59 protein-coding genes (2 of these 59 only partly in view) are annotated in these 55,076 nt (G+C 58.1%); 28 read left to right on the plus strand and 31 right to left on the minus strand.

Translation table 11 applies throughout. The features are described 5' to 3' along the window. The 6 genes from pheT to thrS form a co-directional block, all read right to left on the minus strand. Positions 1 to 1,758: the 5' portion of a phenylalanine--tRNA ligase subunit beta gene (gene pheT / locus ACWKWM_RS22795; protein ID WP_483848305.1), read on the minus strand. The gene continues 621 nt to the left of window position 1, outside the view; the window shows 1,758 of its 2,379 coding nt (coding positions 1-1,758); the start codon lies at positions 1,756 to 1,758; its stop codon lies beyond the left edge, outside the window. Between the two features lie 36 nt (positions 1,759 to 1,794). Then, the gene (gene pheS / locus ACWKWM_RS22800; RefSeq protein WP_483848306.1) at positions 1,795 to 2,811 is read right to left on the minus strand and encodes a phenylalanine--tRNA ligase subunit alpha; all 1,017 of its coding nucleotides are present in this window, start codon (positions 2,809 to 2,811) and stop codon (positions 1,795 to 1,797) included. 105 nt (positions 2,812 to 2,916) lie between these two features. After that, positions 2,917 to 3,273 (minus strand): 50S ribosomal protein L20, encoded by a 357-nt coding sequence (gene rplT, locus ACWKWM_RS22805; protein ID WP_056839923.1) that lies wholly within the window; start codon positions 3,271 to 3,273, stop codon positions 2,917 to 2,919. A gap of 27 nt (positions 3,274 to 3,300) precedes the next feature. Next, a complete protein-coding gene (gene rpmI / locus ACWKWM_RS22810; protein WP_483836673.1) occupies positions 3,301 to 3,495 on the minus strand; it encodes a 50S ribosomal protein L35 in 195 nt (64 codons plus the stop codon). Between the two features lie 60 nt (positions 3,496 to 3,555). Beyond that, complete coding sequence (infC, locus tag ACWKWM_RS22815) at positions 3,556 to 4,107, minus strand: translation initiation factor IF-3 (protein WP_206078248.1); 552 nt, start codon at positions 4,105 to 4,107, stop codon at positions 3,556 to 3,558. Then, a complete protein-coding gene (thrS, locus tag ACWKWM_RS22820; RefSeq protein ID WP_483848307.1) occupies positions 4,107 to 6,029 on the minus strand; it encodes a threonine--tRNA ligase in 1,923 nt (640 codons plus the stop codon). Before thrS ends, infC begins: the two co-directional genes overlap by 1 nt. A gap of 395 nt (positions 6,030 to 6,424) precedes the next feature. Between thrS and ACWKWM_RS22825 the strand changes: the two genes are divergently transcribed. Together ACWKWM_RS22825 and ACWKWM_RS22830 are read left to right on the plus strand one after the other, a co-directional pair. Next, complete coding sequence (locus ACWKWM_RS22825) at positions 6,425 to 6,739, plus strand: hypothetical protein (RefSeq protein WP_483848308.1); 315 nt, start codon at positions 6,425 to 6,427, stop codon at positions 6,737 to 6,739. Positions 6,740 to 7,035: 296 nt separating this feature from the next. Next, positions 7,036 to 7,248, plus strand: a complete 213-nt coding sequence (locus ACWKWM_RS22830; RefSeq protein ID WP_007905882.1) for a cold-shock protein — start codon at positions 7,036 to 7,038, stop codon at positions 7,246 to 7,248. Positions 7,249 to 7,309: 61 nt separating this feature from the next. Here the strand turns inward: ACWKWM_RS22830 and ACWKWM_RS22835 are convergent, their stop codons facing one another. Next, complete coding sequence (locus ACWKWM_RS22835) at positions 7,310 to 7,636, minus strand: I78 family peptidase inhibitor (protein ID WP_483848309.1); 327 nt, start codon at positions 7,634 to 7,636, stop codon at positions 7,310 to 7,312. A 374-nt stretch (positions 7,637 to 8,010) separates the two neighbouring features. Here ACWKWM_RS22835 and ACWKWM_RS22840 point away from each other — a divergent pair, with 374 nt between their 5' ends. Further along, on the plus strand, positions 8,011 to 8,208 hold the full coding sequence (locus ACWKWM_RS22840; protein WP_483848310.1) for a hypothetical protein: 198 nt from the start codon (positions 8,011 to 8,013) through the stop codon (positions 8,206 to 8,208). A 7-nt stretch (positions 8,209 to 8,215) separates the two neighbouring features. Here ACWKWM_RS22840 and ACWKWM_RS22845 read toward each other — a convergent pair whose 3' ends face one another. The 8 genes from ACWKWM_RS22845 to ACWKWM_RS22880 form a co-directional block, all read right to left on the minus strand. Beyond that, on the minus strand, positions 8,216 to 9,244 hold the full coding sequence (locus tag ACWKWM_RS22845) for a nucleoside hydrolase (RefSeq protein ID WP_483848311.1): 1,029 nt from the start codon (positions 9,242 to 9,244) through the stop codon (positions 8,216 to 8,218). A 44-nt stretch (positions 9,245 to 9,288) separates the two neighbouring features. Then, positions 9,289 to 9,693 (minus strand): D-ribose pyranase, encoded by a 405-nt coding sequence (gene rbsD / locus ACWKWM_RS22850; protein WP_483848312.1) that lies wholly within the window; start codon positions 9,691 to 9,693, stop codon positions 9,289 to 9,291. Beyond that, positions 9,690 to 10,607, minus strand: coding sequence for a ribokinase (gene rbsK, locus ACWKWM_RS22855; RefSeq protein ID WP_483848313.1), 918 nt, complete (start codon positions 10,605 to 10,607; stop codon positions 9,690 to 9,692). Before rbsK ends, rbsD begins: the two co-directional genes overlap by 4 nt. Before the next feature lie 27 nt (positions 10,608 to 10,634). Continuing rightward, positions 10,635 to 11,657 (minus strand): LacI family DNA-binding transcriptional regulator, encoded by a 1,023-nt coding sequence (locus ACWKWM_RS22860; protein WP_483848314.1) that lies wholly within the window; start codon positions 11,655 to 11,657, stop codon positions 10,635 to 10,637. A 1-nt stretch (position 11,658) separates the two neighbouring features. Beyond that, entirely contained in the window at positions 11,659 to 12,657 is a 999-nt protein-coding gene (locus ACWKWM_RS22865) for an ABC transporter permease (protein WP_483848315.1), read from the minus strand. Then, entirely contained in the window at positions 12,657 to 14,207 is a 1,551-nt protein-coding gene (locus tag ACWKWM_RS22870) for a sugar ABC transporter ATP-binding protein (RefSeq protein ID WP_483848316.1), read from the minus strand. The genes ACWKWM_RS22865 and ACWKWM_RS22870 overlap by 1 nt, the downstream gene beginning before the upstream one ends. A 69-nt stretch (positions 14,208 to 14,276) precedes the next feature. Continuing rightward, on the minus strand, positions 14,277 to 15,236 hold the full coding sequence (locus tag ACWKWM_RS22875; protein WP_483836684.1) for a substrate-binding domain-containing protein: 960 nt from the start codon (positions 15,234 to 15,236) through the stop codon (positions 14,277 to 14,279). Positions 15,237 to 15,500: 264 nt separating this feature from the next. Continuing rightward, the gene (locus tag ACWKWM_RS22880; protein ID WP_483848317.1) at positions 15,501 to 15,725 is read right to left on the minus strand and encodes a YgdI/YgdR family lipoprotein; all 225 of its coding nucleotides are present in this window, start codon (positions 15,723 to 15,725) and stop codon (positions 15,501 to 15,503) included. A 201-nt stretch (positions 15,726 to 15,926) separates the two neighbouring features. Between ACWKWM_RS22880 and ACWKWM_RS22885 the strand changes: the two genes are divergently transcribed. From ACWKWM_RS22885 to ACWKWM_RS22900, 4 genes are all read left to right on the plus strand, one after another. Then, entirely contained in the window at positions 15,927 to 16,175 is a 249-nt protein-coding gene (locus ACWKWM_RS22885) for a DUF1654 domain-containing protein (protein ID WP_483848318.1), read from the plus strand. Between the two features lie 3 nt (positions 16,176 to 16,178). Then, positions 16,179 to 16,880: an endonuclease gene (locus ACWKWM_RS22890; protein ID WP_483848319.1), complete on the plus strand. Its 702-nt coding sequence runs from the start codon at positions 16,179 to 16,181 to the stop codon at positions 16,878 to 16,880. 339 nt (positions 16,881 to 17,219) lie between these two features. Beyond that, entirely contained in the window at positions 17,220 to 17,444 is a 225-nt protein-coding gene (locus ACWKWM_RS22895) for a DUF6555 family protein (protein WP_483848320.1), read from the plus strand. A gap of 84 nt (positions 17,445 to 17,528) precedes the next feature. Continuing rightward, positions 17,529 to 17,783, plus strand: a complete 255-nt coding sequence (locus tag ACWKWM_RS22900; RefSeq protein WP_483848321.1) for a hypothetical protein — start codon at positions 17,529 to 17,531, stop codon at positions 17,781 to 17,783. A gap of 181 nt (positions 17,784 to 17,964) precedes the next feature. Here ACWKWM_RS22900 and map read toward each other — a convergent pair whose 3' ends face one another. From map to ACWKWM_RS22920, 4 genes are all read right to left on the minus strand, one after another. Further along, a complete protein-coding gene (gene map / locus ACWKWM_RS22905; protein ID WP_483848322.1) occupies positions 17,965 to 18,774 on the minus strand; it encodes a type I methionyl aminopeptidase in 810 nt (269 codons plus the stop codon). Next, on the minus strand, positions 18,774 to 19,025 hold the full coding sequence (locus ACWKWM_RS22910; RefSeq protein ID WP_483848323.1) for a ParD-like family protein: 252 nt from the start codon (positions 19,023 to 19,025) through the stop codon (positions 18,774 to 18,776). Before ACWKWM_RS22910 ends, map begins: the two co-directional genes overlap by 1 nt. 78 nt (positions 19,026 to 19,103) lie before the next feature. Next, the gene (locus tag ACWKWM_RS22915) at positions 19,104 to 19,448 is read right to left on the minus strand and encodes a helix-turn-helix domain-containing protein (RefSeq protein WP_483848324.1); all 345 of its coding nucleotides are present in this window, start codon (positions 19,446 to 19,448) and stop codon (positions 19,104 to 19,106) included. Between the two features lie 379 nt (positions 19,449 to 19,827). Then, positions 19,828 to 20,034: a hypothetical protein gene (locus ACWKWM_RS22920; protein ID WP_483848325.1), complete on the minus strand. Its 207-nt coding sequence runs from the start codon at positions 20,032 to 20,034 to the stop codon at positions 19,828 to 19,830. Between the two features lie 234 nt (positions 20,035 to 20,268). Between ACWKWM_RS22920 and ACWKWM_RS22925 the strand changes: the two genes are divergently transcribed. Then, entirely contained in the window at positions 20,269 to 20,502 is a 234-nt protein-coding gene (locus ACWKWM_RS22925; RefSeq protein ID WP_483848326.1) for a hypothetical protein, read from the plus strand. Here the strand turns inward: ACWKWM_RS22925 and ACWKWM_RS22930 are convergent. Then, positions 20,499 to 21,530 carry an Ldh family oxidoreductase gene (locus ACWKWM_RS22930; protein ID WP_483848327.1) on the minus strand — a complete coding sequence of 344 codons (1,032 nt, stop codon included), beginning with the start codon at positions 21,528 to 21,530 and terminating at the stop codon, positions 20,499 to 20,501. The genes ACWKWM_RS22925 and ACWKWM_RS22930 overlap by 4 nt on opposite strands. Before the next feature lie 126 nt (positions 21,531 to 21,656). Between ACWKWM_RS22930 and ACWKWM_RS22935 the strand changes: the two genes are divergently transcribed. Together ACWKWM_RS22935 and ACWKWM_RS22940 are read left to right on the plus strand one after the other, a co-directional pair. Then, a complete protein-coding gene (locus tag ACWKWM_RS22935; protein ID WP_483848328.1) occupies positions 21,657 to 22,898 on the plus strand; it encodes an NAD(P)/FAD-dependent oxidoreductase in 1,242 nt (413 codons plus the stop codon). A gap of 90 nt (positions 22,899 to 22,988) precedes the next feature. Further along, positions 22,989 to 23,717: an aspartate/glutamate racemase family protein gene (locus ACWKWM_RS22940; RefSeq protein WP_483848329.1), complete on the plus strand. Its 729-nt coding sequence runs from the start codon at positions 22,989 to 22,991 to the stop codon at positions 23,715 to 23,717. Here the strand turns inward: ACWKWM_RS22940 and ACWKWM_RS22945 are convergent, their stop codons facing one another. The 3 genes from ACWKWM_RS22945 to ACWKWM_RS22955 form a co-directional block, all read right to left on the minus strand. Continuing rightward, a complete protein-coding gene (locus ACWKWM_RS22945) occupies positions 23,718 to 24,155 on the minus strand; it encodes a GNAT family N-acetyltransferase (RefSeq protein ID WP_483848330.1) in 438 nt (145 codons plus the stop codon). It lies immediately after the preceding gene. A 155-nt stretch (positions 24,156 to 24,310) separates the two neighbouring features. Next, positions 24,311 to 24,577, minus strand: coding sequence for a PepSY domain-containing protein (locus ACWKWM_RS22950; RefSeq protein ID WP_483848331.1), 267 nt, complete (start codon positions 24,575 to 24,577; stop codon positions 24,311 to 24,313). 103 nt (positions 24,578 to 24,680) lie between these two features. Next, complete coding sequence (locus tag ACWKWM_RS22955) at positions 24,681 to 24,869, minus strand: hypothetical protein (protein WP_483836700.1); 189 nt, start codon at positions 24,867 to 24,869, stop codon at positions 24,681 to 24,683. 200 nt (positions 24,870 to 25,069) lie between these two features. On the opposite strand from ACWKWM_RS22955, the gene ACWKWM_RS22960 reads away from it, so the two are divergent. After that, on the plus strand, positions 25,070 to 26,878 hold the full coding sequence (locus ACWKWM_RS22960) for a monovalent cation:proton antiporter-2 (CPA2) family protein (protein WP_483848332.1): 1,809 nt from the start codon (positions 25,070 to 25,072) through the stop codon (positions 26,876 to 26,878). A 185-nt stretch (positions 26,879 to 27,063) separates the two neighbouring features. On the opposite strand, the gene ACWKWM_RS22965 is transcribed toward ACWKWM_RS22960, so the two are convergent. Further along, entirely contained in the window at positions 27,064 to 28,278 is a 1,215-nt protein-coding gene (locus ACWKWM_RS22965; RefSeq protein ID WP_483848333.1) for a molybdopterin molybdotransferase MoeA, read from the minus strand. Between the two features lie 4 nt (positions 28,279 to 28,282). After that, the gene (gene moaB, locus ACWKWM_RS22970) at positions 28,283 to 28,822 is read right to left on the minus strand and encodes a molybdenum cofactor biosynthesis protein B (protein WP_483848334.1); all 540 of its coding nucleotides are present in this window, start codon (positions 28,820 to 28,822) and stop codon (positions 28,283 to 28,285) included. Positions 28,823 to 28,900: 78 nt separating this feature from the next. Here moaB and mobA point away from each other — a divergent pair, with 78 nt between their 5' ends. Both mobA and ACWKWM_RS22980 read left to right on the plus strand, forming a co-directional pair. Further along, positions 28,901 to 29,494, plus strand: a complete 594-nt coding sequence (gene mobA, locus ACWKWM_RS22975; protein WP_483848335.1) for a molybdenum cofactor guanylyltransferase MobA — start codon at positions 28,901 to 28,903, stop codon at positions 29,492 to 29,494. Between the two features lie 89 nt (positions 29,495 to 29,583). Further along, positions 29,584 to 29,805: a YgdI/YgdR family lipoprotein gene (locus tag ACWKWM_RS22980; RefSeq protein WP_483836705.1), complete on the plus strand. Its 222-nt coding sequence runs from the start codon at positions 29,584 to 29,586 to the stop codon at positions 29,803 to 29,805. 242 nt (positions 29,806 to 30,047) lie between these two features. Here ACWKWM_RS22980 and ACWKWM_RS22985 read toward each other — a convergent pair whose 3' ends face one another. After that, positions 30,048 to 30,938, minus strand: coding sequence for an RluA family pseudouridine synthase (locus ACWKWM_RS22985; protein ID WP_483848336.1), 891 nt, complete (start codon positions 30,936 to 30,938; stop codon positions 30,048 to 30,050). A gap of 460 nt (positions 30,939 to 31,398) precedes the next feature. On the opposite strand from ACWKWM_RS22985, the gene ACWKWM_RS22990 reads away from it, so the two are divergent. Further along, positions 31,399 to 31,665 carry a hypothetical protein gene (locus ACWKWM_RS22990; protein ID WP_483848337.1) on the plus strand — a complete coding sequence of 89 codons (267 nt, stop codon included), beginning with the start codon at positions 31,399 to 31,401 and terminating at the stop codon, positions 31,663 to 31,665. Between the two features lie 38 nt (positions 31,666 to 31,703). Here the strand turns inward: ACWKWM_RS22990 and ACWKWM_RS22995 are convergent, their stop codons facing one another. Then, positions 31,704 to 31,940, minus strand: a complete 237-nt coding sequence (locus ACWKWM_RS22995) for a glutaredoxin family protein (RefSeq protein ID WP_483848338.1) — start codon at positions 31,938 to 31,940, stop codon at positions 31,704 to 31,706. Positions 31,941 to 32,175: 235 nt separating this feature from the next. On the opposite strand from ACWKWM_RS22995, the gene ACWKWM_RS23000 reads away from it, so the two are divergent. From ACWKWM_RS23000 to ACWKWM_RS23035, 8 genes are all read left to right on the plus strand, one after another. Beyond that, complete coding sequence (locus ACWKWM_RS23000; RefSeq protein ID WP_483848339.1) at positions 32,176 to 32,490, plus strand: ElaB/YgaM/YqjD family protein; 315 nt, start codon at positions 32,176 to 32,178, stop codon at positions 32,488 to 32,490. Positions 32,491 to 32,495: 5 nt separating this feature from the next. Further along, the gene (locus tag ACWKWM_RS23005; RefSeq protein WP_483848340.1) at positions 32,496 to 32,888 is read left to right on the plus strand and encodes a phage holin family protein; all 393 of its coding nucleotides are present in this window, start codon (positions 32,496 to 32,498) and stop codon (positions 32,886 to 32,888) included. Continuing rightward, a complete protein-coding gene (locus tag ACWKWM_RS23010; RefSeq protein WP_483848341.1) occupies positions 32,885 to 33,226 on the plus strand; it encodes a hypothetical protein in 342 nt (113 codons plus the stop codon). Before ACWKWM_RS23005 ends, ACWKWM_RS23010 begins: the two co-directional genes overlap by 4 nt. A 122-nt stretch (positions 33,227 to 33,348) precedes the next feature. Beyond that, positions 33,349 to 34,512, plus strand: a complete 1,164-nt coding sequence (locus ACWKWM_RS23015; protein WP_483848342.1) for an EAL domain-containing protein — start codon at positions 33,349 to 33,351, stop codon at positions 34,510 to 34,512. Positions 34,513 to 34,584: 72 nt separating this feature from the next. Continuing rightward, on the plus strand, positions 34,585 to 35,916 hold the full coding sequence (locus tag ACWKWM_RS23020) for a deoxyguanosinetriphosphate triphosphohydrolase (RefSeq protein WP_483848343.1): 1,332 nt from the start codon (positions 34,585 to 34,587) through the stop codon (positions 35,914 to 35,916). A gap of 293 nt (positions 35,917 to 36,209) precedes the next feature. Further along, the gene (locus tag ACWKWM_RS23025) at positions 36,210 to 36,608 is read left to right on the plus strand and encodes a response regulator (RefSeq protein WP_483848344.1); all 399 of its coding nucleotides are present in this window, start codon (positions 36,210 to 36,212) and stop codon (positions 36,606 to 36,608) included. Positions 36,609 to 36,899: 291 nt separating this feature from the next. Next, on the plus strand, positions 36,900 to 37,526 hold the full coding sequence (locus ACWKWM_RS23030) for a response regulator (protein ID WP_483836715.1): 627 nt from the start codon (positions 36,900 to 36,902) through the stop codon (positions 37,524 to 37,526). A gap of 8 nt (positions 37,527 to 37,534) precedes the next feature. Further along, positions 37,535 to 41,170: a transporter substrate-binding domain-containing protein gene (locus ACWKWM_RS23035; RefSeq protein WP_483848345.1), complete on the plus strand. Its 3,636-nt coding sequence runs from the start codon at positions 37,535 to 37,537 to the stop codon at positions 41,168 to 41,170. Between the two features lie 106 nt (positions 41,171 to 41,276). On the opposite strand, the gene ACWKWM_RS23040 is transcribed toward ACWKWM_RS23035, so the two are convergent. Further along, on the minus strand, positions 41,277 to 41,621 hold the full coding sequence (locus ACWKWM_RS23040) for a YggL 50S ribosome-binding family protein (RefSeq protein WP_483848346.1): 345 nt from the start codon (positions 41,619 to 41,621) through the stop codon (positions 41,277 to 41,279). Between the two features lie 380 nt (positions 41,622 to 42,001). Here ACWKWM_RS23040 and dacB point away from each other — a divergent pair, with 380 nt between their 5' ends. Then, entirely contained in the window at positions 42,002 to 43,468 is a 1,467-nt protein-coding gene (dacB, locus tag ACWKWM_RS23045) for a D-alanyl-D-alanine carboxypeptidase/D-alanyl-D-alanine endopeptidase (RefSeq protein WP_483848347.1), read from the plus strand. Positions 43,469 to 43,683: 215 nt separating this feature from the next. On the opposite strand, the gene ACWKWM_RS23050 is transcribed toward dacB, so the two are convergent. Both ACWKWM_RS23050 and rlmKL read right to left on the minus strand, forming a co-directional pair. After that, positions 43,684 to 45,693, minus strand: coding sequence for a sensor domain-containing diguanylate cyclase (locus ACWKWM_RS23050; RefSeq protein ID WP_483848348.1), 2,010 nt, complete (start codon positions 45,691 to 45,693; stop codon positions 43,684 to 43,686). Between the two features lie 160 nt (positions 45,694 to 45,853). Next, positions 45,854 to 48,106, minus strand: coding sequence for a bifunctional 23S rRNA (guanine(2069)-N(7))-methyltransferase RlmK/23S rRNA (guanine(2445)-N(2))-methyltransferase RlmL (gene rlmKL, locus ACWKWM_RS23055; protein WP_483848349.1), 2,253 nt, complete (start codon positions 48,104 to 48,106; stop codon positions 45,854 to 45,856). A 588-nt stretch (positions 48,107 to 48,694) separates the two neighbouring features. Between rlmKL and rmf the strand changes: the two genes are divergently transcribed. After that, positions 48,695 to 48,910 (plus strand): ribosome modulation factor, encoded by a 216-nt coding sequence (gene rmf / locus ACWKWM_RS23060; RefSeq protein WP_080290409.1) that lies wholly within the window; start codon positions 48,695 to 48,697, stop codon positions 48,908 to 48,910. 122 nt (positions 48,911 to 49,032) lie between these two features. Here rmf and ACWKWM_RS23065 read toward each other — a convergent pair whose 3' ends face one another. Then, positions 49,033 to 50,064 (minus strand): quinone-dependent dihydroorotate dehydrogenase, encoded by a 1,032-nt coding sequence (locus ACWKWM_RS23065; protein WP_483848350.1) that lies wholly within the window; start codon positions 50,062 to 50,064, stop codon positions 49,033 to 49,035. A gap of 289 nt (positions 50,065 to 50,353) precedes the next feature. Between ACWKWM_RS23065 and ACWKWM_RS23070 the strand changes: the two genes are divergently transcribed. The 4 genes from ACWKWM_RS23070 to ACWKWM_RS23085 all read left to right on the plus strand — a co-directional run. Beyond that, a complete protein-coding gene (locus ACWKWM_RS23070; protein WP_483848351.1) occupies positions 50,354 to 51,562 on the plus strand; it encodes a CmpA/NrtA family ABC transporter substrate-binding protein in 1,209 nt (402 codons plus the stop codon). A gap of 13 nt (positions 51,563 to 51,575) precedes the next feature. Continuing rightward, positions 51,576 to 52,151 (plus strand): ANTAR domain-containing response regulator, encoded by a 576-nt coding sequence (locus tag ACWKWM_RS23075; protein ID WP_483848352.1) that lies wholly within the window; start codon positions 51,576 to 51,578, stop codon positions 52,149 to 52,151. Positions 52,152 to 52,572: 421 nt separating this feature from the next. Then, a complete protein-coding gene (locus ACWKWM_RS23080) occupies positions 52,573 to 53,784 on the plus strand; it encodes a nitrate/nitrite transporter (RefSeq protein ID WP_483848353.1) in 1,212 nt (403 codons plus the stop codon). A gap of 34 nt (positions 53,785 to 53,818) precedes the next feature. Next, positions 53,819 to 55,076: the 5' portion of a bifunctional protein-serine/threonine kinase/phosphatase gene (locus ACWKWM_RS23085; protein WP_483848354.1), read on the plus strand. 437 nt of this gene lie beyond the right edge of the window; only the first 1,258 of its 1,695 coding nucleotides appear in the window; it begins with the start codon at positions 53,819 to 53,821; its stop codon lies off the right edge, out of view.

Here is a 55,076-nt window from a genome sequence, read left to right on the forward strand (position 1 = left end):
CTCCTGCTTCAATCCGTCAAGCTGACCTACGAAACGCAGGCCGCTTTCGAACAGACGAATGCGATCCTGTTGGCGGTTGAGGTTGTGCTGCAAAGCCTTGACCAGACCAGGCCACAGCGAAGCGCGCATCGCCGCCATGTCATTGGAGATTGGATTGGCGAGCAGCAGCGGCTCGACACCTGGGCTGAACAGCTCAAACCATTTGGGATCGATGAAGCTATACGTGATCGCTTCCTGATAACCGCGCGCTACCAAGAGACGGCGCAGTGCAGGAAGATCGCCTTGAGACTCAGCCTTGGCTTGCGGGGCCAAACGCGCTTGCGGATAACGAACCGGCAAACGGTTGTAGCCATACAGACGAGCCAGCTCTTCGATCAGATCGACTTCAAGCGTGATATCGAAGCGATGACTTGGCACGACAACAAGCCATTGGCCTGCTACATCCGATGAAATTTTCAGATCCAGTGCAGTAAGCAAGCGCTCCACTTCACCGCTGTCGATCTTCAGCCCCAGCATCTGCTCGATACGATCGGCGCGCAGAACGACGGGGGCCACGGATGGCAAATCTTTCTCGCTGACGGTTTCGATGACCGGACCAGCTTCGCCCCCCGTGATCTCCAGCAGCAGACCGGTTGCACGCTCCATGGCCTCACGGGCCAATTGCCAGTCGACGCCACGTTCATAGCGGTGCGATGCATCCGTGTGCAGGCCATAGGAACGGGCTTTGCCAGCAACGGAAATTTGGTCGAAGAACGCGCTTTCAAGGAAAATATCGCGAGTTGTGGCCGTGACGCCGCTGTGTTCGCCACCCATGACGCCAGCGATCGCAAGCGCACGTTGATGGTCGGCGATCACCAGCGTATCGGCACGCAAACTGACTTCCTGACCGTCAAGCAGAACGAGCTTCTCGCCCTCCTCCGCCATACGCACACGGATGCCGCCATTGATCTGCGCGAGGTCGAATGCGTGCAGTGGCTGCCCCAATTCGAGCATGACGTAGTTGGTGACGTCCACAGCGGCATCGATACTGCGCACATCGGAACGGCGAAGACGCTCAACCATCCACAACGGCGTCGGGCGCGACAGATCGACGTTACGAATGATGCGGCCCAGGTAACGCGGGCAAGCGGCAGGCGCCAGCACTTCAACTGGACGCACCTCATCGTGGACCGCCGGCACTGGGGTAATCGCCGGACGTGTCACCACGGCGTCGTACAACGCGCCGACTTCACGCGCCAAGCCGGCCACCGACAGGCAATCGCCACGATTGGGCGTCAGATCGACTTCGATACTGGCGTCGTCGAGCTCCAGATACACACGCAAGTCCTGACCTACCGGCGCATCTGCCGGCAACTCCATCAACCCGTCGTTGCCCTCTCCGACATTCAGCTCGGACTGAGAGCACAGCATGCCGTTGGACTCAACGCCACGCAGTTTGGCTTTCTTGATTGTGAAATCGCCCGGCAATTGGGCGCCGATCATGGCGAATGGGATCTTCAGGCCGGGGCGCACATTGGGCGCGCCGCAGACAACCTGAAAGGTTTCCGAGCCGTTGCTGACCTGACAAACGCGTAGTTTATCAGCGTCAGGGTGTTGTTCTGTGCTCAGCACTTCGCCGACGATTACGCCGCTGAATACACCTGCAGCTGGCGTGACGCTATCGACCTCAAGGCCGGCCATCGACAGACGAGCAACCAGCTCGTCGCGGGATACTTGCGGGCTTACCCAGCCACGCAACCATTGTTCACTGAATTTCATCCTGCTCTCCTGAAAGATTCGTTACGGGCATGCGACCTAGCGAAATTGCGCGAGGAACCGCAAGTCGTTGTCGAAGAACAGGCGCAAATCATTGACGCCGTAACGCAGCATGGCAAGACGCTCTGCACCCATGCCGAAAGCAAAACCCTGGAATTCTTCCGGGTCGATACCGGACATGCGCAATACATCCGGGTGAACCATGCCGCAGCCCATGACTTCCAGCCAGCCGGTCTGCTTGCAGACGCGACAGCCCTTGCCGCTGCACATCACGCATTCCATGTCGACTTCAGCAGAAGGCTCGGTGAACGGGAAGTACGAAGGGCGGAACCGCACAGCCAGTTCCTTTTCGAAAAACACACGCAGGAATTCTTCGATGGTGCCTTTGAGGTCGGCGAAATTGATGTCGCGATCCACCAGCAGGCCTTCAACCTGATGAAACATCGGCGAGTGAGTAATATCGGAGTCGCTGCGGTACACGCGGCCTGGGCAGACAATGCGGATCGGCGGCTTTTGCGATTCCATGGTCCGAACCTGCACCGGCGAGGTGTGCGTGCGCAACAGCATGTTTGCATTGAAATAAAAGGTGTCGTGCATCGACCGGGCCGGGTGATGGCCTGGGATGTTGAGCGCCTCGAAGTTGTGGTAATCGTCTTCCACCTCAGGGCCTTCGGCAATGCCGTAGCCAATGTGGGTGAAGAATTGCTCGATGCGTTCCAGAGTCCGGGTGACAGGATGCAGACCACCGGAGGTCTGGCCACGGCCAGGCAGGGTCACGTCAATGGATTCGGCGGCGAGCTTGGCGGCTAGATCCGCCTGCTCGAACGACGCCTTGCGCACATTGAGAACCTCTGTGACACGCTCCTTGGCAACGTTGATCAGGGCGCCGACCTGCGGGCGCTCTTCTGGGGGCAAATTCCCCAGGGTCTTCATCACCTGAGTCAATTCACCTTTCTTGCCGAGGTATTGAACCCGGATTTGCTCCAGGGCATTGATGTCTTCAGCGCTTTGCACAGCCTCAAGTGCTTGAGAGACCAGCGCGTCCAGGTTTTCCATTTACAGACTCCAGATACGAAATAGGGGAAGAGCTTGAAAGGCTCTTCCCCTATTTATGACGTTTAACACCGAACCTCGAGAAGAGCTCCGGTGATTGCCGGGGACTTAGGCCAAGGTGGCTTTAGCTTTCTCGACAATCGCAGCAAACGCCGCTTTTTCGTTCACTGCCAGATCAGCCAGAACCTTGCGGTCGATCTCGATCGACGCTTTTTTCAGGCCAGCGATGAAACGGCTGTAGGACAGACCGTTGATACGCGCACCAGCGTTGATACGAGCGATCCACAGAGCGCGGAACTGACGTTTTTTCTGACGACGGTCACGGTAGGCGTATTGGCCAGCCTTGATAACCGCTTGCTTGGCAACGCGGAATACGCGTGAACGCGCGCCGTAGTAGCCTTTAGCAAGTTTCAGAATCTTTTTGTGACGCTTACGCGCCATGACGCCACGCTTAACACGAGCCATGAGTAACTTCCTCTATTCTTGACTAAATTAACGAAGGCGCAGCATGCGCTTGACTTTTGCCACGTCACACGGTGCCAGCAAGCTGCTACCGCGCAATTGACGCTTACGCTTGGTCGACATTTTAGTCAGGATGTGGCTCTTGAAAGCGTGTTTATGCTTGATGCCGTTAGCAGTTTTCAAAAACCGCTTAGCTGCACCACTTTTAGTCTTCATCTTTGGCATGTTCGGATACTCCGCATTCAGTTGATAAACATAACCGCAAGGCCTGCCGTGCCCTGGTGGTCACTTCTTCTTTTTGGGGGCGATGACCATAATAAGTTGGCGTCCTTCCATCTTCGGATGCTGTTCGACGGCGCCGTATTCGAGCAAGTCAGCCTCAACCCGCTTCAACAACTCCATCCCCAGCTCCTGGTGGGCCATCTCACGACCGCGGAATCTCAAAGACACCTTGGCCCTGTCCCCGTCACTCAGGAAACGTACCAGGTTGCGTAGTTTTACCTGGTAATCCCCTTCCTCCGTCCCTGGACGAAACTTGATTTCTTTAACCTGAATCTGCTTCTGGTTTTTCTTGGCGGCGGCAACCTGCTTCTTCTTTTCGAAGATCGATTTGCCGTAGTCCATCAGTTTGCAAACAGGGGGTACTGCATCGGCGGAAATTTCCACCAAATCCAGTTTGGCCTCTTCAGCCTTAAGAAGCGCGTCTTCAATTGACACAATCCCAAGCTGTTCTCCCTCAGCCCCAATAAGCCGAACCTCGCGTGCCGAGATATTCTCGTTGATCGGGGCCTTCGGTGCAGCTCGTTTATCTTGTCTCATTTCACGCTTAATAATAATTACTCCGAATCTTGGCGACCACGCCGGGAAACCGCTTGTGCAAGAAACTCCGAGAATTGGGCGACCGGCATCGAGCCGAGGTCTGCGCCTTCACGGGTACGCACAGCGACAGTTTGCGTTTCAACCTCCCGATCTCCGATTACGAGGAGGTAGGGAACCTTGAGCAAAGTATGCTCGCGGATTTTAAAGCCGATCTTTTCATTTCTCAAGTCAGACTTGGCACGAAACCCGCTTTCCGCCAAAGTTTTTTCCACTTCAAGGGCAAAATCTGCCTGTTTATCAGTGATATTGAGGATCACCGCTTGAGTTGGAGCCAACCAGGCCGGGAATGCACCTTCGTAGTGCTCGATCAGAATTCCGATAAAACGCTCGAAAGAACCGAGGATCGCACGGTGCAGCATCACAGGATGCTTGCGGCCGTTGTCTTCGGTGACGAATTCGGCGCCCAAACGGACAGGCAGGTTGAAATCGAGCTGCAATGTACCGCATTGCCACACGCGACCCAAGCAATCCTTCAAGGAGAATTCGATTTTCGGGCCGTAGAAGGCGCCCTCACCCGGCTGCAGATCATATGGCAAACCCGCGCTGTCCAGCGCAGCGGCCAATGCAGCTTCCGCGCGATCCCACAACTCGTCGGAGCCGACACGCTTTTCAGGGCGAGTCGAGAGCTTGAGCTCGATGTCTTTAAAACCGAAATCTTCATACACCGCCAACGTGAGCTTGATGAACGCAGCCGACTCGGCCTGCATTTGCTCTTCGGTGCAGAAAATGTGCGCATCGTCCTGAGTGAACGCACGCACACGCATGATCCCGTGCAAGGCACCCGACGGCTCATTACGGTGACAAGCACCGAATTCGGCCAGGCGCATCGGCAGTTCGCGGTAGCTTTTCAGGCCCTGATTGAACACCTGTACGTGGCACGGGCAGTTCATCGGCTTGATCGCGTAGTCGCGGCTTTCGGACTCGGTGGTGAACATGTTGTCGGCGTAGTTCGCCCAATGCCCGGACTTTTCCCACAGGGAGCGGTCGACCACCTGCGGAGTCTTGATCTCCAGATAGCCGTTCTCGCGCTGAACCTTGCGCATGTATTGCTCGAGCACCTGGTATAACGTCCAGCCATTAGGGTGCCAGAACACCATGCCCGGCGCTTCTTCCTGGGTATGGAACAGGCCCAGGCGCTTGCCGATCTTGCGGTGATCGCGCTTTTCAGCTTCTTCGATGCGCTGGATGTAAGCTGCCAGTTGCTTCTTGTCAGCCCACGCGGTGCCATAAACGCGCTGCAGTTGCTCGTTCTTGGCATCGCCACGCCAGTAGGCGCCGGACAACTTAGTCAGCTTGAAAGACTTGAGGAAACGAGTGTTCGGCACGTGCGGGCCACGGCACATGTCGACGTATTCTTCGTGGTAGTACAGACCCATGGTCTGCTGCTCTGGCATGTCTTCGACCAGACGCAACTTGTAATCTTCGTGACGGGCGCTGAACACCTCGATCACCTCAGCACGCGGCGTGACCTTCTTGATCACGTCGTAATCTTTCTCGATTAACTGCTGCATGCGCTGCTCGATCGCCGCCAGATCGTCTGGGGTGAACGGGCGCTCATAAGCGATATCGTAATAGAAGCCATCATCGATGACCGGGCCAATGACCATTTTTGCAGTCGGGTACAACTGCTTGACGGCATGACCGACCAAGTGAGCGCAGGAGTGACGAATGATCTCCAGGCCTTCCTGATCTTTTGGGGTGATGATTTGAAGCGTTGCATCGGCCTCTATCAGGTCACTGGCATCGACCAGTTGGCCGTTGACCTTACCGGCCACGGTGGCCTTGGCCAGACCAGCGCCAATGGATAGCGCGACATCGGCTACGGAGACCGGATGATCGAAAGAGCGTTGACTGCCGTCGGGAAGAGTAATGGTGGGCATGGCGCCTCCTCTCCTAGTGGTGACCCCTACCAAAGGTCACGTGGGTGGGATAGAGCCAGTACGCGATTCGGCGGTGTGCCTGCCTCACAGTGGCAGGAGCCCGAAGGCCAACCAATGACCGAACCAGAGTGACTGGAATTAACGATTAAAAAAAATGAGTCTGCGCCGAGCGAAACAACCACTCGCAACGTTTGAGCAAATCCGCAGGACGCGCATCCTAGCACAGCTACCCGCTGCGCAGGCAGGTCGCAGGCGTCTGCACGCGAATTAAAGCGTCGACAGCGCAGTCAAGAATCCTTCACCGGGTGAACTGGCTGCATTCATTGCCGTCAGATTATCCGTGACCCCCGTTCAAGGCTGTCGATCAGGCAGCCATATAAGAGAAGGAAACCACAATGAATCTTCTACGTGTTGTCGCCCTGCTCACGCCGCTGGCATTGGCCCTGCCGATGAGCGCTCATGCTGCGATGGATGCCAAGACCAAAACCACCTATATGAATGAATGCGCGGCCGCTGCTGGTCAGAACAACCCCGGAATGGACGCGAAAGCGGTTCAGAGCCATTGCGAGTGCGGTGCACAGCAGATCAACAAGAGTTTCACTGACAAGGAGATCGCCTCGCTCAATGACACCAATACTCCACCGAGCACCGAACTGACTGCTCGACTGCAAAAAGCGGTAGGGGAACACTGCCTTCCGGGCAAAAAGTAAAAAATTTACACTTCTGCGGATTTTGGCCGACGACGTTGATTCCGCTTGCAGGCATCTAAGCGTGAAGGCCGCGTAATACAAGGTGTTCAGTCGAACAGCAAGGATGTCGCTCCTCGAAATCCGCAGTTACAAACCGGTGCCGACAAATCATTTCTGCGTATGAATTTCGGCCAGTTGCGCAAAGTTCTTACTGAAAAAGTTCTGCATTCGCACAATTCGACTATGATAGCCCGGTGTGCCCAGTTGGCCTGAGCAGCACAGTACTACTGAAAAAATTATGTTCTTGGAGATACACCATGTCTAATCGCCAAACCGGCACCGTAAAATGGTTCAACGATGAAAAAGGCTTCGGCTTTATCACTCCACAGGGTGGCGGTGATGACCTGTTCGTACACTTCAAAGCTATCGAAAGCGACGGTTTCAAAAGCCTGAAAGAAGGCCAAACCGTTTCCTTCGTGGCTGAGAAAGGCCAAAAGGGCATGCAAGCTGCTCAGGTTCGCGCGGAGTAATCCACGCGTTCTAAAAAAACCCCGTCACTGACGGGGTTTTTTTATGCCTGCATATCGGTGATCAGCCACAGTTGACGCGGGTCACACTGCCTGCCTGATCCGTGTTGAGGTTGAGCCGGTCAGACCGGTACTCCAGAGTCACCATGTCGTTTGGCCCAAGCGCCCTCGCCGTTTGCGCGCCAGCCTTGGCCTTGGCCTGTTCCAGCAAAGCCGGCGATGCAGGCTTGCCGACTGTGAACTGCGCGGCCGATGCATCACAGCGCGAATGACCGCTGGCGACTGCGGTGGAATCTTGGGTTGAGTCACCCGACGATTCAGAAGTGCTGCTGCACCCTGCCATTAGCGCTGTTGCGAGTACAAGCGCCGTTGGGGCTAACTTCCAGGACATACAATCTCCTTGCATTTACGTAAACCAGAACCTGTGCGACCGCGCTCGCCACGCTTTGTTGCAATCGCAGCAAACTGAATAGGGAGCCGATGACACTCATCAGCGGCGGAGTCTGCCCCAGCCAGCGGATGGGTGAGCGCTCAAATCGTCACAAAACGTTTTCATCATCCAAACGGGTCAGAATGAGCAACTCCAACGTCGCCCCCTATCCAACCGCGAGATGCCCGACAACTCATGCCTAAGTATCAGTGCGAAATCAGGCCCAAGATGGTTTACTGCCTCGCCTGACGCCACCGCTCAAGTCCGGGGGTTGAACGTCAGGGGTTAGCCGCCCCGAAAACGACCTTAGAGACACCAGAGAGAGACGAGAGATCATGGCAGTCGTATCGATTGATGCTGACATCAAGGCCAAATGGCCACAGGGCCATTGCGCCCATAGTCCGGGAAGTGCAGAAGAGCTGGCGATCATCGCGATCGATCTGCTGGTGAAAGAGCTGGGCACCCGCGGCGCCCAGGCCTTCATGAACCAAATGCTGCTGCGCTATACGGTCGAGGTCTCAACCGAAGCCTGAGCGACAGTCATTTAAGGCGCGCGAGACGTTCGGTCAGCAGGTTGAAAAAGCCTTGAGCGTCGCCGTCCTCGACCCAGAACACGTTCTTGACCTGTCCCAAGGTATCGTACCAATCGGCCACGGTCTGGCCCATTCCCAGCCCTTCTCGGTTATCAATAGCTAGATTAACGGGCTTGCCACTGAACAGTTCAGGCTTGAGCAGCCAGGCAATCACGCTCGCATCGTGCACCGGGCCGCCGGACAAGCCGTAGTGCACCATATCCGCCTTGACATACTCGTTCAGAATCGCGCCGACCAGTTTGCCCGCCTGATTATTCAACCCTTCGATCTGTTTGAGGCGCTGCTCGCTGGTGAGAATCTTGTGGGTCACGTCCAACGGCACGTAAGTCAGTTTTACCCCACTGGCAAGCACCACTTTCGCAGCATCAGGGTCGGCGAAGATGTTGAATTCAGCCACTGGCGTGATATTACCGCCGTTGAAATGCGCGCCGCCCATGACCACCACTTCCTTGATGCCTTGGGTGATTTCCGGCGCCTGAATCAGCGCCAGCGCCAGATTGGTCTGCGGACCAAGCATCGCCACGGTGATGCTGTGAGGCGCAGCCTTGCTCAAGGTGTCGATCAGGTACTGCACGGCGCTGCCATCAGCCAGTCCTTTTGCGGGTTCGTGAACGTCGATCCCCGGCAGCCCTTCTTTGCCGTGAATGTTCTCGGCGTAGATCGGCGTACGCACCATCGGCTTGCCGGCACCGGCATAGACAGGAACGTCTTCGCGCCCCGCCCATTCCCGGGCAAGCCGCGCATTTCGCGAAGTTTTATCCACTCGCACGTTCCCGGCCACAGTGGTGATTGCCATCACATTCAGCTCATCAGGCGACGCCAGTGCCAGCAACAGCGCCACCACATCATCGGCGCCGGGATCGGTGTCGATGATCAGATTGCGTTTTTCGGCTGCCTGGGCGGCAGTGGCACCGATGATGATCACAACAAGCACACTCCTGATCAGACGAGAAACATAAAAACCAACGGACTGCATAAGAAACTCCCTGTTCCAGATTGACTATAAGTAAGCCTAAGGCGTCAGAAGACGACACCCGAGATCAAAGCGATGTTGGTGTAAGGCTGGCACTCGCCCGTGCGTACGATTGCGCGAGCGTTGCGGCTGAGGAGTTTAAGCTCTTCATGGCTGACCAGGCGTTGTTGCCCGAGACTGCCGCTGCTGTGAAGGCTTTTGAGGGTGGCAAGCGCAGGAGGAAGCTTGTCGAAAATTTCCTGCGCCAATACGTGGCTTTCAACCTGCATTTCGGTCAATACAGTGTTCAGCACACTGACGAAATCCGGCAGGCCTTGGGTCACCGCCAAATCGATCAACTCGACGCCAGGAGGCACCGGCATGCCCGCGTCAACAATCATCAGTACATCGCCGTGCCCAAGCGATGCCACCACTCGCGACAGTGCGATGTTAAGTAAGGGAGTTTTTTTCATGGCTTGAATCCCTGGACTTCATTGAAGGTCGGAATGGACGGCTGCGCCCCGGCGCGGGTAACTGAAAGTGCGGCGGCAACTTGCCCGAACGCAATGGCCTCAGACTCGCTTCTGCCCTCGGCCAATGCCGCAGCAAAGCCGCCAACAAACGTGTCACCGGCTGCCGTGGTGTCGACCGCCTGAACCTTGGGCGCGGCAAAATGTTGAGAGCGGGCATTGGAGGCAAACAACGAGCCTTGAGCGCCGAGGGTAATGATGACTTTGGAGGCGCCCGCCGCAAGCAATGCGGTCGCCGCGACATCGGCACTGGCCACTGAATCCACCGGCAAACCGGTGAGCATCGTTGCCTCGCTCTCGTTGGGGATCAGGTAATCGATCAGCGAGTACCAATTGGCAGGCAACGGCGCGCTGGCCGGGGCCGGATTGAGGATGACGATCTTGCCCAATTCCCTGCCGCGCTTGAGCACATGGCCAACGGTTTCCATGGGAATTTCCAGCTGACAAATGATCACTTCAGCCTGGCTGAGCAGTGCATCGAAGCCATCCACCACCGCTGTTGACGCATGACCATTGCCGCCAGCGACGATGACAATAGCGTTTTGACTGTTGTCATCAACCACGATCAGCGCCACCCCTGTGGACTCGCCAGCAATAGCAGTCACTGCACCGCAATCAATGCCTTCGGCCAGCAACGCGGTGCGCAATTGATCGCCATAGGCGTCATCGCCAACACAACCGACCATCGCCACGCTTGCCCCCAGCCGCGCCGCAGCGACTGCCTGATTGGCGCCCTTGCCTCCCGGCACGGTCACGAACGAATGGCCTGCGAGCGTTTCGCCGCCCCTTGGCAGCCGGGGCGCGCGCGTCACCAGGTCCATGTTGAGGCTGCCGACTATCACTACTTTTGCTTGCATGGCTGTTTACTCTTCAATCCGGGCGGTTCAGCGAAATTCATTGAAAGCATTGTTTGGAGGCGCAGTGGATTCGCGCAACACGATGCTCGGTGCGACGATCAATTGCTCGATAGTCGAGGTGGCCGGAGCAGCGATTCGGCGCAGCAGCACTTCGGCGGCGCGCTCGCCCAGTTGCAGGATCGACTGACCGACCGTGGTCAAAGCCGGATAGACATAACGACTCATCTGGATGTCATCGAAGCCAATCACAGATAAGTCCGTCGGCACCCGGATATTGCGCTCGGCCGCAGCGCGCAGCACACCGAAACCGACCATGTCGTTGGCGGCGAAAATCGCCGTGGGGCGCTCGTTTTCCAGCAAACCGACCGCGGCGGTATATCCACTGGGGCTGGTGAAATCACTTTCTACCACCCAGGAAACCGGCACTTCGACATTGGCCTCCCGCATGGCGCGTCGATAGCCGGCCAGACGCATGCGGGCGACGCTGGTCTGCGCCGGCCCGCAAATGCACGCAATGTGACGGTGCCCCAGTTCCAGCAAATGCGACGTTGCCAGATACGCACCCAGTTCATGATCGATGCGCACCAGATCAGCAGTCACGTGTTCCAGGTCCCGGTCAACGATCACCATTGGGGTGCGTACCCCCGCCAGCCCATCGACGAGACCGGCATCTGCGCCTACCGACGAGACAATCAGGCCGTCCACACGCTTTTCCAGCAGCACTCGCAGGTAACTGCGCTGTTTGTCCGGATCGTCGTCGGAGTTGCACAGGATCACGCAAAAGCCGTTGCGCTCGCAGTAGTCCTCGATCCCTCGCGCCAGTTCGGCGAAGTACGGGTTGATGCCGTTGGGAATCAACAAGCCGATGGTCGATGTCGCTTTGGCTTTCAACGAGCGCGCCACTGCGCTGGGCACATAATCGAGCTGCGCAATGGCGGCTTCGACCTTGACCCGCACCTGCTCGCTCACCGGCCGGGTTCTGTTCAGAACATGGGAGACAGTGGTGTAGGAAATCCCCGCGAGCGCTGCCACATCTTTGATCGTCGCCATATCAGCCGCGCCGCTTTGCGCGATGGCTGCGGTAGGTGTCAAGCACCACGGCTACGACGATCACGGCACCGGTGATGATGCGTTTGGTTGGCTCGGTCGCGCCGATTTGCGCGAGACCCGCCGCCAGCACCGAGATGATCAACACACCGAAAAAGGTGCTAATGACCGAGCCACGACCGCCCATCAAACTGGTGCCGCCGATCACTACAGCGGCAATCACTTGCAACTCCAGGCCAGAACCGGCATTTGGGTCAGCGGCTTCCAGACGGGAAATCTGGAACAGCGCGGCAACACCGGCCAGCAAGCCCATCAGGGAGAAGACCAGAATCTTGTAGGGCTTTGGGTTGATCCCTGCCAGACGCACGGCTTCTTCATTGGTGCCGATGCCGATCAGGTAGCGACCGAACACCGTGCGCGTCAGCACCGCCTGGGCGACGAAGATCACGATCAAGGCGATCACGAACGATGGCGAAATGCCGAACGCAAAAGGATTCGACAGCCAAGCGTAAGAGTCGCCGATATACGCGGTGCGCGAATCGGTCATTTGATACGCAACCCCACGGGCCATTTCCAGTACGCCGAGGGACACGATGAACGACGGAATGCGCCAGGCAACGGTAATGGAGCCCGTAATCGTGCCAGCGACTGTCGCGCAGGCCATGCCCAGCAACGCCGAGGGCAAAACGCCCCAGCCCCATCCAAGCATTGCCACGCTGACCGCCAAAGCTGCCAATGCCAGCACTGAACCCACCGAAAGATCGATGCCGCCAATGATCAGGATGAAGGTCATGCCGACCGCTAGCACCATCAAGTCAGGAATCTGGTTGGCCAGGGTGCTGAAGGTCTCGTAAGACAGGAAGTGATCGCTTAGCAACGAGAACAGCACGATCATCGCCAGCAGTGCGCCGGCCAGCCCAAGGTAGGTGCCGAGGCCGAAATAGTTACCGCTGCGCTTGCCCGGAGAAGGCAGCGCGGCGCTGTTGGGAGTAGGCGTTTTCATCAGTCAATCCTGGGCGCGGCATCGGAGAGCAGCGCATCACGTTTTTGGTAGCCGGCAAATGCGGCGGCAAGCAGTTCGTCCTGGGTCCAGCTGTCGCGCTCGAAGGTGTCGATCAGCCGCCCGGCGGACAGCACGCCGATCCGGTCGCAGATCAGCATCAGTTCGCGCAGGTCACTGGACACCACCACCAACGCCCTGCCCTGGCGCGTCAGTTCGCCCAACAAGGTGTAGATGTCGAATTTGGCGCCGACGTCGATGCCACGAGTAGGCTCGTCGAACAGCATCACTTGGCAATCACGCTCCAGCCAGCGGCCGATCACGACTTTCTGCTGGTTGCCGCCAGACAACTCGGAGACCAGTTGCGTCGGGCTGGAGCTGCGAATGCGCATGGCGTCCACTTGGCGTCGGGCGAGCTTCATTTCAGCACTGCCGTCCACCACGCCGACATTGGAAATCGCTTCCATATTGCCCAGCGCGATGTTGGCGCTGATCGATTGCGACAGCAGCAGCCCTTCGCCTTTGCGGTCCTCGGTGATCAGCGCAATCCCGTGACCGACGGCGTCCACTGGTGATCGCACACTGACCTTGCGCAATGGGCTGCCGACTTCGATCGTGCCGCTGTCGGCAATGTCTGCGCCGTAGATGAGGCGCATCAGCTCGGTTCGTCCGGCGCCGATCAGCCCGGATATCCCGAAAATCTCGCCAGCGCGCACGTCGAACGAGACGTTCAGCACTTTGTCCGACCGGCTCAAGCCTTTGACTGACAACGCGACGTCGCCAATCCTGCGCTCGCCCAGATCGATCTTTTCCCCCAGCTCGCGACCGACCATCAGCGTCACCAACTGCTCGCTGTTGTAATTGGCCATTGCATCGACGCACACCAGTTTTCCGTCGCGCAGCACGGCTATGCGCTGGGCAACGCGGGCAAGTTCTTCCAGGCGATGGGAGATGTAAATGATCGACACGCCACGGTCCTGCAAGCGGGTGATCTGCTCGAACAGCATCTCGACTTCACGGGCGGTCAGCATCGCCGTCGGCTCGTCAAGGATCAGCACATGGCAGTCGCCGATCAGGTTGCGCGCAATCTCGACCATCTGCTGATGACCGATACCCAGCTCGCTGACCAGGGTGTCCGGGTCGATAGCGTCCAGCCCGACCTGGGCCATGGCTTTTATCGCGTCTTCACGCAGGCGCTTGCGATTGATCCAGCCGCCACGGCTGGGCAGGTTGTCGAGAAACAGGTTTTCGGCTACCGACAGCGTTGGCAGCAGATTGAGTTCTTGCATGACCATGCGCACGCCGAGTTTTTCGGCCTGGGTGCGGCTGGCAGGTGCATAGGCCTGACCCTGGAATTGCATGTGGCCGGTGGTCGGTGTCACCAACCCGCCGATGATTTTCGATAAGGTGCTTTTGCCTGCGCCGTTTTCACCGGTCAAGGCCAACACTTCGCCACGCATAAGCGTCAGGTCGATGTCGCCGAGCACAGGTTGGGCGTAGGTTTTGCCGATACCGCTGACAGATAGAACAGCGGCCTGAGCAGACGCTGACATAACGCTCTCCACGCACCCGCCTTCACGCGAAGACAGGTGCTGTTTCAGGTGTGTGAGACGAAGCTGGGCTTATTGCGGCTTGGTAACCAGCTCGACAGGGGTCTCGATCACACCGTCCTTGATGTCGAGCTTTTGGCCTTTGATCATCTTCAGCGCCGTGTCGATACCGAAGACTGCCTGGCGTGCGGCGAACTGGTCAGCCGTCGCGAGAACGCGACCGTCCTTGAGCATCGGCTTGATGGCGTTAATGTTGTCGTAGCCGACCACTTGCACTTTGCCCGCCTTGCCTGCGGCACGAACTGCCGATACCGCGCCCAGTGCCATGCTGTCGTTACCGGCCAGCAAAGCTTTCAGGTTCGGGTATTCGTTGAGCATCGCCGAGGCAACAGCGTTGCCCTTGTCGATTTCCCAGTTACCCGATTGCGTGGAGACGATCTTCATCTGCGCGCCATCCATCGCATCCTTGAAACCTGCGGTGCGCTGCTGAGCGTTAGTGGTGGTCGGAACGCCTTCGATGATGCCGACCTGATCACCTGCGGTCAGTTGCTTGGCCAGGTAGTCACCCACCAGCTTGGCGCCTTTGCGGTTATTGGGGCCTACGAAAGGTACTTCCATGTTTTTGCTTTTGAGCACGTCAACGTCGAGTTGATTGTCGATGTTGACGACCTTGATACCAGCGTCCATCGCCTTCTTGATCACCGAAGCCAAAGCCTTGGAATCGGCAGGCGCGATAACCAGCGCGTCGACTTTCTTGACGATCATCTGATTGACGATGTCGATCTGCGCAGCCGTGTCGGACTCGTTCTTGATGCCGTTGGAGATCAGATCGAAGTCAGCAGAGTGTTCTTTTTGATAGACCTTGGCGCCGTCTTCCATGGTCAGGAAGAATTCGTTGGCCAAGGACTTCATCACCAGCGCGACCGTCGGCTTTTTAGCGTCGTCAGCGAAGGCGGATGAAACAGGCAGGGAGACAGCGGTGGCGGTAAGCATGGCAACAGCGAGAAGGCGTGCAGCGAAAGGCAGCTTCATGGGATCACTCCGACATTTATGATTATTTTATCGGCACCGTCAGCGCATCGGATTTGGAGAAGCAGTCGAAGCGCAAACGTTTGCGTGAGTGGAACTATGAGAATCGCCAGACGATTTGTCAACCGCGAGAACCGTCCAGTCATCGCGCTTATGGCCCAGTGTGTATCAGGAGCGGAGATGTTGATCGGTGGGATTTTACGGCTTGGACAAGCTGAGGCCGAAAAAAAGGGGCTGACGCAGTCGATGCGCTCAGCCCCCTACTCTTCAATCTTCTTCTTTGACTGTCGCCACTTCATCAGCGCGAACCTTGACCATCCTTCCGGAAATATCTTCGAACTCGTAGAAGCCATCTTTGGTCTTGGTTTTCGGCGTGTCTTTGGTTACATACTGCGTGCCGTTCTGCAGCGTGACCACAGTGGCCGTTGAGCAACCGGCGAGCAGTGCGCACATGGCAAGCGCAACCGGTAGCCCTAACTGTTTGATTTTCATGCAGACTCCTTTTTCCAAATGCAGCGAACTCATCCGCCGATACGCAATCAGATCGACGCGGCCTGAATTGGTTCGCCAGGCCACGCTGCAAAAATCCCTCCCTCTGATTCAACTCTCTGGGCTTTGTCCTACAGCGGTATTGCGAAACTTCCCGCACTGAAATACTGTACGCATGTACAGCAAAAACAAGGGATCATTTTCGTGTCGAAAAACTCTGCTTCCGCCCCTGCTCCAGGCCCTTATGAGCGAATGGGGATCCGCATTCAAAAAATCATCAATTCCACTACAGCGCAAAAATCCAGGGCTGCGTTGATCTTCCGGCTGCCTGACGAAACAGAAGACGACTGGAATCAGCTGCTGGGAGAGATCGCCGAGAACGACAACGTCACCCTCGCCTATCGCGACGATGGCGGTATCCAGGTGTTCTGGACGTTGCCCAAGGAAGATTGACGGATGACATCCAAGGTTTCAAACCTGCTGTGTGCAAGTCTTTTGTTGATCATGCCCATCGCTTCGCACGCCGAGGCACCGCGCACCTTCAGTGAAGCAAAGAAGGTTGCCTGGGGCCTGTACGCACCACAATCCACCGAGTTCTACTGCGGCTGCAAATACACTGGCAACAAAGTCGATCTGGCCGCCTGCGGCTATATCCCCCGTAAAAATGCCACGCGGGCCAAACGCATCGAGTGGGAGCACATCGTGCCGGCCTGGCAAATCGGCCATCTGCGCCAATGCTGGCAAAATGGCGGACGCAAGAATTGCACGCGCAATGATCAAGTCTACAAGCGGGCCGAGGCCGATTTGCACAATCTTGTGCCCAGCATCGGCGAAGTGAATGGCGACCGTAACAATTTCAGTTTCGGTTGGCTGCCGGAGCACGCAGGTCAGTATGGCTCGTGTCTGACCCAAGTGGATTTCAAGGCCAAGAAAGTCATGCCACGCCCATCGATTCGCGGAATGATTGCGCGTACGTATTTCTACATGAGCAAGCAATACAACCTGCGAATCTCGCGTCAGGATGAGCAGCTATATCAAGCGTGGAACAAGACCTATCCGGTTGAAAGCTGGGAGCGTCAGCGTAATCAGCGCGTGGCCTGCGTGATGGGTCATGGAAACGATTTCGTCGGCCCCGTGAATCTCAAAGCCTGCAGTTGACCCATTCAAAAGCAGCTAAAAAGATGCGCTTTCAGCCTTTGTGGAGAGCGTTATATCCGAACAGATGTGGCACATTGCCGCTTATCGGAGCAACGTTTAAAACGGTATGAAACCGTGTAGTTTTTCCATTGGCCGGCCCCGAGAAATACGCAGATATTCAGGGGTCCGGCAGAGAACCTGCATTACGATCCAAGGCTATTAAGAGTCTTGCATGCCTGTATCGATCTCGAAATGAAACGGCCGCATCCCGGACGCATTTGAAAGACATGCTGCCAGGCACTTCCAGACCGTACTTAATTTCAGAGCGACGTGTCACGCGTCGCACGGGCGGAGACTACGATGAACGACTACAAGGATTTTGAAATTCATTATCAGTTTCGCGGCGAACCTCGGCATTTCTGTCATCAGGCAAACCGTCTAAGCGAGGGCGATGCACTGTATTTCGCCACGTTGCATGCAGGCGTGGGGGGCATGGACGGAAACGTTTCTGCTTGTCCGTTTCGGTTGGCCGTCGTTCAGGCCGAAGGACTGGGCGTAACCCAAGTGCAATGGAAAAGCAGCTGATATCTCAGTAACGCCAAACAAATGCGTGATCCAGTGGTCCCAATTTACATGCAGCGCTCATGACACCAGCAAAGCGAGGTAAATATGACCATCGATAACGCACTGAAAAAAGAAGTCCTCACCCGCCTGCTCCACGCTCACCCTGCCGGGCTCGGCAAGGAAGTGCTGGATAACTACAGGGGGGAACATGCGGTAGCCGATACTCTGGAGCACTTGCAGCAGCATGGCCTGATTCACGATGGCAGTGTGGACAAGGCCGGCAAAGGCGACCGATCGTTGCACTACCCGATCAAGCTGAGTTCTGCAGGCGTTGTGGCTGCGAAAAGCCTCGACCACTGATCTGATTGATTTGTACGAAAAAACCCGGCTCAGGCCGGGTTTTTTTATTTGAAATTGGTGTTCTCCCCAAGTGCTGCGCGCCTGATCATCCATGAGCCGGTCAGGCCACAACACTACAGGGGAACCGGACGCAGACTACAGGCGAAGTCGGATAATCGTCACCTTTGCAATTGTGACTTGATTAGTCTGCCAGCGTGACAAAGGACCCTACCGCCGGGTAATCGCCAGTGCCGTCCGGCCATGGCGTCAGAAGTTCGAAGCCGGTTTGTGTCACCGCCACCATATGTTCCCATTGCGCCGAAAGCGACGCATCGCGAGTCAGCACGGTCCAGCCATCATCCAGCACATGGGTGCCCGGCTTGCCAGCATTGATCATTGGCTCGATGGTAAACACCATGCCCGGTTTGAGTCGCAGCCCCTTCCCTGCGGCGCCGTAATGCAGCACTTGCGGCTCTTCGTGATACTTGCGGCCGATACCGTGTCCGCAATATTCGCGAACCACGCTGAATCCTTCGCGATACGCGACGGTCTGGATGGCGTGGCCGATATCCCCCAAGGTCGCCCCCGGTTTCACTGCGTGGATGCCAGCGAGTGTCGCCTCGTAGGTGGTGTCGACAAGGCGCCTGGCCAGGGGGGTTACCTTGCCCACCAGGTACATGCGGCTGGTGTCGCCATACCATCCGTCTTTGATCACCGCCACATCGATATTAATGATATCGCCGTCCTTGAGGATGTCATCAGGCGCAGGAATGCCGTGGCAGACAACGCTGTTCGGGGAAATACACGTGGTCTTGGTGAAGCCGTGATAGCCGACGTTCGCAGGGATGACCTTCAACTCATTGACGATGAAATCATTGCAGATATCGTCCAGCGCTTCGGTGCTGATGCCGGCCTTGACGTGCGGCGCAATCATCGCCAATACATCCGCCGCCAACCTGCCCGCCACTCGAAGACCCACCAGATCGGCTTCGCTCTTGATACTGATACTCATCAGGAAACCGCTCTGGCTTGGGGAATCGATTCGGTGATGTCAACCGGCTGGGCGCTTAACAATTGCGCGCCTGAGTTTTCGGCACGGATTAACAACTGGCACAGTTCGCTGTAGTTAAATGTCGGGTGCAGTTCGGCGAGCATGCCGATGCGCATCCAGTGCTCCGCTTGCGCATTGATTGAGCGGCTGAGCGCAGCGCTCACCGAGCGGAGGTTGGCGTGCATCTGTTCGGAAATCTTGACCAGGCCCATGGGTGTACCTCACGTGGAATATATGAAGCATAAATGTTTCATATATTGTCCAGCAAGTGGGACTCTCCACAGAAGGCCTCAGGAAGCCTGTTCAAGATGGGCGCTACATTCCGACAATGACGTAGCCAGTTGCGATATCGCCTCCCGGTCGTCCTCGCTCAGAACGCGATAGTGCATGATGATGTTGCGCTCAGCATCACTCAACGACTCGCTGGCCATCGGCGTTTTCTCGCCGGACAAGATGTACAACACGTCGATGCCCTCTTTCTTTAGCCCCGCCAGATAATCAGACCGAGGGATGCGCTCCCCGCTCTCGTATTTACCCTGAGCATTAGCCTCGACCCCTCCGATTGCACCAAACTCTTGCTGCGAGAGCCCTAGGCGCTTGCGCGCTTCTTTAAGCCGTGAGCCGAGATCTTTCATAACCCGCTGTCCTATCGTTGACTTACGTCTAAATCATGACCGCGATGAACGTCGGGAGTTGCGCCACTCCCGGTATTTGGTCAGGCTTTGCGCCTAACCGCTCAAGCAATTTTACTTCTTGCCGATATCAAAAACGATGCGGTGCCATTACTATAGTGGCAACCCGATTTTTTGCTGTTCGGAGAACCCCAAGTGATTACATTTCTGCTGTCCTGGTGCGCGGTATCGGTAGTGGCTACCTTGATCGCTCTGGCGATGATAAGAGCTGGCAAAAGAAGTCAGCCCGGGGCTGATTTTGACATGCATGTCAGCTATCCGTTTGCAGTCAGCAACGCACCTCACAAGCCTGATGCCGGTTCGGCAACGAGCCCGGCGCTGCTTACTCGCCACGCACTTGAGGCTCCATTGAGCTGAGTGAGCCATCAGCAGGATACTCACCGGACAGTGAAGCGTTGTAGTGGCGCAGCCCCGACGCCAGCGCCAGAAAGTCCTCACGTTGCATTTCGTTGCCCCAGACACTGCTGAACGTCTGTTCCAGAGGGGCGCGGACACATTCAAAGCTGTTGTCGATTCGAGCGGTTTGCATGGTCAACTCCGTTTCAATGAATACTGGTTAAACATACAGTATTTGGATAATTGACCAAACGCAAGCTCCGTTCTGACGAGCGGCCATAGCGATCGCGATACCTCTCCCCACGCAGCATCAGGCAAGAACCGGGCAGTATCCGGATAACGCCGGCGTGCCAGTCAGCCGTAGCCTGCACCTACTCAATGAGTTGTTTCGTTCGCGTGCAAGCCACTTCTCTCAGGAGCCATTGCCATGAAAACCACCCTCGCTTTCATCATTACTTTGATCCTTGCGGCCGTTAGCGCCAGCGCGCTGGCAATGCCCTGCGCGCGCAAAGCCGGTGCACTTCAAGAGGTTCGGGACACTCAGCCTCAGGTCCGGCTACACGTCGCCGGGCGGGAGGCGACGCCCAACCCTATCGCACGACTTCGGACCCGCACTGCGTTTTACAAATCACCGGGACAGGCAAACCGCAAAGTGGTTTAGACGCTTGCCAATTGCCGCAGCCGTTCAAGCTCATGCGCAGGGATCGCAATACCTTCAGTCATAGATCTGGCGCGTTGCGCGTAGCGTCGATCACCCGGCAGACGCTCCTGCCCCACGCCCTGCATTTGCCGTACTAGCTCCTCGCTGCGCACAGCGAAGTCCTGCCCACGGCCTTTGTCCGGATCAATGACGATAATGAGTTGACCCGTCCAGGGAGTCTGCGCACCAGGGTGCCTGGACCAGTCGAATTCGAATGAAAAATTGCCGCCCGTCAACGCCGCCGCCAACAGCTCAACCATCATCGCCAGCGCAGAGCCTTTATAGCCGCCAAACGGCAGCAGCGCGCCGCCGTCCAGAATCGCTTTGGGATCGCAAGTGGGTGCGCCCGCCCGATCCACACCCATGCCTGATGGCAACATGCGTCCTTCCCGCGCAGCGATCTGCACGTCGCCATGGGCGATGGCGCTGGTGGCCATGTCGAACACGATAGGGTTGCCACCGGCACGTGGCGCGGCGAAGGCGATCGGGTTGGTACCGAACAGTGGTTTTTGCGCATCATGAGGCACCACGCAGGTCATGCTGTTGACCACGCTTAACGCCACCAGCCCCTGCTCGGCGAAGGGTTCGACGTCCGGCCACAATGCGGCAAAGTGGTGGGAGTTACGAATCGCCAGAATCGCGATGCCAGCCGTTCTGGCTTTCTCTATCAGCAGCGATCTGGCTGCCTCCAGTGCCGGTTGCGCAAATCCACCGCCTGCATCGACCCGCACGAACGCAGCGCCGACGTCCTCGACCGTCGGAACCGCCTTGCCATTGACCCAATCTGCAGCCAGCGATGACAGATAACCCTTGATACGGAATATTCCATGGCTGTGAGAACCATCGCGTTCGGCACTTGCACAGTTAGCCGCCAGCACTGCGGCGACCTGAGGCGAGGTACCGTGACGTACAAAGATTTGCTCCAACAGTTCGGTCAGATCAGCGAAGGAAATCGCCTGCAGCGATGCGGCGTCGAGGGGTGCGGACATCTGAGACTCCGGTTGAGGATGAAGGGTGCGAGCCAGACTGAACAACCCGCCGAGAGTACTGCGTGGTGACAAACAGGTAAACTGCGAGCCTTCCCGGGTCTCTCAACAACCGTTCAAGGATTGACGATGCACTGCCAGACTCTCGTCCTGGGCGCCGGAATCATTGGCGTCTGCTCCGCGCTTCATCTGCAGGCTGCGGGCCACCAAGTGATACTGCTCGACCGCGACGAACCCGGTCGCGGCACCAGTCATGGCAATGCCGGATTGATCGAGCGCTCCAGCGTCACCCCCTACTCATTCCCCCGACAGTTATCGAAATTGCTGCGCTACGGTTTGAATCGACAGTCGGCTATGCGCTACAGCCCAGGCTATTTACCGAAAGCGGCGCCTTGGTTGTTTCGCTATTGGCAGCAGTCGTCCCCCGCAAACCTGGCGCGCGCCAGCCGGGCGATGCTGCCGCTGGTGGAGCGCTGTGTCGTGGAGCACGACTTGCTTGCGCAGGCAGCTGACATGGACGGGTTGTTCAGCGCCAAGGGCTGGATCGAGTTCTATCGTGATCCGCATGAGTTCGAACTGGCAGTTGCAGACGCCAGGTGCAACAAACGTTTCGGCCTGCGCTACGACGTGCTGAACGCGCAACAGTTGAAGGAACGTGAGCCGGATCTGCATGGCGGCATTGTCGGCGGCATTCATTGGCTGGACCCTAAAAGCGTCAGCGACCCCGGGGGCCTGACTCGCGGTTACGCTGCGCTGTTCGTGCGGCGTGGCGGTCTGTTGCTCAAGGATGACGCGCGCAGTTTGCGCCAGCACGCTGGGCAATGGCAGGCAGACAGCGAACAAGGCACGGTGGATGCCGAGCAAGTGGTCATCGCCCTCGGCCCGCAATCGGCGGAGCTGTTCAAGCCTTTGGGTTATCGCATTCCGCTGGGCATCAAGCGCGGCTATCACATGCACTACGCCTCACAACCGGGTGCTCAATTACAGCATTCGGTGATCGATGCCCAAGCCGGATTTGTGCTTGCGCCGATGGCTAGGGGCATACGTCTGACCACCGGGATTGAATTCGCCGACAGCGATGCGCCGCCTAATCAAATTCAGTTGTGCCGTTGCGAAGCTATCGCCCGCACGTTGTACCCGCTGGGCGAACGGCTGGATGCCGAACCCTGGCTGGGACGCCGTCCGTGTCTGCCGGACATGCGCCCGGTGATTGGCCCAGCGCCGAACCACAAAGGGCTGTGGTTCAATTTTGGCCATGCGCATCACGGGCTGACCCTTGGGCCGGTGTGCGGTCGATTGCTGGCGCAAATGATGTCCGGCGCCACGCCTTTTACCGATCCTGCGCCCTACAGTGCCGCGCGATTTGAATGACCCCCAACGGCGCCTCGACCTGCCAGCCGAGTGGTTCAGGTTTTGCACGTCTTCTTTCTCACCATGCTGATCGCACCTGAAGGTCTTCCCATGCGCATACTCGTCGTCAACGTCAACACCACTGAATCCATCACCGACGCCATCGCCGCGCAAGCCCGCTCAGTGGCAGCACCGGGCACCGAAATCATCGGCCTTACGCCGCATTTTGGGGCCGATTCGATTGAGGGCAATTTTGAAAGTTACCTGGCGGCCATCGCGGTGATGGATCGGGTGCTGTCCTACGATCAGCCGTATGACGCGGTGATCCAGGCAGGTTACGGCGAGCACGGGCGCGAAGGCCTGCAAGAACTGCTCGATGTGCCGGTGGTGGACATCACCGAAGCCGGCGCCAGCCTGGCGATGCTGCTGGGCCATGCCTACTCGGTGGTGACAACCCTGGACCGCACCGTGCCGCTGATCGAAGACCGCCTCAAGCTCGCCGGTTTGTTCGAGCGTTGCGCCTCGGTGCGCGCCAGCGGGCTGGCGGTGCTGGAGCTTGAGGAAGATCCGAAGCGCGCGGTGGACGCGATTGTCACTCAGGCAGAGCTGGCGGTCAGGGACGATAAGGCGGAGGTTATTTGCCTGGGTTGCGGGGGCATGGCGGGACTGGACGAGCAAATACGTGCGCGCACCGGAGTGCCGGTGGTGGACGGCGTCACTGCAGCGGTTATGCTCGCCGAATCATTGGTGCGGCTGGGGCTGTCAACGTCCAAGGTCAGGACCTACGCCAAGCCCCGGCCCAAGACCATCACGGGTTGGCCGGGGACGTTTCGCCGCTGATTATTCGTCTGCAGGCATCAGGCGCTTCTGAAAAAAGAAGCGCTTATGGCCCGGTGGATAGTCATCGATATGACCAAACTCGGTGTAGCCGTGCTTGCGGTAGAAATCCGGCGCCTGAAACTCGAATGTGTCGAGCCAAACGCCCACGCAGTTGCGCTCGCGGGCCAGATCCTCGGCCATTTGCATCAAAGTCGAGCCCATGCCCTGCCCACGGGTCTGCTCCGGCACGACCAGCAACTCAATGAAAAGCCAGCGGTACAAGACCCGCGCGTGAAGCCCGCCGATGATTTCGCCGCTGAGTTCGTCGCGCACCATCAGCGCCAGTTTTTCCGAAAGCCCATCGCCGGCCTGCTGCGCGTTGTAGCCCACCAGCGGCGTCAGAATAGCCAGACGTTCTTCTTCGGTAGGGTTTGCTTTGAGTTCGATCCGCACGCTCATGCGTCGCTTCCTGCTGATAGTCAATGACGGGCAGCAAGCCTAGAGGCAATCGATGTCGTGGGTAAAGCGAGGTTTTCAGGCTTGATGGGGGGTGTACATACAACAACAGCGCGAACCGGTCGCGCTGTTGTCAAGGATTTAGCCTAAGGGCTGAATCAGTCCTTCTGATCGCGAAGCACGTTGCCCGACGTACCGTCGATGCGGAACTCGTAGGTCAGGCTGTCAGCCTTGCGACCTTCGCCTTCCCAGTAACCGTTGTCATCGGCTTCGATTTTGTAGATTTGGGTGTAACCCGCAGATTTGGCCTTTTCGATGGCCTTTTCGATAGTGATCCAGCCTGCGCCAGGCTTGTCGGCCAGGGCAACCTGAGCAGTAGCCAGAGCGGCAGTGGCAAGGACGGCAGCGGTAAGTTGTTTGATCATGTTGAACTCCAATTCCCTTTTCGGGCTTTATGACTTGCGGGATTTTGGAGTTCACGGGGGAAAAAATAGTTCAGGCCACTTTATGTAACCCGTTGCGTCGATCTCAGTGTTTAACCTTGCGCCGCATGATGCCGTTGATGACCACAACTACAACGGCCACGAAAATCGCGATGTACTGGAAAGTCTGTTCAGTGATCACGCCGCTGTTCTGCAAATGCGACAGGCCCAGCATGATCGCCAGTACCGCCAGGGCGATGATGATCGAATAAATCAAACGCTGCTTATTGGTCATTGCTGTTTTCCTGGAAAGCTCTTGGAATCATTCACCCGGGGTAAATGCGCGCTCATGTTACGCCCATCTGTGCCCACTGACACCGTCGTGACGTGGATGCAGCCATATGTCGCGCTGAATCGGTCACTCGGCGTGTTTTAATACGCTTTGTTTCAAACTTTGCACTTGTCATTCCCTGCCCCACTACTAAGGAGTTACCAATGGCCGATGAAGGCAGCCTGCTACAGGCCGCAGTCGTGTTTTTATGCGCCGCTGTACTGGCCGTCCCGTTGGCCAAGCGCCTGCAACTGGGCGCCGTGATCGGTTACCTCATCGCCGGTGTGATCATCGGCCCGTCGGTGCTGGGGCTGATCGGCAACCCGCAAAGCGTTGCGCATATTTCCGAGCTGGGCGTGGTCCTGCTGCTATTTATCATCGGTCTGGAACTGTCGCCCAAGCGGCTGTGGGTGATGCGCAAATCAGTGTTCGGCGTAGGTCTGGCTCAAGTGCTGCTGACTGGCGTGGTGATTGGCTCAGTGGCGCTGTTCGCTTTCGGTCAGCCGCTTAATACCGCGGTGGTGCTCGGTTTGGGGCTGGCGTTGTCGTCCACCGCTTTCGGCCTTCAAAGCCTGGCCGAACGCAAGGAGCTCAACGCCCCTCACGGACGCCTGGCGTTCGCCATTCTGCTGTTCCAGGACATTGCCGCCATCCCGCTGATCGCCATGGTGCCTCTGTTAGCAGGCGCCGATCACGACCCCGCTTCTGGCAGCCAGTTGACCCACGGCCTGCAAGTGCTGGGGGTGATTGCGATTGTAGTCATCGGCGGGCGCTATCTGCTGAGGCCGGTGTTTCGCATTGTCGCCAAAACCAAGCTGCAGGAAGTGTCCACTGCCACCGCGTTGCTGGTGGTGATCGGCACGGCATGGCTGATGGATCTGGTTGGCGTTTCGATGGCCTTGGGTGCGTTTCTCGCCGGTCTGCTGCTGGCCGATTCCGAATACCGTCATGAGCTGGAATCGCAGATCGAGCCGTTCAAGGGGCTGCTGCTGGGGCTGTTCTTTATCAGCGTCGGCATGGGCGCCAATATCGGTTTGCTGTTCAGCGCACCGGTTGCGGTGATCGGTCTGACCTTGCTGTTGATTGCACTGAAGCTGCCTATCTTGTTTGTTGTCGGGCGCCTCGCTGGCGGCCTGGGCAAACAGAGCGCGCTGCGTCTGGGGCTGGTGCTGGCGGCGGGCGGTGAGTTCGCCTTCGTAGTGTTCAAAATCGGCCGCGATCAAGGGCTGTTCGAAGCACAGCTGTATGATTTGCTGGTGCTGACTATCACGCTGTCGATGGCTGTAACGCCGTTGCTGTTGCTGGTGATGGCGCGCTGGTTGAAGCCCAAAGTGGTGGTTAGGGAAGTCCCGGATGAGTACCGCGAAATCGAATCCGACACTCCTCGGGTGGTGATCGCCGGCATGGGCCGCATGGGCCAGATCGTGGCGCGGATTCTGCGTGCGCAAAACATCTCTTTCGTGGCGCTGGACACTTCGGTTGAAACCATCGAGTTCACCCGCAGCTTCGGCAACGCGCCGGTGTTCTATGGCGACCCGCTGCGCCCGGAAATCCTGCGCGCAGCGAAGGTCGATCAGGCCGAATTCTTCGTCATTGCCACTGATGATCCAGACGCCAACATCAAGACCGCCGAGCTTGTGCGCAAGCTCTATCCGCACATGAAAATCATCGCGCGGGCACGCAACCGTCAGCACGTACACCGGCTGATGGATGTTGATGCGCAGGCCGTGCGCGAGACGTTCTATTCAAGCCTGGAGATGACGCGCCGTACTTTGGTCGGGCTGGGGTTGAGCCAGGCGCAGGCAGATGCGCGCATCAGCCGCTTCAAGCGTCACGATGAACAAGTGCTCAACGCCCAACACTTGATTTATGACGACGCGGTGAAGGTCAAACAGTCCGCCCTCGAAGCCCGCAAGGATCTGGCCGACCTGTTCGAAGCCGACCGGCTGGATGAGGAAGCGGCGAAAGCGTAGCCCTTCTCTTTAGGAGCGAACTTGTTCGCGAGGCGCCGTGCCTGACAAACCGCGCTCACCACCTCGCCAACAGGTTGGCTCCTACAGCTCCCACGCCACACCATTCCCTGTACGAGCGAACTTGTTCGCGAGGCGCCGTGCCTGACAAACCGCGCTCACCACCTCGCCAACAAGTGTACCGGGCATCAACCCAACACTTCACTCAACGGAATGAAATTCAGCAGATCACCCTCAGCAACCGTTGTACCTTCAAGCACCTCAATCAAACCGTCCGCCCACGCCGCGCTGCGCAGAACGCCGGAACTCTGGTTGCGATAGGCGACTACGCGGCCCTGCTCCAGACGGCCACGCAAGTATTCGCGGCGGGTGCCCGGTTTGTCCCAGACGAACCCCGCTGGCACTTTGAAGTGCAATGGTTCGACCTTCTTCACGCCAAGACGGCGCAGCAAATAAGGCCGCGCGAGCAAGGCGAAGGTCACTAGAGTCGAGGCTGGGTTACCCGGCAGGCCAATCACCGGCACGCCGCGAAAATGGCCAAAGGTCAGGGGCTTGCCGGGTTTGATCGCAAGTTTCCACAGCGAGAGCTCGCCTTCTTCGCGCAAGGCCTTGCCGAGAAAGTCAGCCTCACCGACCGAGACGCCGCCGGTAGAGAGGATCAAATCCACATCATTCAAACTGCTTAATGCAGCGCGGGTCTTGTCCATGTCATCCGGCAGAATACCGGCGTCGATCACTTCGCAGCCCAGGCGCTTGAGCCAGCTGCACAGCAATACGCGATTACTGTTGTAGATCTGCCCTGGGCCGAGCGGCTGGCCGGGCTCGATCAATTCGTCGCCGGTGGACAGCACCGCCACGCGGGCGCGACGCACCACGTCCAGTTCGCCCAGACCCATGGTTGCGGCGAGGCCCAGTTCGATCGGGCCCATCACGGTGCCGGCGTCCAGCACTGTGTCGCCGACCGTGGTCTCCTGACCTTTGGGGCGAATGTTTTGCTGCGCCTGCATCGGTTCGGTGAAGCGCACGCGCTGATCGCCCATGACCTCAGCGTTTTCCTGCATTTCGACGCAGTCGGCGCCCTCAGGCACCGGTGCCCCGGTGAAAATTCGCGCGCAGGTGCCAGGCTGCAATGGGTCTGGGGCCTGACCTGCAAAGATCCGCTGAGTGACGATCAGCGGCTCACCGGTCCAGTCCGCCACGCGCAGGGCGTAACCGTCCATGGCGCTGTTGGGCCACGGCGGCAGATCGAGGCTGGAAACCAGATCATCGGCCAGCACCCTGCCCTGCGCATCGGCCAGAGCGACGCGCTCACGTTCGAGAATGGGTGCAGATTGGGCCATGGACATCAGCCGCGCCATGGCCTTTTCCACCGGGATCAGGCCAGGGTATTCAGCTTCGTTCATCCAATTACCCTCGGGTCGCGCAAGGCTCGGCTTTTTTCAGGTGCGGTACGAAATTGCACGGACGGAATCGTGAATCCAGTTGCTGGGCGAGAATGCCGTCCCAGCCAGTGCGCACCGCGTTGGTAGAACCTGGCAAGCAGCAAACCAGCGTGCCATTGGCCAAACCGGCCAGAGCGCGAGACTGGATGGTCGAGGTGCCGATGTCGGGCACAGAAATCTGACGGAACAGCTCGCCAAAACCATCCACCTGTTTATCGAGCAGGCAAGCCACTGCTTCAGGGGTGCTGTCGCGGCCGGTGAAGCCGGTGCCGCCGGTAATCAATACGACCTGCACTTCATCGTCGGCGATCCAGGTGGCAACCTGAGCGCGGATTTTGTACAGATCGTCCTGCAGCAGCACTCGTTCGATCAGGCCATGACCGGCTTCGGTCAAGCGATCAACGAACATCTGTCCGGAGGTATCGGTGTCGCGGGTGCGGGTGTCGCTGACAGTTAAAACGGCAATATTCAGGGGTACGAAAGGTGTGTCTGCCTTGGCTTTCATCGGCTAGGTCCGGTTGTAGGGAAAACAGGCGGGTGTTATATCACAGCACTTCTTTTTGCTGCTCTGGTCGAGTCCGCCATGCCTGCGATTAACGCTCTTGCTCCGATTTCGATTGTGCTGTTGGCCGGCGGTCGGGGCCAACGGATGGGCGGGCAAGATAAAGGTTTGATCCCATGGCGCGGCGAGCCATTGATTGCCCATGTGCAACGGGTGGTGCGGCCGCTGACAGACGACTTGATCATCTCGTGCAATCGCAATCTGGAACGCTACGGGCTCTACGCTGATCGGCTGGTTCAGGATGATCAGACCGATTTTCCGGGTCCTTATGCGGGAATTCGCGCGGGGCTGGCAGCGGCGCGTCACGATTTAGTCCTGATCCTGCCGTGCGATGCGCCGTTGCTCGACATCACCCTGATTCAGGGACTGCGGGAAACCGCGCAAGCGCACCCGGATAAACCAGTCATGGTGCGTCAGGGCGAACAATGGGAGCCACTGTTGTGCATCATCCCCCGTGTGCACGCCGCTGCGTTCGAGCATGACTGGCTGACTGGGCAACGCAGCCCGCGCAAAACCATGGCCCGCCTTGGCGCAGTCGCGTTGCAATGCGAGGACGGTGATCCTCGCTTGGCAAACCTGAATACCCCGGATCTGTTGATCCAGATCAGCCCCTGAGGCGGCCTGATAGATTTCATGGAACTTTGCCGGTCGCGCCCGCGTCAGAAACGTCACTACACAAAGAATTCCACACCGGAGACACAGTAATGAAACGGACTATCCCCGCAGCCTTTTTGCTCGCCTTGAGCCTCGCATCCCTTGCCGGTTGCTCATCGCCGACTGTAATCACGCTGAACGACGGACGTGAAATCCAGGCCACGGACACGCCAAAATTCGACGAAGAGTCGGGCTTCTATGAGTTCAAGCAGTTGGACGGCAAAGAAACCCGCGTCAACAAAGACCAGGTGCGTACTGTTAAAGACCTGTAAGTCTTGAGGCTTGAGTTAAGAAAAAGCCCGCATTCGTGCGGGCTTTTTTGTCGGTCGGCAAAGTACTTCTGTAGGAGCCAACTTGTTGGCGAGCCACTTGACTCGGTTTACCAAAAGACCGTCTCGCTTTTTTGTCGGTCGGCAAAGTATTTCTGTAGGAGCCAACTTGTTGGCGAGCCACTTGACTCGGTTTACCAAAAGACCGTCTCGCGAATAAATTCGCTCCTACAGGGCGCGGCTTTTCACCAATCCAGCGTCAGCTCGCTGCGAAACTCCCGCTCCTGCCCTGTCACCGGATCAACAAACTTCAGACTCTTGGCCAGTAGCTTCAGCGGTTGGTCGAAATCGTCCGGCGCGTCTATCAGCACGTCCGGGTAAAACGGGTCGTTGCAAATCCCCGCTCCCAAGGCCGCCATGTGCACCCGCAGTTGGTGCTTTTTGCCGGTCACCGGGTACAGCGCGTAGCGCCATAACTCGCCATTGCGCTCAACTACCTCAATCCGGGTTTCGGTGTTGCTGTCCCCTGGTCCTTCCTGCATGCGGAAAAACGGCTCGCCCTCCACCAGACGGGTTTTATGCAGCCTCGGGAATTGCAGATCCGGCAATGCCGGCGCGATCGCCTCGTAGCATTTGTCGATCCTGCGCGTTGGAAACAACGCCTGATACGCCGAGCGCGTTTGCTTGTCGGCGGAGAACAACACCAGGCCTGCAGTATGCCGATCAATGCGGTGCAGCGGCACCAGATCAGGATTATCCAAACGGTGGATCAAGCGCCGCAAGAGCGTCTGTTCGACGTATTCCCCGGCGGGCGTGACGGGCAGAAAGTGCGGTTTGTCGGCCACCACCAAATGCTCATCGGCGTACAGGATCTTTTCCAGCACCGGGATGGGAGTCTCGTTTGGCACTTCCCGAAAGTAATGAATGCGCAGCCCTTCGCGGTAAGCCAGATCCAGGGCAATCGGCTTACCGTCGGCATCCAGCACCCGGCCTCGCGTGACGCGGTCCAGCCATTGATCACGGCTGATCGCGCTAAAGCGTTCGCACAGGCAGTCGAGGACAGTCGCCCATGGGCCGGCCGGCAGGTAAAGCGTGCTGGCCTGAAGATGGGCTGCGGTAAAGGCAGAATCGGACATGGATGACTCAAAATCGATGGCAGGCCGGCATTATCACCCAGAGGTTCCGGGCGATGCGAGAACCGCGCGTGACGACTTGGGGCGAGGCTCTGCATCAGGCGTTCGAGTGGCCTGCGACGACATGCCGCACGCTAAAACCGCGCCAGTTGTCAGACAACTACATGACGCGACTGGAAGCAGAATTTGATTTGTTCTAAAATGTTTCCAAATCGGCAAGCAGGCGTAATAACGAACGACAACGATCACTTTGGTCGTCGGATTCGAAAGCGCCGCAAGACCTGAATACATAAAAAGAAAGCCCGTCATCGACGGGCTTTTTTCGTTTTCAGCATTCGTTCAGCGCACCAGGCCTGAACGCCGAGCTTTTTTCGTCGGCCCTGGAAGCTCACGCACAAGCGAGCTGCCACTGCCCACCACAGATTTCTGCTTTCAACTTTTTACAACTTTCGAGGTAACGCTCATGCTGGGTCAACTGTTTCAATGGATCAAACGCCTGTCGACTGGCACGTCTTCGCAGAACGACGAAAACTACTCCGAAACCTTTTCCGGAGAAGAAAGTGATGTCGGCCGCTGGACTTTCCTGTCAATCGCCATCGTATTCACCCTCAGCCTCTACGTGATTGCAGGCTTGGGCTACTACGCCAAGGTACACGTCTGGGACAGCATGACTGATCAGCAAAAAGAAGCCGTCTCCCAGGCGATGGTGGTCGACACGCAATATCTGTGACTGCCAAACGCTACAAGCGCTGACAGGTAATTCCGGCTTCAGCGCAAGAATTCCACCACCTGCCCGGCGTCGAATGGCCAGTCCAGTTCGGCGCCGGTGTCAGTGCGCCGCAAAACGGGAATCCGCAACCCGTATTCGTCCGTCATGGACACGCTTTCGCCGATGTCCACCAACTCGACCATCAAGCCGTGCTCCACAAAGGGCATCAACTCGGCCTCCGCGACCTCACACAAATGACAACCCAGCGTGCCGAGCAATTGACATTCAGGTGGCATGAACGCGCCCTCTGAGAATAGGGATGAACATCCAGTTTAGGCCTGCACGCTAATAGCGTCGAGCCTGCTCTTGCACCGCAAATGCCCACCGTTCAGGCGTCCCGCCCTTGCAGCGCACCAGTCGAAAGCAAAACCGCTAGCACCTAACTTCAGCAAACAGATGCAGCAATTGAAATGAACCTTCAGTAATCAGCCATACTCGAAAACCCATATTGCCACCTCAACGGAGAAAACCATGGCTCGTCAAACTGCAGAGAAAGCCCAAGACATCCTGATGGCCGACTTCCAGACGCTGGTTGCGGACACTGAAAAGCTGCTGGCACACACTGCAACGCTCGCAGGTGATCAAGCAGATGAATTGCGTGGTCAGATCCAGGAAAGTCTGCTGCGTGCCCGGGAAACCCTGAAGCTGACGGAAGAAGCGCTGCGCGAGCGCGGCAAAGCTGCCGTTGTCGCCACTGAAGATTATGTACAAAGTAATCCATGGCAGTCCGTTGGCATCGCCGCCGGTGCCGGGTTTCTGCTAGGTCTGTTGGCCACAAGGCGCTAAATGCTATGACTCTGGGAACGGAATCCGGTCAATCTTCGACCGAAAACACCTCATCACCTCGCCGGCTGCTGGCTGCGTTTCTCGGCTTGATGCACAGCCACATCGAGCTGTTCGGTATCGAGTTGCAGGAACAGAAAGCGCGCACCGTCAGCCTGTTGTTGTTTGCAGGACTGGCCTTGGTGTTCGCGCTGTTGCTGCTAATCGGATTGTCGGCCTTGTTCCTGATTCTGGTTTGGGACAGCTATCGCTTGATGGGCATCGTTGCTCTCTGTGGGTTCTACACATTAGCGGCGATCTTTTGTGCGATGAAGCTCAAATCGGCGATCTTCGATGAGTCTTCACCCTTCCATTCAACACTGGAAGAACTGGCCAATGACCGTGAGCGCCTGATGCCATGAGCCTGCCTGAATTGCCTAAAACCAATAACCGTCGTGACTTGCGCAAAGCGCTGATCCGCCTGCGCATGGAAATGCATCGTCAGGAAATCCGTCAGGAGTCGACGCAAATGATGCGCCCCTTGCATCGTATGCGCGGCATGACGCACGACTGGCAAGGCACGCTCGGCATCAAGCACGGGCCCTTGTGGGGTGTGGGGATTGTCTCGTTGCTGGGTTTTCTGACCGGCAAAGGCGCCCGCAGTAAACGTACCGGCAGCGTCGGGCGTCTAGTCAAGCTCAGCGCAACGCTTTTGCCCCTGCTCAAGTTGGCGATACAAGGCAGCAACCGCCGCCGCTGAGCTATTCATTTGGCTGCATTCTTGCAAACAAATCTCACCCGATCCTTTCTCTATTGGTCCGCCAATGGAGAAAGGATTGCGCTCGCCTGCAAATGACCCTAATCCCCTACTGAGGAGGCCACGTGATCGATGGGCAACCGCTAGCCTGCTTTCAGCCGTTCATCGATACCGCCACTGGCCGCATCGCAGGCATTGAAGCCCTCGGCCGCCTGCGTCTGGAAAACGGCCGACTGCAATCGGTCGGTCCGCTGTTTGCCGATCCGAAGGTGCCGGCGACCGCGCTGCGTCGTCTGGATCGCTTGATTCGTGACAATGCCCTTAGCCGTCTGCATGAAGTGCCTGACGACTGGTTTCTCAGTCTGAACATCTCGCCGCGCTGGATCAGCCGCTTACGACCCGACCAGCCGCTCCCCAGTTTGCAGCAGCTGGAGCAACACGGCATTGCCCCCGAACGTATCGTCTTCGAGATCACTGAGCTGGGTGGCGATAGCCAGCGCCTGAGCGATGTAGTTGCGCGGTATCGTGACGCCGGCGCACGGATTGCAATCGATGATTTCGGCGCCGGGTATTCCCAGCTGGACCGCGTGCTGGCACTGCAACCGGACATTCTCAAGCTCGACATGCGTCTGTTCCAGGCGGCGGCGCGCGGCGGTCCCAGCAGTGATGTGGTCAAGGCCCTGGCGCAGATGGCCGAGAAAACCGGTTGCTGGATCATCGCCGAAGGCGTCGAAACCGAAGCCGAGCTCAACTTCGCCCTGGAGTGCGGCTCACGCTACGTTCAGGGTTTTCTGTTCGCTCAGGGTGAGCTGGATTTTTTCACCACCGATGCCTTCGTCGAGCGTTTCGGCACATTGCGCGATCGCTACGTGTTGCAAAAAGTCGGCGAGCGCGAACGACTGATGACCCTGCGCAAACAATTGTCCAGGTTGATGACCATGCTCCAGGGCTGGGCGGAAGGCCGGGAGCCGCTGAGCGACTTGCCGCCGCTGGAGGCCTTCCCTTGGCTGCTGCGGTTTTATCAATGCGATCGCCATGGCACTCAGATCACGCCCAATCTGGAATGGCGCGATGGAACCTGGCAAGCCGACACTCGATACCTGGGGCATAACTGGTCGTGGCGCCCCTACTTCTATCATTTGCTGGCCGAGGGCTGGCACGAACGCCGCCTGACCCTCTCAACCACCTATCGCGATGCCACCAGCAATCAGTATTGCCTCACCGCCGGACAGTTTTTCGACAACGGTGAGCGCCTGCTGCTGATCGACATCGACGCAGCAGGTTTCTGAGCCGATTGCACTTGCAGGCTGCGGGGTGAACCGGGAAGCTAGGCCCGGTAATCACCCGATGGAGTAAACGCCTTGGATTGGCAAACCCTGCTTACCCGCGAGCGTCTCGGCAAGACCCTGCACAGTCCCGAAGAGCTGGGACGCAGCCCTTTTCACAAGGACCACGACCGGATCATCTTTTCGGGCGCCTTCCGTCGTCTGGGACGCAAGACCCAGGTTCACCCCGTCACCAGCAATGACCATATCCACACGCGCCTGACCCACTCGCTGGAAGTCAGCTGTGTGGGCCGTTCACTGGGCATGCGCGTTGGCGAAACCCTGCGTGACGCGTTACCGCAATGGTGTGAGCCCAGTGATCTGGGGATGGTCGTGCAATCGGCTTGCCTGGCCCACGACATTGGCAACCCGCCGTTTGGTCACTCGGGCGAAGACGCCATCCGCAACTGGTTCAAACAGGCTGCCGGGCGTGGCTGGCTGGATGCGATGAGCGAAGTGGAGCGCAACGATTTCCTGAATTTCGAGGGTAACGCCCAGGGTTTCAGGGTCCTGACCCAGCTTGAATACCACCAATTCGAAGGGGGCACGCGATTGACCTACGCGACCCTCGGCACCTATCTGAAATACCCGTGGACAGCCCGCCATGCGGACTCGTTGGGCTACAAAAAACACAAGTTCGGCTGCTATCAGAGCGAACTGCCGATCCTGGAACAGATCGCAGCCAAGCTTGGGCTGCCGCAGTTGGAGGAGCAGCGCTGGGCACGGCATCCGCTCGTTTACCTGATGGAGGCTGCCGACGACATCTGCTACGCCTTGATCGATCTCGAGGACGGGCTGGAAATGGACCTGCTCGAGTACGCCGAAGTCGAGGCGTTGCTGCTGGGGCTGGTCGGGGACGATCTGCCGGACACCTACCGACAGCTCGGTCCGGATGATTCACGCCGGCGTAAACTGGCGATTCTGCGCGGCAAAGCTATCGAGCACCTGACCAATGCCGCGGCCAGGGCGTTCGTCGAGCAGCAGGATGCGTTGCTCGCGGGCACGCTTTCGGGTGATCTGGTCGAGCATATGCACGGCCCGGCCAAACGCTGCGTACTGAACGCCAAGGACATGGCACGCAAGAAAATTTTCCAGGACAAACGCAAAACCCTTCATGAGATCGGCGCGTACACCACCCTCGAAATTCTCTTGAATGCGTTCTGCGGCGCCGCGCTGGAACAGTTCGGTGGCCATGCCCTGTCCTTCAAAAGCCGGCGCATCCTTGATCTGCTGGGCAATAACGCGCCAGACCCGAGCTGGCCGCTGCATACCTCGTTCCTGCGGGTGATCGACTTCATCGCCGGCATGACTGACAGCTACGCCAGCGAGATGGCCAGGGAAATGACCGGCAACACTAGCCCGGTCTAGACCTGGAGCGTGAGTTAAACGGCCCGTTTCCTATTCCGGAATCGGGCCGTTCCTGCGTCAGGGCAAGACAAAGCCATCAACAGCTTCGGATGCGTCCTACAGCAACTTCGGAATTCCCCTATCGCCGCCACCTTCAACCTGCCGAATACTCGGCCGGTCTGGTGCAAGGGCGATCCCCTGGCGCCCCACTTACCGACACCTCCTGCGGCCTTGTCGCCCTCATCCACTTCTGCTGACACGACGTCCGAAATCGAGCCAGTCTCATCTGCGTACATCGCTTTCCGGAAACTCCGATGCTCAAAGAAAACCTTCGAATTCTGCTGGTGGAAGACCACCCTTTTCAGCTGATCGCTACACAGATCCTGCTCAACAACCATGGGTTCTATCGTCTGACGCCGGTCATGAACGCCAAAGAGGCCATGCTTGCGATGGAGCGCAGCCCGACCCCCTACGACCTGTTGCTGTGTGACCAGCGCTTGCCGGATCGCAACGGTCTTCAATTGATTGAGGAAGCCAGCCGGCGAGGCCTGATCATTCAGGCGGTGGTGTTCAGCGGTCTTGCGCAATCGCGGCTGGACGACATTGAGCTGCGGGCCGCTGCGCGAGGGCTTCCGTTACTGGGTTGCCTGACCAAACCACTGTTTGCAGCAGATCTTCACCGGCTGCTACTTCAGGCCGGACGTGGTCAGTGATTGTTATGAACGTGAATAAACCGATTAAGGAATGTTGTAGTCATCTGCCGAAATGCTTGTAGGATAATTCCAAATCGAAATAACCGGACTATTCGTCAATAACCATTTCAATGACTACTGTGTACACGCACGTTTAATGTTCGGCGTTCCACAGGGGTATTTACGTACGCTGATACGCTTATTTTTGTAGGAAGCTTCCTATATCTCCCCAGTAGCAGGGTCTGTTCGTGTGACTACTGGAACAACTGAGATAAGGTGCGCGCTTTCTTCGCTGCTTGTATGGATTGAACTATGAACTCAGTATTTATAATCGATGATCATCCGGTCATTCGCATGGCTATCCGGATGTTGCTCGAAAACGAAAACTACAAAGTGGTGGGTGAAACCGATAATGGGGTTGACGCAATGCAAATGGTTCGCGAATGCATGCCTGACCTGATCATCCTCGACATCAGCATCCCCAAGCTCGATGGCCTGGAAGTGCTGGCCCGCTTCAACGCCATGAATTTGCCGTCGAAGATCCTGATCCTGACCGAACAAACCCCCAATCTCTTTGCCATTCGCTGTATGCAATCGGGTGCAGCAGGTTATGTCTGCAAACAGGAAGACCTCAGCGAATTGCTCAGTTCGGTCAAAGCGGTATTATCCGGCTACAATTACTTTCCTAGCCAGGCACTGACGACGCCCCCTCGCGAAGACGGACGACCGAGCGAAATCGAGCTATTCAAACTTGTCAATGATCGCGAACTGATGGTATTGCAACTATTCGCCCAAGGCCGTACCAACAAAGAAATCGCCAAAGGCATGTTTCTCAGTAACAAAACAGTCAGCACATACAAGACTCGTTTAATGCAGAAGCTGAGAGCAAAAACGCTGGTAGAACTTATCGAGATGGCAAAACGCAATTCGTTAGTGTGAGAAATAGGATGTCGAAGGGTTTAAAGGACTATTGGATACTGGCGATATTTGCCTGCATGGGTTTCAGTGCTCAGGCCGACACAGCATCTGCCGAACGCTATTCGCTACTGAGTCGATCCAATCCGGCACACATGGACGTGACCCTGGATCGGGCGCAATGGCAGTGGGTTCGCAACAAGCGCGAACTGGTCCTGGGCACCTCCGCACCGGATTACCCCCCTTTTGATATGACCCTCACCGGGCACGACTACGAAGGGTTCACGGCCGACTATGCGGGGATCATCGGCCGTGCGCTGGACTTGCCTGTGAGGGTCCAGCGCTATGAATCCAGAGACGCCGCCGTTACCGCGTTGCAAGACGGCGAAATTGACCTGCTGGGCAGCGCCAATGGCTATGAAGCCAGCAAGAACAACATCGCGCTGTCCACGCCCTACGCTGTCGACCAACCTGTGCTGGTCACTCGGATTGGCGAAAGCCGTTCATTGAGCGATAACCTCAACGGCCTTCGCTTGAGCATGGTCTATCACTACCTGCCACCCGAAGCGATCAGCGCGCTGTACCCCAAGGCTCGACTCCAAACCTTTCCGTCCTTCCAGAGCGCCATCAATGCGGTGGCCTTCAATCAGGCCGATGTGTTCCTCGGCGACACCATTTCCACTCACTACCTGATCAACAAGGGCTATCTGAACAATGTCCAGATGGCCAACTTCGGCAAGCACGAAGCCAATGGTTTCAGCTTTGCCATACGAATCGAAAACAGCACCCTCACGGACATCGTCAATCTGGTGCTCAAGGGTATTCCAGTGGAGGAGCGCATCGCCATTTCCAAGCGCTGGGGTGCCGGCAGCGATTTGATGCTGACGGACCAGAAACTCCAACTCACGCAACGTGAAGAGCGCTGGATTGCCCAGCATCCCACGGTTCGTGTGGTGATCAACGAAGCCTATGCGCCGCTGACCTTTTTTGACGCCACCGGCAACTTTCGAGGGGTGACGGCAGACTTGCTGGATTTGGTACGACTGCGCACCGGGCTGAAATTTCAGGTTAGCCACGCGCCGAGCATGAACGACATGATGAACCGGGTCATGAACGGCCAGGCAGACTTGATCGGCGCGATGATCCCCAGTGATGAACGCGAGAACCGATTCAGTTTCAGTCGGCCTTACCTGGATAATACGTTCGTACTGGTTACCCGCAAGCAGACGTCCAGCCCCGCAAATCTTGAGCAACTCAATGGCAAGCGCGTGGCCTTGACCCTGGGCAGCCCGATCCTGGAATACCTGCGCCAGAAGTCCCCCGAAATCTACCCGGTGGAGGTGGACAATCCTTCCCAGGCTCTCGACATGCTGGCCCACGGTCGCGTCGAAGGTGCGATCACGTCGTTACTGAGCGCCAGTTATTACCTGTCGTCCAGAGCGCTGAATGACTCGCTGCAGATGCGCGTCACGGTGGGCAACGAGCCGGCCAGAATCGCGATGGCCACCGCCCGAAATGCCACCGAACTGAGCGGCATCCTCGACAAGGCACTGTCGAGTATTGCGCCCGAAGACCTGATGGTCATCAACAACCGCTGGCGCTCCTACATCCCGGCCAGTCACGGCGCCTGGCAGGATTATCAGTTGCTCATCTATCAGATTGTGGTCGGCGCTGGCCTGTTGCTGCTCGGATCACTGGCCTGGAATGCCTGGATGCGGCGCCAGATCAAGCAGCGCGAACGCGCTGAACGCGCGCTCAATGACCAGTTCGAATTCATGAGTGCATTGGTCAACGGCACGCCACATCCCATTTACGTACGCGACCGCGACGGTCTGCTAAAGATCTGCAATGAAAGTTATCTCGCAGCTTTCGCGGCCCAACGCGAAGAGGTCATTGGCAAGAGCATTCTGGATGGAGTGCTCAGCGACACAGACGAAGCTCGGGATTACGCCCAGGATTACCATCGCGTTATGGAGCAGGACACTCCGCTGGTGGTAGACCGGTCGCTGCACATCGGCGATCGGCACCTGACGATCTATCACTGGATCCTGCCCTTTCGCGACTCGCTGGGCAAAGTGCAGGGCATCATCGGCGGCTGGATCGACATCAGCGATCGCCGGCAGCTGATTGAGGAGCTGCAAACCGCCAAGGACCTCGCCGATGACGCCAACCGCGCCAAGAGCACTTTTCTGGCGACCATGAGCCACGAGATCCGCACCCCGATGAATGCGGTGATCGGCATGCTGGAACTGGCGCTCAAGCGCGCCGACCAAGGTCAGCTGGACCGCCCCGCCATTGAGGTCGCTTACAGCTCGGCCAAGGATCTGCTGGAACTGATCGGCGATATCCTGGATATCGCGCGAATAGAATCCGGTCGACTGAGCCTGAGCCCCGAGCGCGCCAACTTACGGCAGTTGGTCGAATCCGTCGTTCGCGTATTCGATGGGCTGGCGCGGCAGAAAAGTCTGACGCTGGTGCTGGATCTGGACCCCAGAATCAACACTGATGTGCTGATCGACCCGATGCGCTTCAAACAGATCCTGTCTAACCTCATCAGTAACGCCATCAAGTTCACCGAGCAGGGCCAGATCAAGATCAGCCTGCAAACCGAAGACGGCGCGACGCCCCAGCAGTTGCGGGTGCATGTGACCATTCATGACAGCGGTATTGGCATCAGCGAGGAGGATCAGCAGCGCCTGTTCGAACCCTTCGCGCAGGTCGACAATTCAGGTCAGTTGGCGCGGACCGGGGCCGGGCTAGGACTGGTTATCTGCCGCAGCCTTTGTGAAATGATGGGCGGAACGCTGAGCCTCGACAGCCAGCCGGGGCACGGCACGCGGATCGACATGACCTTGGACCTGACCACGCTGGAAGATCTTGAGGCGGGCAGCCTTCACCGGGACACGACGCCTGACACCTCAGGGCAACTGAACATCCTCATTGTCGACGATCACCCGGCCAACCGGCTGCTGCTGTTCGAGCAACTGTGCTTTCTCGGCCATCGCTGCGAAATGGCGGTGGACGGAGCGCAGGGGCTGCAGCGTTGGCGCAACGGCCATTTCGACCTGGTGATCGCCGATTGCAATATGCCGGTCATGAACGGATATGACCTGACGAGGGGTATTCGGGACCGGGAACGTAGCGAATCGCGCGCTCAATGCACGGTGCTGGGCTTCACCGCCAACGCCCAGACCGAGGAAATCCAGCGCTGTCGGGATGCAGGCATGAACGACTGCCTGTTCAAACCCATTAGCCTCACCGCTCTCAATGACCGGCTATCGAAGGTAAGTCCCCTTGCCCATTCTGCGTCAGCACAGGATCCAGACACCTTCGCGCCGGACAGCATCACTGCGTTGACCGGTGGCCGTGAAGGCATGTCCCGACGTCTCATCGAGCAACTGATCGTCAGTAATGTGGATGACCGCGAAGAGCTCGCCGCCTTGGTGCCTGCGGGCAATCGTCAACAACTGCGTGATATCGGCCACAAGATTCGCGGTGCCGCCAGGATTATCAGTGCCATGCATGTGATTGAGATGTGCGAAGCGCTTGAAGACGCTTGCGACGAAGATGCGTCGGACGAGGTCATTGTCGCGCGACTGATGGCTGTGGACTCAGCATTGCAAAAACTGGAACACGCTCTGCGCGCGCATCTGGAGAAGATATCGTGAGGGGCAGGCGACAGAGGGGGTAAGCAGGACAGTGCAAAACTCGACGCGATGTCGTCGAGGGAAAAGCAGGGGACGCTGGCGCGATGCCAACCTCCCCTCAGTACAATCAGGCAGCCGGATTGATCGGCTTTTCCGGGTACCATGCATCGACCAGCGGGGTCACTTCGACCTTGGTCAGCTCGCTGCGGCCCTTGAGCCAGCTTTCAACGATAGCGCGCTGCTCTTCGGTGACTGAACCACGGTTAGCCAGGCAAACCAGACCGTAGTCGTCGCCGCCAACGTAGTCCAGACCGTTTGCATCCATGGCATCTTTCAGGAACGCGTCGAGGAATGCATCGATTGCCGCATCGTCCAGGTCTTCCTTGAAATCCAGGTTCAGTTCAAAACCCAGCTCCTGGAATTCGTCTACGCACAGTTTTTTACGCAGACGGCGGGAACGGTTAGTCGCCATGAAACAATCCTCAAAAGTAAATATCGGGCGGCACTTTACCAGCTTGTACTGATAAAAGCCCGAAACCGACGCCATCCTCAGCCCTTGATCGGGCAGGCAACCCCCCTCGGACAGCACCGCCGCTCGCTTTATGAAAAAATAGCTCGGCTAGACGGCCTTACCCCGGCGCAAGTCACGGCCGCTTGGGGCATAATGCCGCGTTATTACCCAGGCCAATTGTAACTTTCTACACATACAGCCTGGGCCGAACACCCTTTCACCCCGCTGTCGCGCCTCGCACTTTGATCGCAAGGCGTTGCTGGCGGGTCCGTTGAGCGACATGAGTCATGAGGGAATCCATCCCCTCTTCGCTTCCCCCCTTTGCAGTAGGGTTTTATTTGATGATCAAATCTTTGCGTCCATTGGTACTTGCCACCCTTCTTTTCCCGCTGTCCCTGCCTGCTATCGCTGTCCCGATCAATACCGCACTGCCGCCCAAGGTTCAGCAGGCTATCAAGGCAAGCAAACTGGATAACAACGCATTGTCGCTGGTGATGCTGCCACTTACCGGTCCCGGCACCGCGACCGTGTTCAATGCCGATGTGTCGGTCAATCCCGCTTCGACCATGAAGCTGGTAACCACCTACGCGGCGCTTGAAATGCTCGGCCCGACCCATCAGTGGAAAACCGAATTCTTCACCGATGGCACCCTCAGCAATGGCGTGCTGCGCGGCAACCTGTACCTCAAGGGTGGCGGCGACCCGAAGCTGAACATGGAAAAACTCTGGCTTCTGATGCGCGATCTACGCGCCAACGGTGTGCAACAGATCACCGGCGATCTGGTACTCGACCGCAGCCATTTCGTGCAGCCGCAACTGCCCGTGTTCGATGACGACGGCAATGACAAGAACAAACCGTTTCTGGTCAAGCCCGACTCGCTGATGGTCAATCTTAAAGCCCTGCGCTTCGTGACCCGCAACGACGGCGGCAAGATCCTGGTTTCGGTCGAGCCACCGATCGCCGCGATTCACATCAACAATCAGGTCAAAGCGCTGTCGTCCACCAAATGTGCTGGCGACGTTCTGTACAACCCGATTCCCGAAGCTGATGGCGGTATCACGGTCACGGTGAGCGGCCAACTGGGCGACGGCTGCAACTCACAAACTTATCTGTCGCTGCTGGACCATCCCACATACACCGCAGGCGCGGTCCGGGCGATCTGGCAGGAACTGGGCGGGACTATTCAGGGCAAGGATCGACTGGACGTCGTGCCTGGCAATGCGAAGTTGCTCGCCAAAGCTTTCTCGCCTGACCTTGCGGAAATCATTCGCGACATCAACAAATTCAGCAACAACACCATGGCGCAGCAGCTGTTCCTGAGCCTGGGTTCAGAGTTTCGCAACGAGGCCGACGGCGACGATGCCAAAGCCGCGCAACGGGTAATCCGTCAGTGGCTGGCGAAGAAAGGCATTATTGCGCCGCACCTGGTGATGGAAAACGGTTCTGGACTTTCGCGGGCCGAACGCGTCAGCGCTCGTGAGATGGCACAGATGCTCCAGGCGGCCTGGAACAGTCCTTATCAGGCTGAATTCATGAGTTCGCTGCCGCTGGCGGGCATGGACGGCACAATGCGCAAACGCCTGAAACGCACTGCGCTGCGTGGCGAAGCGCATATCAAAACCGGGACCTTGAACACCGTGCGCGCCATCGCCGGTTTCAGTCGTGACAGCAACGGCAACACGTGGGCAGTGGTGGCGATCCTAAACGACCCACGTCCATGGGGCGCATCCTCGGTACTCGATGAAATCCTCGTCGACATGTACGCGCAACCCAAGCTTGCCAACACCGCGATTTCGCTTCAGCAATAAGCGCTGCCGCACCAGCAAAAAGGCCCATCGTTTGATGGGCCTTTTTTGTACGTGCTGCCTGCCTGTCACCATGACTATCGCTGAACTCATGCCAGCTTTTGTAGGAGCTGACGAGTACCGCGAGGCTGCGATGCATTACCCCTGACACACCGCAATCGCAGCCTCGCTGGGGCTCGTCAGTTACTGCAGAAGAGCGGATGCTGCGGGACTTTGGGTCAAATCAACTCCGGCTCAATCCGGTCGCGCCCCGCGAGCTTGGCAGCGTAGACACCAGAGTCCGCCCGCAGCAGCAATGCATCGCCCCGCTCCCCTTCACGCCAGCTTGCCAGCCCAAAACTCGCAGTCACTTGGCCCACGCCGTCCACCGGGGTGGCGCGTAACTCGGCCCAGAGCTCCCGCGCCAACTGGTAGACCTTGGACGAGTCCGTGTCAGGGCACAAAATCATGAACTCTTCCCCGCCCAACCGGCAGAACACATCGCTGCGCCGAAGCCTGTTGCCAATGCGCTGACAGATAATCTGTAACACCAGATCACCTGTCGCGTGCCCCTGATTATCATTGATAGTCTTGAAATGATCGATGTCGAGCATGATCACCGAAAACTGCCCGCCCTGGCGCTCTGCACGCACCATCTCTGTCTGCAAGCGCTCCTGGAAATACCGACGGTTATAAATCCCGGTCAAGGAGTCGGTGACCGACATCGTGCGCAATTCCTCTTCAACCCGCTTACGCTCGGTAACGTCCAGACAGACCGCCAGATAACCCACCCATTCATCGTGCTCGTCCACTACCGCGCTGACCTGCATGCTGATCTGCAGCGTGCTGCCGTCCTGGCGCAAAAAGGTCCAGTCACGGGCTTGTTGGCCGGGTTCGTCGACCGCTTCGACCAGCATGGCATCGCTGGCGTCAATCGCCCGACCGTAACGCTGAGTGAGCTCCCGCGTATGTGCCTGAAGCTCGGCCGGCAAGTGCAACTGCTGCAACGTCAATCGTCCGCAGACCGCGGCACTGTCGTAGCCGAGCATTCGCTGCGCTCCGATGTTGAAAGTGGTAATCACGCCATTGAGGTCTGTGCCAATGATCGCCACTTGGGTAGCGGCGTCGAGCACATTGCGCAGTTGCCCGTGAGCATCGCGCAGTTGCAGTTCGCGCTGCCGCAACTGAACCGTACTCTGTTCGACCAGGCGCAACGCGCGCTGGCGCTGGCTGATCAGCACATACAGCAAGGCGCTAAGCATGAAGCTCAGCAGAGCGCCCACTATCACGACACTGTCGGTGGCCGACGGGTTAGCGCTCAAAAACGCACTCGTCGGCCTGATCTCGAGCAGGTATTTTCGGTCGGCGAAGGTCAAGTCGCTATGAATGTACAGGTGACTGGCTGCAGGCCCAACGCCGGACTGGTACAGCACGTCTGGCCATTGCGGCACCGTCACGTCGCTGAGCGTAAGCGACAGATTGTCCTGCTCCTGCTGCGGCAAACCGTCGGACATCAGTTTGCGCGGACTGATGACCGCCGAGACATAACCATCGAGCAGCGTAGGATCGATGACCCCATTGCGGTCACGGCTGACTACCGGCGCGACCAGTAAAACGCCATTGCTGAAGCGGGGATCAAGGCCAAGAATATCCATACGCGGAGAGGCGGCCATGCGCGCTGACTCGCGAGCCTGCTCCAACGTCGCGTGCCGTACACTCTCGGAATTCTGATCAAAACCCAAAGCCGCTGGCGTCGCGGTGCGCGTTTGACAGTAGCGGACCGGGTAGTAAAGCTCACGTCGGGGCGATGGCTCCAATGCGCCAGAGGCTGCGATCGATTTGATCGAATACCCCTCAAGCCCGTCGCGCCGGGCATGGGCTTCAAACGCCGGGCGGTCGGCATCCAACACGCGAGGCGCCCAGGAATAGGCCTCGGTCCAGCTGAGCATGGTATTGGCAAAACCATTGAATTCGTCTTGGGATACTTCATCGGAGTAGACGAAGAAACGCCGCAGGCCGTCCAGGCGTTGCACCTGCCCGTCCAGGCGCTCCTGCACTCGACTCAAACGCTCGTTACCGAGCAGGTCGAAACGCTGCTGCAACTGACGCCGGTAAAGCTCGGTATTGGCCAACGCCAACAAACCCGTCAGCACTGCGCCCGCTGCGAACGCCAGAATGCCGACCACCCATGAGCTGGCGTCTTCACTGATAAAGCCCAGTATCTTGGGTTTTGGGGAAGTTGACGACATACGCAAAACTCATGACGCCACTGTGTTGCCGCGACATATGGCCATGCATCTCTTATAGCGATTCGCCATTAGCTTGCCTAGTGCAGCATGTCGCTCACCCCGCACATCGTGCACCTGACCGACGAAACAGCCGTCAAGTCAGGTGAACGGTATGTAAGCCCTAGCGGGCGGTGATTTTCCAGGCACGGTGAATCTTGCTGTTGCGGGCAAAATCCGGGTCCAGCGTTTGCGCCGTGATCTCCTCGACCGCATAACGCTCGGCCAGGTTTTCCTCCAGCTGGAACTTGCGGAAGTTGTTGGAGAAATACAACACGCCGCCCGGTGCCAGGCGCGCCATGGCCAGATCGATCAGTTGAACCTGATCGCGCTGCACGTCGAAGATGCCTTCCATGCGCTTGGAGTTGGAGAAGGTCGGCGGGTCGATGAAAATCAGGTCGTACTCATCACGGCTGGTTTCAAGCCAGACCATGACGTCGCCCTGCTCCAGCCGGTTCTTGTCGGAGAAACCGTTGAGCGACAGATTGCGGCGCGCCCAGTCCAGATAGGTTTTCGACAGATCGACACTTGTGGTGCTGCGCGCGCCACCCTTGGCCGCATGAACGCTGGCGGTCGCGGTGTAGCTGTACAGATTGAGGAAGCGCTTGCCGGCTGCTTCGCGCTGAATACGCATGCGCATCGGGCGGTGGTCGAGAAACAGGCCAGTGTCCAGATAGTCGGTCAGGTTGACCAGCAGCTTGACCCCGCCTTCCTTGACCTCGACGAACTGGCCTTGAGCACTTTGACGCTCGTACTGCTTGGTCCCGCTCTGGCGTTCGCGACGCTTGATCACCACCCGGCTTTTGTCGATGTTCAGCGCCTGAGGAATGGCCGCCAGGGCATCGAACAGTCGAGCCGAGGCTTTCTCGGGATCGATGGACTTGGGCGCGGCGTATTCCTGAACGTGAACCCAATCTTCGTACAGATCGATCGCCAGCGAATACTCGGGCATGTCGGCGTCATAGACGCGATAACAATCGATGCCTTCGCGACGTACCCATTTGCTGAACTGCTTGAGGTTTTTCTGCAAGCGATTGGCGAACATCTGCCCGCCTTCGCTCAAGCGCGCCTGCTCAACCACAGGCGCCGGCTCGCGAATCGGATTGCCGTTCTTGTTCAACTTGACCGGCTCAGGCGCCACATCGTGCTCGGCCTGCTCGCGTTCGATCTGGCGTTGCTCCGGGGTGCGGCGCTCGCCAGTTACAAACTGGTCCGGCTGAACCTTGATCAGCAGCAGTTTGCACGGCAAGGCGCCGTTCCAGAACGCGTACTGCTTGTGGCTGCGAATACCCATGCGCTTGCCCAGATCCGGCGCGCCGGTAAATACAGCGGCTTCCCAGTTCAGGCAGGCCTGACGCAGACGCTCGCCGAGGTTCTGATACAGATACAACAGGCTCGCCTCGTCACCCAGACGCTCGCCATACGGCGGGTTGCAAATGACCAGGCCTTTCTGGTTCTGGTCCGGGCGCGGCTCGAAGGTCGCGACTTCACCCTGATAGACCTTGATCCACTCGCTCAGGCCAGCTCGTTCGATGTTGTTGCGCGCCGGTTGGATCAGACGAGGGTCGGCTTCATAGCCACGAATCCACAACGGGGTCTTGGCCAGACCTGCCTGTGCACGGGCCAGGGCTTCATCGTGCAGCTTATGCCACAGCGCCGGAACGTGACCGAGCCAGGCTGAAAAGCCCCAGCGCTCGCGCTTGAGGTTAGGTGCGATATCGGCGCCAATCATGGCCGCTTCAACCAGGAACGTACCGACACCGCACATCGGGTCAGCCAGCGCGCCGCCTTCGGCCGCAAGCCGCGGCCAGCCGGAACGAATCAGAATCGCCGCTGCGAGGTTTTCCTTGAGCGGCGCGGCGCCTTGCTGCAGACGGTAACCGCGCTGATGCAGGCTGTGACCGGACAGGTCCAGCGAAAGGATGGCTTCGCCTCGATCCAGACGCAGGTGAATACGCAAATCGGGATTGAGCTTGTCGATCGAAGGACGCAGGCCGTCGGGCGTGCGCAGTTTGTCGACAATGGCGTCCTTGACCTTCAAGGCCCCGAAGTGGGTGTTGTCGATGCCAGAACCATGGCCGCTGAACTCCACCGCCAAGGAACCGTCCGGCTCAAGATGATCTTGCCAATCGACGTCGAGCACGCCGTGGTAAAGATCTTCAGCGTCCTTCATCGGGAAACGCTTGAGTACCAGTAAAACCCGGTTGGCAAGGCGCGACCACAGGCACAACCGGTAGGCTGTTTCCATATCGGCCGTACCACGGATGGTCGAAGTGTGTTCGCGGGTATCTTCCAGACCAAGCGCGGTGGCTTCCTCAGCGAGCAGGCCTTCGAGTCCCTTGGGGCAAGTGAGGAAAAGTTCGTAACGGTCCGACATGAGTAATCCAGAGCCTTAGGCTTGAGCGGCGGGACAACGCATTGTCCCGCCCGATTTAAAACAGGCGTCTTTCTTGGAGAACGCCTGCGTGGCACACACATTGTGCCGGTCCACCCCGGCGAGCCTCATTAATGAAGACCAGCGCCGTGGCAGTCGATGAGCAGGTCCGAAAACCTCAGCAAAACTGATATTAAAAAACCACTATTGAGCCCGACAACGTCCGCAATAAAAAGTCACATCCTTGACCCTTCGTCGTTTTCACGCTGACTGCAAACCGCCAGCAGTTGGTGTTGAGACACAGTCTCGATATCAGCGCAGAACCCTGTTTTCAGGGGGCTGCCCGAAAAATCGCACCCGAACGAGGTTGCTTCTTATGGTCTTAATACGCCAAACATGAACTTCTTATGACAAAACGGTCATTCACAGCGCCCAATGCATTGGTTAGAAATCAACACAGGTTGTCGTCGCAATGACGGCAGCACCTAAGCCCGCGACGCCGGCAGCGGGTACCAACGGCAGAAAATTTCTGCCCGACCTCAACATGAGGTCTCAAGGGACATTACAGTCAACAAACGAGGGCAACACCCTATGAGAAGACTTAAGCGTGATCCGTTGGAAAGAGCATTTTTACGCGGATATCAATTTGGTGTTCATGGAAAATCCCGTGAGCTTTGCCCCTTTACTCTACCGTCAGTACGCCAAGCCTGGATCAACGGCTGGCGAGAAGGACGCGGCGACAACTGGGACGGTATGACCGGCACTGCGGGTATCCACAGACTCAACGAACTTCACGCGGTCGGCTAAACACATAAGGACGCTTGCGACTAAACATTCTTCGTTTTCATCACACCATGCGTGCCCCATCCGGGCCGCGGGCTGAAGCCCAGGGGGTTCCATCAAGGGACCCCCTTTTTATTGGCTGAAGTTCAGACGCCAGAGCGTGGCATCGCTGCAATCGCATCCACAGACTGGCGAATCAGCGCCGGCCCCTTATAAATGAAGCCCGAATAAATCTGCACCAGACTGGCACCGGCGGCGATCTTCTCGGCCGCGTGTTTGCCCTCGGTGATACCGCCAGCGGCGATAATCGGCAATCTACCGGCCAACTCGGCGGCCAGCACCTTGACGATGTGCGTGCTCTGCTCGCGTACCGGTGAGCCTGACAACCCGCCTGCCTCGTCCGCATGGGGCAAGCCTTCAACGCCTTGGCGGCTGAGGGTGGTGTTGGTGGCAATCACAGCGTCCATTCCGGATTCAATCAAGGCGGCAGCGACCAGCGCGGTTTCTTCATCGCTCATGTCCGGCGCGATCTTGATCGCCAGCGGCACGTGCTTGCCGTGAGTCTGAGTCAACGCTTGCTGGCGAGTCTTCAGCGCCTCGAGCAGTTGCTTGAGCGAATCGCCAAACTGCAGACTGCGCAGGCCCGGGGTGTTGGGCGAGCTGACATTGACCGTGACGTAACTGGCGTGGGCGTAGACCTTGTCCAGGCAGATCAGGTAATCATCGACTGCGCGCTCGACCGGAGTGCTGAAATTCTTGCCGATATTGATGCCCAGAATGCCGTCGTATTTGGCGGCCTGCACACGGCTGACCAGATGATCGACGCCGAGGTTGTTGAACCCCATGCGGTTGATGATCCCTTCAGCGTGGGGCAGTCGGAAGATTCGCGGCTTGGGATTGCCAGGTTGTGGCAGCGGGGTCACCGTGCCGATTTCAACGAAGCCGAAACCCAGCTGGGAGAAGCCGTCGATGGCCGCGCCATTTTTGTCCAGGCCTGCCGCCAACCCGACCGGGTTTGGAAACTCAAGGCCCATGACCGTCGTCGTCAACTTGACCGGCGCCTTATTAAACAGACCGTTGATGCCCAGCCGCCCTCCCGCACCGATCAGGTCGATCGACAGGTCGTGGGAGGCTTCCGGGGAGAGTTTGAACAGTAACTGGCGGGCCAGGTTATACATGGGCGGGCGCGGCTCGTTGCGGCTGAATTCAGCGGGCGATTATAGACGCCGCACCGGTGCAGCGCGAGGCCTGTCCTGAACTTTGCACGGCGCTCGCGCCATCGGTGGCATATCGCTTGCTTCGCTAAAGCCATCGAACCCGTTCCAACGGCGGAGCGGGTCATCGGACAATGGCGTCGCAACTACCCTTGCTGAAGCAGCGGGTGGAGCGACGCTTTTTTTATGGAAGTCGCGTGGCGCAGTTCATCCACGCAACATCAGCCAGCGACCTTCAAGCGGGACCGAAGACATGAGTGAAATGTTAAACAGCGCGTCAGCCTGGGTTGCCGGCAGCGACGCCCCCGAACTCAGCAGTATCGATGTCGGCTTCATGGCCCTGACCGACAGCGCGTCGCTGGTAGTGGCCGCGACCCAAGGCTTTGCGCAACCGTATGGATTGAACATCAATCTGCATCGGCAAACGTCCTGGGCCAATTTGCGGGACAAACTGGTCAACGGCCAGTTGCATGCTGCCCACAGCCTGTACGGGCTGATCTACGCCGCGCAGCTTGGCATCGGCGGACAAGCCAAAGACATGGCGGTGCTGATGGGGCTCAATCAGAACGGGCAAAGCATCAACATTTCCCGCGCCTTGCAAGATGCCGGCGTGATCACTCCTGAGGCACTGGATCGGCGCACGCACCAAAGCGACTCAAAACTGACCTTCGCGCAGACTTTCCCTACCGGCAATCACGCGATGTGGTTGTACTACTGGCTGGCGAGTCAGGGCATTCACCCACTCAACGATGTTGACAGCGTGGTGGTGCCGCCGCCGCAAATGGTTGCGCACCTGGAGGCTGGGCGGATTGACGGTTTCTGTGTCGGAGAACCCTGGGGCGCCAGCGCTGTGGCTCAGGACTTGGGGTTTACCATGGCCACTTCTCAGGCGATCTGGCCGGATCACCCGGAAAAAGTTCTGGGCTGTACCCGCGAATTCGTCGAGCAGTATCCAAACACCGCACGAGCGCTGGTCATGGCTGTGCTTGAGGCCAGCCGCTTCATCGAACAAAGCGTCGACAACCGGCGCAGTACCGCGCAATTGCTCAGCGCCAGCGATTACGTCGATGCCCCGGTGGAGGCCATCGAGTCCCGCCTGCTCGGCGAATACGACGATGGGCTGGGCAACCATTGGCAGGACCATCACCCCGTGCGCTTTCACAATAACGGCGAGGTCAACAAACCCTATTTGTCCGACGGCATGTGGTTCATGACCCAGTTCCGGCGTTGGGGTTTGCTGCGTGAAGACCCGGACTACCTCGCGGTTGCAGGGCAAGTGCAGCAACTGGCGCTTTATGGTCAGGCGGCCGAGGCGCTGGGCGTCCCCGTTCCCGATGCCTCCATGCGCAGCAGTCAGTTAATCGACGGCAAAGTGTGGGACGGCAGCGATCCCGCCGGCTATGCGCACAGTTTCAAACTGCATGCATTGGCCGATGCCGCACCCGTCGCCGTCGATCGTTGAGGAGGATGCCTTCATGCTGCGTATCCTGCTGATCAACGACACACCAAAAAAAGTCGGACGCCTCAAGGCCGCATTGACCGAAGCGGGGTTTGAGGTCATCGACGAATCAGGACTGATCATCGATCTGCCCGCGCGCGTCGAGGCCGTGCGTCCGGACGTGATCCTGATTGACACCGAATCCCCCGGCCGCGACGTGATGGAGCAAGTGGTGCTGGTCACCCGCGATCTGCCGCGTCCCATCGTGATGTTCACCGACGAACACGACCCCGGGGTCATGCGTCAGGCGATCAAATCAGGCGTCAGCGCCTACATCGTCGAAGGCATTCACGCACAGCGCCTGCAGCCGATTCTGGATGTAGCCATGGCGCGCTTCGAAAGCGATCAGGACCTGCGCGCCCAGCTTCACGCCCGAGATCAGCAACTGGCCGAGCGCAAACGCATCGAGCTGGCCAAAGGACTGCTGATGAAGATGAAAAGCTGCAATGAAGAAGAGGCCTACACCCTGATGCGTCGCCAGGCTATGAGCCGGCAACAGAAGCTGATTCAAGTGGCCGAGCAGATCATCGCCATGAGCGAGTTGCTGGGCTAAACCTGCGGCGGTAGCCCCGTGGGAGCGGACCTGTCCGCGAAGGCGTCTGCTGCCCAATAGATATTCGTCGCCTGGCATTGGTCTTCGCGGACAGGTCCGCTCCCACAGGTATTGCCCTCCCGCGCGCAGTACTGGACCCGATCCCGGGCAAGCGCACGCCTGGATTTGTATCGCGCAACATACTGGCCCACGTTTTGCTTTGTAAACTGCACAGGTAGCCAACGGCGGTTGCCCCACTCACGACAAAGACGTCGCACCCCTCTTCGCTCAGGCGAATCGGGCTGCGACGTTTTTTGCGTTTTGGACCCAGTGATTCTGGGTCGGGTGGAGCGCCGGGTTGTGGCGCTTCACCTGCAAGACCTGACCCGTTGCAGTGCGAGTTCGCCTCGCCCGCCACACTCTTTTGCAGATGAGGTGTTTGATGAACACGAGTTTCTGGAAGGCCGGCCACAAACCGACGCTGTTCGCAGCGTTCCTGTATTTCGACCTGAGTTTCATGGTCTGGTATCTGCTGGGGCCGCTGGCGGTTCAAATCGCCGCCGACCTGCACCTGACCACACAACAACGCGGACTGATGGTCGCGACGCCAATCCTCGCGGGTGCCATCCTGCGCTTCCTGATGGGCATGCTGGCTGATCAGCTGTCGCCCAAAACCGCCGGCATCATCGGCCAGATCATTGTCATCGTTGCGCTGTTCAGCGCCTGGCAATTGGGCATTCACAGCTACGAACAAGCGTTGGTGCTGGGCCTGTTCCTGGGCATGGCCGGCGCATCGTTCGCTGTCGCTTTGCCTCTGGCTTCGCAGTGGTACCCGGCTGAACACCAGGGCAAAGCCATGGGCATCGCCGGCGCAGGCAATTCCGGCACCGTGCTCGCTGCATTGATCGCGCCGCTGCTGGCCGCCAGTTTCGGCTGGAGCAATGTCTTCGGTTTTGCAGTGATCCCGCTGGTGCTGACTCTGATCGCGTTCTCGCTGATGGCTCGCAACGCGCCAGAGCGGCCAAAAGCCAAGTCCATGGCTGACTACTTCAAAGCCCTGGGCGACCGTGACAGCTGGTGGTTCATGCTGTTTTACAGCGTCACCTTTGGCGGCTTCATCGGTCTGGCCAGCGCCCTGCCCGGCTATTTCAATGACCAATATGGCCTGAGCCCGGTGACCGCCGGCTACTACACGGCAGCCTGCGTATTTGGCGGAAGCCTGATGCGCCCACTGGGCGGCGCGCTGGCTGACCGTTTCGGTGGCATCCGCACGCTGTCGGGCATGTACGCAGTGGCGGCAATCTGCATCGCCGCGGTCGGCTTCAACCTGCCAAGTTCATGGGCCGCACTCGCGCTATTTGTCGCGGCGATGCTGGGGCTGGGTGCAGGCAACGGAGCGGTCTTTCAGCTGGTGCCGCAACGTTTTCGCAAGGAAATCGGCGTGATGACCGGGCTGATCGGCATGGCTGGCGGTATTGGCGGCTTCCTGCTGGCGGCCGGCCTTGGCGCGATCAAGCAAAACACCGGCGAGTATCAACTGGGCTTGTGGCTGTTTGCACTGCTCGGCGTAGTGGCCTGGTTTGGCCTGATGAACGTCAAGCGTCGCTGGAGAACCACTTGGGGTTCGGCCGCAGTGACGGCGGCACGGGTCTGAACCTTTCTCACGCGCCAGCCGCAGGAATAGGCCAATGAACCCGTCAGCAGACTTGCCCGACCGCTCCGCGACAGCGTTGCAATTGAGCTGCGCCGGGTTCAGCGCAAGCGGCCCGCGTGATGAAAACCAGGACGCGATGCGCTGGGTCACTCCCGCACCCGCGCTGGCGGCAAGCAAGGGCCATCTATTTGCGCTGGCCGATGGGGTCAGCCAGTGCCTGGATGGCGGACTGGCCGCGCGGTCCACCCTTCAGGCCTTGGCGCTGGACTACTATTCGACGCCAGAAACCTGGGGCATCGCGCAAGCTCTGGATCGGTTGTTGCTCGCGCAAAATCGTTGGCTGCAGGCCAATGGATTGCTGACCACCTTGAGCGTGTTGGTCTTGCGGGGTCGTCGTTTCACCCTCGCCCACGTCGGTGATTGTCGGGCCTATCGCTGGCATGCCGGTGAGCTGCAACGCATCAGTGAAGACCACGTCTGGGAACAGCGCGACCTGCAGCACGTACTCAAACGCGCGCTCGGGCTGGATCAGCACGTGGTCATGGACTATCTGGACGGCGAATTACGCGAAGGCGAACGCCTGCTGCTGGTCAGCGACGGCGTGTGGGCGACCTTGGGGGACGAACGCGTCCGCTCAATTCTCGGCGAGCAGGAAAACCTCGATATCGCCGTGAAAACGCTGGTCAGCGCGGCTCATCTGGCGGGCAGCCAAGACAACGCCAGCGCGCTATTGATCAGCGTCGATCAGCTCGGCACTGACAGTCTCGGCGACGCGCTGTCGCAACTGCAGCGATGGCCGACGCCACCACAACTCAAACCGGGCAAAACCTTTGAGGGCTGGCAGGTTGAATCGCAACTGGCCAACTCCAGGCAATCACGGATCTACCGGGTGCGCGATGCACAACATCAGCGCTGGCTGCTGAAGACCCTGCCCGCAGGGCTTGAAGGCGAACCCAGCGCCGAGCAAGCGCTGCTGCTCGAAGAATGGTTTTTGCGGCGAGTGGCCGGGCGCTTTTACCCAGAGGTGCATCCGGCGACACAGCGCCAGCATCTGTATTACGTCATGCGCGAATGTGCAGGCCAGACCCTCGGCGAAATCTTCGAACAGAACGGACCGCTGCGCCTTGCGCAATGGCTGAGCTTGGCGACCGACCTGATCAGCGCGCTGGGGTTGTTGCATCGTCGAAATATCGTGCACCGCGACATCAAGCCGGAAAACCTCCTGCTGGACGACGATGGTGCATTGAAGATCCTGGATTTTGGCTTGGCATTCTGCCCGGGATTGTCGGCGG

The sequence above is a fragment of the Pseudomonas rosaeacicularis genome, assembly GCF_057128745.1.

Bases quoted from the DNA above. Each gene is read 5' to 3' on its own strand.
- pheS (WP_483848306.1), bottom strand. From the start codon at position 2,811: ATGGAAAACCTGGACGCGCTGGTCTCTCAAGCACTTGAGGCTGTGCAA.
- rplT (WP_056839923.1), bottom strand. From the start codon at position 3,273: ATGGCTCGTGTTAAGCGTGGCGTCATGGCGCGTAAGCGTCACAAAAAG.
- rpmI (WP_483836673.1), bottom strand. From the start codon at position 3,495: ATGCCAAAGATGAAGACTAAAAGTGGTGCAGCTAAGCGGTTTTTGAAA.
- thrS (WP_483848307.1), bottom strand. From the start codon at position 6,029: ATGCCCACCATTACTCTTCCCGACGGCAGTCAACGCTCTTTCGATCAT.
- ACWKWM_RS22825 (WP_483848308.1), top strand. From the start codon at position 6,425: ATGAATCTTCTACGTGTTGTCGCCCTGCTCACGCCGCTGGCATTGGCC.
- ACWKWM_RS22830 (WP_007905882.1), top strand. From the start codon at position 7,036: ATGTCTAATCGCCAAACCGGCACCGTAAAATGGTTCAACGATGAAAAA.
- ACWKWM_RS22835 (WP_483848309.1), bottom strand. From the start codon at position 7,636: ATGTCCTGGAAGTTAGCCCCAACGGCGCTTGTACTCGCAACAGCGCTA.
- ACWKWM_RS22840 (WP_483848310.1), top strand. From the start codon at position 8,011: ATGGCAGTCGTATCGATTGATGCTGACATCAAGGCCAAATGGCCACAG.
- ACWKWM_RS22845 (WP_483848311.1), bottom strand. From the start codon at position 9,244: ATGCAGTCCGTTGGTTTTTATGTTTCTCGTCTGATCAGGAGTGTGCTT.
- rbsD (WP_483848312.1), bottom strand. From the start codon at position 9,693: ATGAAAAAAACTCCCTTACTTAACATCGCACTGTCGCGAGTGGTGGCA.
- rbsK (WP_483848313.1), bottom strand. From the start codon at position 10,607: ATGCAAGCAAAAGTAGTGATAGTCGGCAGCCTCAACATGGACCTGGTG.
- ACWKWM_RS22860 (WP_483848314.1), bottom strand. From the start codon at position 11,657: ATGGCGACGATCAAAGATGTGGCAGCGCTCGCGGGGATTTCCTACACC.
- ACWKWM_RS22865 (WP_483848315.1), bottom strand. From the start codon at position 12,657: ATGAAAACGCCTACTCCCAACAGCGCCGCGCTGCCTTCTCCGGGCAAG.
- ACWKWM_RS22870 (WP_483848316.1), bottom strand. From the start codon at position 14,207: ATGTCAGCGTCTGCTCAGGCCGCTGTTCTATCTGTCAGCGGTATCGGC.
- ACWKWM_RS22875 (WP_483836684.1), bottom strand. From the start codon at position 15,236: ATGAAGCTGCCTTTCGCTGCACGCCTTCTCGCTGTTGCCATGCTTACC.
- ACWKWM_RS22880 (WP_483848317.1), bottom strand. From the start codon at position 15,725: ATGAAAATCAAACAGTTAGGGCTACCGGTTGCGCTTGCCATGTGCGCA.
- ACWKWM_RS22890 (WP_483848319.1), top strand. From the start codon at position 16,179: ATGACATCCAAGGTTTCAAACCTGCTGTGTGCAAGTCTTTTGTTGATC.
- ACWKWM_RS22895 (WP_483848320.1), top strand. From the start codon at position 17,220: ATGAACGACTACAAGGATTTTGAAATTCATTATCAGTTTCGCGGCGAA.
- ACWKWM_RS22900 (WP_483848321.1), top strand. From the start codon at position 17,529: ATGACCATCGATAACGCACTGAAAAAAGAAGTCCTCACCCGCCTGCTC.
- map (WP_483848322.1), bottom strand. From the start codon at position 18,774: ATGAGTATCAGTATCAAGAGCGAAGCCGATCTGGTGGGTCTTCGAGTG.
- ACWKWM_RS22910 (WP_483848323.1), bottom strand. From the start codon at position 19,025: ATGGGCCTGGTCAAGATTTCCGAACAGATGCACGCCAACCTCCGCTCG.
- ACWKWM_RS22915 (WP_483848324.1), bottom strand. From the start codon at position 19,448: ATGAAAGATCTCGGCTCACGGCTTAAAGAAGCGCGCAAGCGCCTAGGG.
- ACWKWM_RS22920 (WP_483848325.1), bottom strand. From the start codon at position 20,034: ATGCAAACCGCTCGAATCGACAACAGCTTTGAATGTGTCCGCGCCCCT.
- ACWKWM_RS22925 (WP_483848326.1), top strand. From the start codon at position 20,269: ATGAAAACCACCCTCGCTTTCATCATTACTTTGATCCTTGCGGCCGTT.
- ACWKWM_RS22930 (WP_483848327.1), bottom strand. From the start codon at position 21,530: ATGTCCGCACCCCTCGACGCCGCATCGCTGCAGGCGATTTCCTTCGCT.
- ACWKWM_RS22935 (WP_483848328.1), top strand. From the start codon at position 21,657: ATGCACTGCCAGACTCTCGTCCTGGGCGCCGGAATCATTGGCGTCTGC.
- ACWKWM_RS22940 (WP_483848329.1), top strand. From the start codon at position 22,989: ATGCGCATACTCGTCGTCAACGTCAACACCACTGAATCCATCACCGAC.
- ACWKWM_RS22945 (WP_483848330.1), bottom strand. From the start codon at position 24,155: ATGAGCGTGCGGATCGAACTCAAAGCAAACCCTACCGAAGAAGAACGT.
- ACWKWM_RS22950 (WP_483848331.1), bottom strand. From the start codon at position 24,577: ATGATCAAACAACTTACCGCTGCCGTCCTTGCCACTGCCGCTCTGGCT.
- ACWKWM_RS22955 (WP_483836700.1), bottom strand. From the start codon at position 24,869: ATGACCAATAAGCAGCGTTTGATTTATTCGATCATCATCGCCCTGGCG.
- ACWKWM_RS22960 (WP_483848332.1), top strand. From the start codon at position 25,070: ATGGCCGATGAAGGCAGCCTGCTACAGGCCGCAGTCGTGTTTTTATGC.
- ACWKWM_RS22965 (WP_483848333.1), bottom strand. From the start codon at position 28,278: ATGAACGAAGCTGAATACCCTGGCCTGATCCCGGTGGAAAAGGCCATG.
- moaB (WP_483848334.1), bottom strand. From the start codon at position 28,822: ATGAAAGCCAAGGCAGACACACCTTTCGTACCCCTGAATATTGCCGTT.
- mobA (WP_483848335.1), top strand. From the start codon at position 28,901: ATGCCTGCGATTAACGCTCTTGCTCCGATTTCGATTGTGCTGTTGGCC.
- ACWKWM_RS22980 (WP_483836705.1), top strand. From the start codon at position 29,584: ATGAAACGGACTATCCCCGCAGCCTTTTTGCTCGCCTTGAGCCTCGCA.
- ACWKWM_RS22985 (WP_483848336.1), bottom strand. From the start codon at position 30,938: ATGTCCGATTCTGCCTTTACCGCAGCCCATCTTCAGGCCAGCACGCTT.
- ACWKWM_RS22990 (WP_483848337.1), top strand. From the start codon at position 31,399: ATGCTGGGTCAACTGTTTCAATGGATCAAACGCCTGTCGACTGGCACG.
- ACWKWM_RS22995 (WP_483848338.1), bottom strand. From the start codon at position 31,940: ATGCCACCTGAATGTCAATTGCTCGGCACGCTGGGTTGTCATTTGTGT.
- ACWKWM_RS23000 (WP_483848339.1), top strand. From the start codon at position 32,176: ATGGCTCGTCAAACTGCAGAGAAAGCCCAAGACATCCTGATGGCCGAC.
- ACWKWM_RS23005 (WP_483848340.1), top strand. From the start codon at position 32,496: ATGACTCTGGGAACGGAATCCGGTCAATCTTCGACCGAAAACACCTCA.
- ACWKWM_RS23010 (WP_483848341.1), top strand. From the start codon at position 32,885: ATGAGCCTGCCTGAATTGCCTAAAACCAATAACCGTCGTGACTTGCGC.
- ACWKWM_RS23025 (WP_483848344.1), top strand. From the start codon at position 36,210: ATGCTCAAAGAAAACCTTCGAATTCTGCTGGTGGAAGACCACCCTTTT.
- ACWKWM_RS23030 (WP_483836715.1), top strand. From the start codon at position 36,900: ATGAACTCAGTATTTATAATCGATGATCATCCGGTCATTCGCATGGCT.
- ACWKWM_RS23035 (WP_483848345.1), top strand. From the start codon at position 37,535: ATGTCGAAGGGTTTAAAGGACTATTGGATACTGGCGATATTTGCCTGC.
- ACWKWM_RS23040 (WP_483848346.1), bottom strand. From the start codon at position 41,621: ATGGCGACTAACCGTTCCCGCCGTCTGCGTAAAAAACTGTGCGTAGAC.
- dacB (WP_483848347.1), top strand. From the start codon at position 42,002: ATGATCAAATCTTTGCGTCCATTGGTACTTGCCACCCTTCTTTTCCCG.
- ACWKWM_RS23050 (WP_483848348.1), bottom strand. From the start codon at position 45,693: ATGTCGTCAACTTCCCCAAAACCCAAGATACTGGGCTTTATCAGTGAA.
- rlmKL (WP_483848349.1), bottom strand. From the start codon at position 48,106: ATGTCGGACCGTTACGAACTTTTCCTCACTTGCCCCAAGGGACTCGAA.
- rmf (WP_080290409.1), top strand. From the start codon at position 48,695: ATGAGAAGACTTAAGCGTGATCCGTTGGAAAGAGCATTTTTACGCGGA.
- ACWKWM_RS23065 (WP_483848350.1), bottom strand. From the start codon at position 50,064: ATGTATAACCTGGCCCGCCAGTTACTGTTCAAACTCTCCCCGGAAGCC.
- ACWKWM_RS23070 (WP_483848351.1), top strand. From the start codon at position 50,354: ATGAGTGAAATGTTAAACAGCGCGTCAGCCTGGGTTGCCGGCAGCGAC.
- ACWKWM_RS23075 (WP_483848352.1), top strand. From the start codon at position 51,576: ATGCTGCGTATCCTGCTGATCAACGACACACCAAAAAAAGTCGGACGC.
- ACWKWM_RS23080 (WP_483848353.1), top strand. From the start codon at position 52,573: ATGAACACGAGTTTCTGGAAGGCCGGCCACAAACCGACGCTGTTCGCA.